General features: G+C 42.3%; 53 protein-coding genes (2 of these 53 running past the window's edge). 12 read left to right on the forward strand and 41 right to left on the reverse strand.

Annotated elements, in window-relative coordinates; genetic code table 11:
• The 16 genes from CDO33_RS15755 to CDO33_RS15825 form a co-directional block, all read right to left on the reverse strand.
• Positions 1 to 227, reverse strand: the 5' end (the start) of a protein-coding gene (locus CDO33_RS15755) for a CvpA family protein (RefSeq protein ID WP_103081024.1). It extends 472 nt beyond the left edge of the window; the window shows 227 of its 699 coding nt (coding positions 1-227); the start codon lies at positions 225 to 227; its stop codon lies off the left edge, out of view.
• Between the two features lie 14 nt (positions 228 to 241).
• On the reverse strand, positions 242 to 1,429 hold the full coding sequence (locus CDO33_RS15760; RefSeq protein WP_103081025.1) for a DUF5711 family protein: 1,188 nt from the start codon (positions 1,427 to 1,429) through the stop codon (positions 242 to 244).
• 84 nt (positions 1,430 to 1,513) lie between these two features.
• The gene (locus CDO33_RS15765; RefSeq protein WP_103081026.1) at positions 1,514 to 2,596 is read right to left on the reverse strand and encodes a YkvI family membrane protein; all 1,083 of its coding nucleotides are present in this window, start codon (positions 2,594 to 2,596) and stop codon (positions 1,514 to 1,516) included.
• An 87-nt stretch (positions 2,597 to 2,683) separates the two neighbouring features.
• A complete protein-coding gene (locus CDO33_RS15770) occupies positions 2,684 to 4,177 on the reverse strand; it encodes a DUF4340 domain-containing protein (RefSeq protein ID WP_161496468.1) in 1,494 nt (497 codons plus the stop codon).
• A complete protein-coding gene (locus tag CDO33_RS15775; protein WP_103081028.1) occupies positions 4,174 to 5,649 on the reverse strand; it encodes a GldG family protein in 1,476 nt (491 codons plus the stop codon). Before CDO33_RS15775 ends, CDO33_RS15770 begins: the two co-directional genes overlap by 4 nt.
• A gap of 7 nt (positions 5,650 to 5,656) precedes the next feature.
• Positions 5,657 to 6,361, reverse strand: a complete 705-nt coding sequence (locus CDO33_RS15780) for an ABC transporter permease (protein ID WP_103081029.1) — start codon at positions 6,359 to 6,361, stop codon at positions 5,657 to 5,659.
• Between the two features lie 3 nt (positions 6,362 to 6,364).
• Positions 6,365 to 7,312 (reverse strand): ABC transporter ATP-binding protein, encoded by a 948-nt coding sequence (locus tag CDO33_RS15785; RefSeq protein WP_103081030.1) that lies wholly within the window; start codon positions 7,310 to 7,312, stop codon positions 6,365 to 6,367.
• A gap of 254 nt (positions 7,313 to 7,566) precedes the next feature.
• Positions 7,567 to 8,016 carry a VanZ family protein gene (locus CDO33_RS15790; RefSeq protein ID WP_133158684.1) on the reverse strand — a complete coding sequence of 150 codons (450 nt, stop codon included), beginning with the start codon at positions 8,014 to 8,016 and terminating at the stop codon, positions 7,567 to 7,569.
• A gap of 459 nt (positions 8,017 to 8,475) precedes the next feature.
• Positions 8,476 to 10,182, reverse strand: coding sequence for an alpha-amylase family glycosyl hydrolase (locus CDO33_RS15795; RefSeq protein WP_103081032.1), 1,707 nt, complete (start codon positions 10,180 to 10,182; stop codon positions 8,476 to 8,478).
• 58 nt (positions 10,183 to 10,240) lie between these two features.
• Positions 10,241 to 11,992 carry a glycoside hydrolase family 13 protein gene (locus CDO33_RS15800; RefSeq protein WP_103081033.1) on the reverse strand — a complete coding sequence of 584 codons (1,752 nt, stop codon included), beginning with the start codon at positions 11,990 to 11,992 and terminating at the stop codon, positions 10,241 to 10,243.
• Between the two features lie 126 nt (positions 11,993 to 12,118).
• On the reverse strand, positions 12,119 to 12,985 hold the full coding sequence (locus CDO33_RS15805) for a sugar ABC transporter permease (RefSeq protein ID WP_170045786.1): 867 nt from the start codon (positions 12,983 to 12,985) through the stop codon (positions 12,119 to 12,121).
• A complete protein-coding gene (locus CDO33_RS15810; RefSeq protein WP_242974821.1) occupies positions 12,982 to 14,301 on the reverse strand; it encodes a carbohydrate ABC transporter permease in 1,320 nt (439 codons plus the stop codon). Before CDO33_RS15810 ends, CDO33_RS15805 begins: the two co-directional genes overlap by 4 nt.
• A gap of 10 nt (positions 14,302 to 14,311) precedes the next feature.
• Positions 14,312 to 14,482 (reverse strand): hypothetical protein, encoded by a 171-nt coding sequence (locus CDO33_RS20960; RefSeq protein WP_161496721.1) that lies wholly within the window; start codon positions 14,480 to 14,482, stop codon positions 14,312 to 14,314.
• Positions 14,483 to 14,489: 7 nt separating this feature from the next.
• A complete protein-coding gene (locus tag CDO33_RS15815) occupies positions 14,490 to 15,851 on the reverse strand; it encodes a sugar ABC transporter substrate-binding protein (protein ID WP_242973876.1) in 1,362 nt (453 codons plus the stop codon).
• 552 nt (positions 15,852 to 16,403) lie between these two features.
• Positions 16,404 to 17,420, reverse strand: coding sequence for a LacI family DNA-binding transcriptional regulator (locus tag CDO33_RS15820; protein WP_103081034.1), 1,017 nt, complete (start codon positions 17,418 to 17,420; stop codon positions 16,404 to 16,406).
• 349 nt (positions 17,421 to 17,769) lie between these two features.
• Complete coding sequence (locus tag CDO33_RS15825; protein WP_103081035.1) at positions 17,770 to 20,499, reverse strand: calcium-translocating P-type ATPase, SERCA-type; 2,730 nt, start codon at positions 20,497 to 20,499, stop codon at positions 17,770 to 17,772.
• Between the two features lie 390 nt (positions 20,500 to 20,889).
• On the opposite strand from CDO33_RS15825, the gene CDO33_RS15830 reads away from it, so the two are divergent.
• The gene (locus tag CDO33_RS15830) at positions 20,890 to 21,702 is read left to right on the forward strand and encodes an N-acetylmuramoyl-L-alanine amidase family protein (protein WP_161496722.1); all 813 of its coding nucleotides are present in this window, start codon (positions 20,890 to 20,892) and stop codon (positions 21,700 to 21,702) included.
• 160 nt (positions 21,703 to 21,862) lie between these two features.
• On the opposite strand, the gene CDO33_RS15835 is transcribed toward CDO33_RS15830, so the two are convergent.
• The 4 genes from CDO33_RS15835 to CDO33_RS15850 form a co-directional block, all read right to left on the reverse strand.
• A complete protein-coding gene (locus CDO33_RS15835) occupies positions 21,863 to 22,534 on the reverse strand; it encodes an MgtC/SapB family protein (RefSeq protein ID WP_103081037.1) in 672 nt (223 codons plus the stop codon).
• Positions 22,535 to 22,716: 182 nt separating this feature from the next.
• Positions 22,717 to 23,442 carry a stage II sporulation protein R gene (gene spoIIR, locus CDO33_RS15840; protein ID WP_103081038.1) on the reverse strand — a complete coding sequence of 242 codons (726 nt, stop codon included), beginning with the start codon at positions 23,440 to 23,442 and terminating at the stop codon, positions 22,717 to 22,719.
• 160 nt (positions 23,443 to 23,602) lie between these two features.
• A complete protein-coding gene (locus CDO33_RS15845) occupies positions 23,603 to 25,216 on the reverse strand; it encodes a CTP synthase (protein WP_103081039.1) in 1,614 nt (537 codons plus the stop codon).
• Positions 25,217 to 25,727: 511 nt separating this feature from the next.
• Positions 25,728 to 27,233: a S41 family peptidase gene (locus tag CDO33_RS15850; RefSeq protein WP_103081040.1), complete on the reverse strand. Its 1,506-nt coding sequence runs from the start codon at positions 27,231 to 27,233 to the stop codon at positions 25,728 to 25,730.
• A gap of 300 nt (positions 27,234 to 27,533) precedes the next feature.
• Between CDO33_RS15850 and CDO33_RS15855 the strand changes: the two genes are divergently transcribed.
• Entirely contained in the window at positions 27,534 to 28,799 is a 1,266-nt protein-coding gene (locus CDO33_RS15855; RefSeq protein ID WP_103083332.1) for an IS110 family RNA-guided transposase, read from the forward strand.
• A 143-nt stretch (positions 28,800 to 28,942) separates the two neighbouring features.
• Here CDO33_RS15855 and CDO33_RS15860 read toward each other — a convergent pair whose 3' ends face one another.
• The 6 genes from CDO33_RS15860 to CDO33_RS15885 form a co-directional block, all read right to left on the reverse strand.
• On the reverse strand, positions 28,943 to 30,472 hold the full coding sequence (locus tag CDO33_RS15860; protein WP_103082274.1) for an S-layer homology domain-containing protein: 1,530 nt from the start codon (positions 30,470 to 30,472) through the stop codon (positions 28,943 to 28,945).
• 34 nt (positions 30,473 to 30,506) lie between these two features.
• The gene (locus tag CDO33_RS15865) at positions 30,507 to 32,177 is read right to left on the reverse strand and encodes a hypothetical protein (RefSeq protein ID WP_161496723.1); all 1,671 of its coding nucleotides are present in this window, start codon (positions 32,175 to 32,177) and stop codon (positions 30,507 to 30,509) included.
• Positions 32,178 to 32,523: 346 nt separating this feature from the next.
• Entirely contained in the window at positions 32,524 to 33,162 is a 639-nt protein-coding gene (locus CDO33_RS15870) for an MBL fold metallo-hydrolase (RefSeq protein WP_103082276.1), read from the reverse strand.
• Positions 33,163 to 33,234: 72 nt separating this feature from the next.
• Positions 33,235 to 33,702: a YwiB family protein gene (locus CDO33_RS15875; RefSeq protein WP_103082277.1), complete on the reverse strand. Its 468-nt coding sequence runs from the start codon at positions 33,700 to 33,702 to the stop codon at positions 33,235 to 33,237.
• A 155-nt stretch (positions 33,703 to 33,857) separates the two neighbouring features.
• Positions 33,858 to 34,664: a glutamate racemase gene (murI, locus tag CDO33_RS15880; RefSeq protein WP_103082278.1), complete on the reverse strand. Its 807-nt coding sequence runs from the start codon at positions 34,662 to 34,664 to the stop codon at positions 33,858 to 33,860.
• A 51-nt stretch (positions 34,665 to 34,715) separates the two neighbouring features.
• Positions 34,716 to 35,870, reverse strand: a complete 1,155-nt coding sequence (locus CDO33_RS15885; protein ID WP_103082279.1) for a D-alanine--D-alanine ligase family protein — start codon at positions 35,868 to 35,870, stop codon at positions 34,716 to 34,718.
• 422 nt (positions 35,871 to 36,292) lie between these two features.
• On the opposite strand from CDO33_RS15885, the gene CDO33_RS15890 reads away from it, so the two are divergent.
• Positions 36,293 to 36,511, forward strand: coding sequence for an FmdB family zinc ribbon protein (locus tag CDO33_RS15890; protein ID WP_103082280.1), 219 nt, complete (start codon positions 36,293 to 36,295; stop codon positions 36,509 to 36,511).
• 631 nt (positions 36,512 to 37,142) lie between these two features.
• On the opposite strand, the gene CDO33_RS15895 is transcribed toward CDO33_RS15890, so the two are convergent.
• The 3 genes from CDO33_RS15895 to CDO33_RS15905 all read right to left on the reverse strand — a co-directional run bounded on the left by CDO33_RS15895 (position 37,143) and on the right by CDO33_RS15905 (position 40,875).
• Positions 37,143 to 37,949, reverse strand: a complete 807-nt coding sequence (locus CDO33_RS15895) for a GerMN domain-containing protein (protein ID WP_242973933.1) — start codon at positions 37,947 to 37,949, stop codon at positions 37,143 to 37,145.
• Positions 37,950 to 38,167: 218 nt separating this feature from the next.
• Complete coding sequence (locus CDO33_RS15900; RefSeq protein WP_103082282.1) at positions 38,168 to 39,058, reverse strand: decaprenyl-phosphate phosphoribosyltransferase; 891 nt, start codon at positions 39,056 to 39,058, stop codon at positions 38,168 to 38,170.
• A 242-nt stretch (positions 39,059 to 39,300) separates the two neighbouring features.
• Positions 39,301 to 40,875, reverse strand: coding sequence for a hypothetical protein (locus CDO33_RS15905; RefSeq protein ID WP_103102804.1), 1,575 nt, complete (start codon positions 40,873 to 40,875; stop codon positions 39,301 to 39,303).
• Between the two features lie 363 nt (positions 40,876 to 41,238).
• Here CDO33_RS15905 and CDO33_RS15910 point away from each other — a divergent pair, with 363 nt between their 5' ends.
• The 6 genes from CDO33_RS15910 (at position 41,239) to sleB (ending at position 44,105) form a co-directional block, all read left to right on the forward strand.
• Positions 41,239 to 41,424, forward strand: coding sequence for a hypothetical protein (locus tag CDO33_RS15910; RefSeq protein WP_103082284.1), 186 nt, complete (start codon positions 41,239 to 41,241; stop codon positions 41,422 to 41,424).
• Positions 41,425 to 41,518: 94 nt separating this feature from the next.
• The gene (locus tag CDO33_RS15915) at positions 41,519 to 41,722 is read left to right on the forward strand and encodes a hypothetical protein (RefSeq protein ID WP_103082285.1); all 204 of its coding nucleotides are present in this window, start codon (positions 41,519 to 41,521) and stop codon (positions 41,720 to 41,722) included.
• Positions 41,723 to 42,003: 281 nt separating this feature from the next.
• Positions 42,004 to 42,324 carry a membrane trafficking protein gene (locus tag CDO33_RS15920; RefSeq protein ID WP_103082286.1) on the forward strand — a complete coding sequence of 107 codons (321 nt, stop codon included), beginning with the start codon at positions 42,004 to 42,006 and terminating at the stop codon, positions 42,322 to 42,324.
• A gap of 56 nt (positions 42,325 to 42,380) precedes the next feature.
• Positions 42,381 to 42,779: a hypothetical protein gene (locus tag CDO33_RS15925; protein WP_103082287.1), complete on the forward strand. Its 399-nt coding sequence runs from the start codon at positions 42,381 to 42,383 to the stop codon at positions 42,777 to 42,779.
• Positions 42,780 to 42,844: 65 nt separating this feature from the next.
• Complete coding sequence (locus CDO33_RS15930) at positions 42,845 to 43,249, forward strand: hypothetical protein (RefSeq protein WP_103082288.1); 405 nt, start codon at positions 42,845 to 42,847, stop codon at positions 43,247 to 43,249.
• A 160-nt stretch (positions 43,250 to 43,409) separates the two neighbouring features.
• Positions 43,410 to 44,105 (forward strand): spore cortex-lytic enzyme, encoded by a 696-nt coding sequence (gene sleB / locus CDO33_RS15935; protein WP_242973421.1) that lies wholly within the window; start codon positions 43,410 to 43,412, stop codon positions 44,103 to 44,105.
• A gap of 22 nt (positions 44,106 to 44,127) precedes the next feature.
• Here sleB and CDO33_RS15940 read toward each other — a convergent pair whose 3' ends face one another.
• From CDO33_RS15940 to CDO33_RS15975, 8 genes are all read right to left on the reverse strand, one after another.
• A complete protein-coding gene (locus CDO33_RS15940; RefSeq protein WP_103082289.1) occupies positions 44,128 to 44,970 on the reverse strand; it encodes a hypothetical protein in 843 nt (280 codons plus the stop codon).
• 150 nt (positions 44,971 to 45,120) lie between these two features.
• Entirely contained in the window at positions 45,121 to 45,537 is a 417-nt protein-coding gene (locus tag CDO33_RS15945) for a zinc-ribbon domain-containing protein (RefSeq protein ID WP_103082290.1), read from the reverse strand.
• Between the two features lie 40 nt (positions 45,538 to 45,577).
• Entirely contained in the window at positions 45,578 to 46,303 is a 726-nt protein-coding gene (locus tag CDO33_RS15950) for a hypothetical protein (protein WP_103082291.1), read from the reverse strand.
• Between the two features lie 349 nt (positions 46,304 to 46,652).
• A complete protein-coding gene (locus CDO33_RS15955) occupies positions 46,653 to 47,147 on the reverse strand; it encodes a rubrerythrin family protein (protein WP_103082292.1) in 495 nt (164 codons plus the stop codon).
• A gap of 63 nt (positions 47,148 to 47,210) precedes the next feature.
• Positions 47,211 to 47,627 carry a Fur family transcriptional regulator gene (locus CDO33_RS15960; protein WP_103082293.1) on the reverse strand — a complete coding sequence of 139 codons (417 nt, stop codon included), beginning with the start codon at positions 47,625 to 47,627 and terminating at the stop codon, positions 47,211 to 47,213.
• 310 nt (positions 47,628 to 47,937) lie between these two features.
• A complete protein-coding gene (locus CDO33_RS15965) occupies positions 47,938 to 48,924 on the reverse strand; it encodes an acyl-CoA dehydratase activase (protein ID WP_103082294.1) in 987 nt (328 codons plus the stop codon).
• On the reverse strand, positions 48,893 to 50,008 hold the full coding sequence (locus tag CDO33_RS15970) for an acyl-CoA dehydratase activase-related protein (RefSeq protein WP_103082295.1): 1,116 nt from the start codon (positions 50,006 to 50,008) through the stop codon (positions 48,893 to 48,895). Before CDO33_RS15970 ends, CDO33_RS15965 begins: the two co-directional genes overlap by 32 nt.
• On the reverse strand, positions 49,980 to 50,978 hold the full coding sequence (locus CDO33_RS15975) for an acyl-CoA dehydratase activase-related protein (protein ID WP_103082296.1): 999 nt from the start codon (positions 50,976 to 50,978) through the stop codon (positions 49,980 to 49,982). Before CDO33_RS15975 ends, CDO33_RS15970 begins: the two co-directional genes overlap by 29 nt.
• A gap of 249 nt (positions 50,979 to 51,227) precedes the next feature.
• On the opposite strand from CDO33_RS15975, the gene CDO33_RS15980 reads away from it, so the two are divergent.
• A complete protein-coding gene (locus tag CDO33_RS15980; RefSeq protein ID WP_103082297.1) occupies positions 51,228 to 51,710 on the forward strand; it encodes an RNA polymerase sigma factor in 483 nt (160 codons plus the stop codon).
• Positions 51,710 to 52,873: a DUF4179 domain-containing protein gene (locus CDO33_RS15985; protein WP_103082298.1), complete on the forward strand. Its 1,164-nt coding sequence runs from the start codon at positions 51,710 to 51,712 to the stop codon at positions 52,871 to 52,873. Before CDO33_RS15980 ends, CDO33_RS15985 begins: the two co-directional genes overlap by 1 nt.
• A gap of 235 nt (positions 52,874 to 53,108) precedes the next feature.
• Here the strand turns inward: CDO33_RS15985 and fba are convergent, their stop codons facing one another.
• Positions 53,109 to 54,038 carry a class II fructose-1,6-bisphosphate aldolase gene (fba, locus tag CDO33_RS15990; RefSeq protein WP_103082299.1) on the reverse strand — a complete coding sequence of 310 codons (930 nt, stop codon included), beginning with the start codon at positions 54,036 to 54,038 and terminating at the stop codon, positions 53,109 to 53,111.
• Between the two features lie 417 nt (positions 54,039 to 54,455).
• Here fba and CDO33_RS15995 point away from each other — a divergent pair, with 417 nt between their 5' ends.
• Positions 54,456 to 55,703: a 6-phosphofructokinase gene (locus tag CDO33_RS15995; protein ID WP_103082300.1), complete on the forward strand. Its 1,248-nt coding sequence runs from the start codon at positions 54,456 to 54,458 to the stop codon at positions 55,701 to 55,703.
• Positions 55,704 to 55,752: 49 nt separating this feature from the next.
• Here CDO33_RS15995 and CDO33_RS16000 read toward each other — a convergent pair whose 3' ends face one another.
• The 3 genes from CDO33_RS16000 to CDO33_RS16010 form a co-directional block, all read right to left on the reverse strand.
• Positions 55,753 to 56,226, reverse strand: coding sequence for a zinc ribbon domain-containing protein (locus CDO33_RS16000; protein ID WP_103082301.1), 474 nt, complete (start codon positions 56,224 to 56,226; stop codon positions 55,753 to 55,755).
• Positions 56,227 to 56,514: 288 nt separating this feature from the next.
• Positions 56,515 to 57,087 carry a DUF4825 domain-containing protein gene (locus tag CDO33_RS16005; RefSeq protein ID WP_161496559.1) on the reverse strand — a complete coding sequence of 191 codons (573 nt, stop codon included), beginning with the start codon at positions 57,085 to 57,087 and terminating at the stop codon, positions 56,515 to 56,517.
• Positions 57,088 to 57,526: 439 nt separating this feature from the next.
• On the reverse strand, positions 57,527 to 57,671 hold the 3' end of the coding sequence (locus CDO33_RS16010) for a hypothetical protein (RefSeq protein ID WP_242973932.1). The gene runs 260 nt beyond the window's last position; only the last 145 of its 405 coding nucleotides appear in the window; its start codon lies beyond the right edge, outside the window; its stop codon occupies positions 57,527 to 57,529.

The raw sequence follows: 57,671 nt of genomic DNA on the forward strand, positions 1-57,671 counted from the left end.
TGCATATCTTGCCGGATGATGAGGTTATGATAAATGGACTTCTTGAGATTTTCAAAAAGTTCTGTTTTCATAAGCATATCCGATATAACAGGATAGTACCTGATTGCGGCTATAGCCGAAATGAAAAAGGAGGCCAGCCTGAATATTGAGAATATAAAGCCTTTCTTCAATCCGGTTATGCCAAAAATACCTATTATGCCTATGACAAACCAGTCACTCCAGTTCATGCAACCCTCCGCCGCTACTCAATGTTTATCACAGCAATGCTATTTTGGGCTATAACCACAGCTTCGCTTTTACTAAGGAAGAAAACATCATCCACATCTGTTTTGGATTTATAGTCGGCCTTAAACTCTCCCTTTGAATTTATAAAATGCACTTCTTTTCCCGTATTCACAGCTATTATTCCGTCATGGGCCTTAAGATTTATAACCTTGCCTTTCACTGAATACAGGTCTTCAACCTCGCCTTTCAGATCAATGGTTTTGATATGGGCTTCAGCCTTATCAAACAGTCCTGCTCCGTCTTCCTCTTTTACGGCGGCAACCACCTGCTTGTCCGACAACACAGCAGTGCTGTAAATCCTGTCAAAGCTATGCTCCCACCGGATATCCTTTTTGCTGTTAAAGCACAGGACAGTTTTGCTGCCGGCAGCAGCAATCCAACCATCCTTAAGCTCCCAGGCGGAAGGTATGATTTCACCCTGCCTGGTCAGAGCTGCCTGGGTTTTGCCATACATATCCACCAGCTCAAGATTCGTAGCCACCGAATCGCCCGATATATTAACTGAGGTGATCAGAACCATCGGAGAGGAGGACAATACCCTGGCGGAAAGGATATGGTCTTCAGCTCTGGCCGTTGTAAATATCCAGTTTCCATGAGAGTCGTATACCGTAACCGCACCTTTGTAGCCTTCCAATTCCGTGGCAACGGAAACATAACCCTTACTGTTTACGTCCGCATTTATGATAACATTATCAAGCTTTTCGCTCCATCGTACCGTTCGGTCCTTTATGACGTAAATATCCTTTCCTCCCATATCTGCCGCCATTATATAAGAACCTGCCGATTTTACCATCGGTTTGTTCAGGGCAATAAGCTTGGACCATTGATTTTCGCCGTTCTTGTCCAAAAGCCATATACCATCCTGGGCACATTTTACAATATAGCCGTTGTTGGTGGTAAAGCCTGTCGGCTCCTCAGGATTATATTTAAACTCCGCGATAACTTCTCCCGCTTCCTTTTTACCCACCACAGGCATACCCTTTGTGATAAGTTCTCTAATGTTCAATTCCTTTAAATCCACGCCCTGACTTTTCATATAAACTAGAAAAGCTATGCTTATAACTGCAACTATAAGAAGCAGCGAAGCAATAACTCCATACTTTCCGCCATGCTCCCTTGCACCAGCTTTTTCTGGAAACTCCACAAGATCTCACCCCGGATTTTTCTTTTGTAATTTGTAAAATCTAACATGTCCGTCTGCTCCTATTCTACCATATGAACAACAACATTACACACCTTTTTTGCTTTTCTTTACTTTTAAACCGGGATTTAGCCTCAAGCCCCAGATCAAAGCCGCAATGGTCAAGAATAAGCCAAAGTATCCGAAAACAGGATATAGCATCGATATCAGGTTGGAAAATCCCATTCCTGCCAGCGGTATGGTGAGAGGAAAGAACAGCAATGTCGCCAGCTTTTTGTTAATTTTTATCCTGGCGGTCAGCCTGTCAATAAAGCAGTACCCGGAAGTTACCGCCGATATAAGCATTGCCAGCCAGAGCAGCGCAGCATAAATGTTGCTCACGAAATTGCCGTATTTTTTGGTTATCTCCAATACGGGAAGTTCTTTGCCAAGAATGCCTGGGGCAAAAACCATTATAACGGTATTGAGGATCAGAGCTATAAGCCCCAGCAAAAGTCCCCCTGAAAGTCCACCAATAATCGCAACCCTGCGGCTTTTCAAATTCGGCAGCAGGCTGCACATGATGGATATGGATATTATGCTGTTGTATCCGACATAAAGCAGGGATGATGCCAGCCAGTTGTATCTGACATCGTGCAGGAAGCTGATAGGACTGAAAGCTTCGGATGAATCGGGATATATAAGAACTGAGATTCCTATAATGATTATCCCCAGGGTAAGCACGGGCATTATGAAGCTGCTAAGCGCCAATACCCCTTTAATGTCCCATAGAATGGCCATCATGCATAAAAAAGCCATTATAGTTATGCCGTAATTGAAAGGTACGGACAATTTATCCTGTATGACCCTTCCTGCCCCGGCAATCATGATGATTAAAACGGAGAGCATAAACAGTGTTGAAACAAAGCTCATTATGCGGCCGGGCAGCCACCCAACGGCAGGAATAAGAAACTCATCAAAGCTTTGTATCCTCTCCTTGTATACCTTGTCAAGTATTACGCATCCAAGGGCTGCAAACAATGCTCCTGCCACAAGAATACCATAAAATCCACCCTCAAAATAGCGGGTGAAAAACTGCACTATTTCCTGCCCGGAAGCAAATCCCGCCCCTATGATGCTTGCAGCATATACACAGCTTACCTTAAATGCATTCTTAAAATCTCCTGTCAAAAAAAACAACTCCTGGCATAGAATTATATCCAGTATAAATTCTATGCCGGAGCTGTTTTCTAAATTACGTTTTCCTGCTCTTTAAGTTTATTCAGCGTCTTTTGCTTTGTCCGCAGCCTCCATCAGGTTCTTGTATGTTTGTCTCGGACCATCGGGCGCATCAAACTTGTCTTTAGCTACGATAATGTTTGTATACTGACCGTTTCTTACTACATAGTAATATATATCATCCCTTGGTATGAATTCTACCTTCACCTCTTTAGGATCTTCCTTGCGGTAGTAAGTGAAGGTTATCTCAGGCTCACCTTGGGGCACCGCACCTATATCCAATTCACTCATGGTAATACCTATGAGTCCCTGATAGTATTTCCTGAACAGCTGACTGTCGGAACTATCCCTTACGTCGCTGACATCTCTGCCGTTTACGTAGAATTTGTCATTATCAGAGTCTTCCGGATCGGTTTTTATCTCGGAAACAACGGTTTGCCCATCCATTTCCACCACTATTTTCTCCACATCGGAAATGTTGGTTATATAAGCAAATACGTCGACAACTTCTTTCAGAGGTTTATCTATGAAATTCAATGCGCTTTCGTACAGCACAAATACTTCATTGCTGTCCGCAAATTTTGCATATATCTCCGAGCCTTTAGTCTTTTCATTGCCAAGAAGAATTGTGGTTGTACCCTTTGAAGACCCCAGCCCTATTGCATATTTGGGTGAATCCAGTCCGTATTTGCTCAGATCTGAAGCATCTCTCTCAACAAACTCCGATGCATTGGTTCCCATAAAACTCTGCAGTATTGTCTCAATGCTTCCGGATTTTACTGAAGCTTCGATAGGCTCAGTCAGCTTCCATTCGTTTTCACCAGTTTTCTTGGTTTTGAATGCGGTTTTCCCTCCCCTTTCGAGAGAAAACTCGGTTATATCATCCGCTGTTTCGGTAAACAAGGTTTTGTCCCTGACATCATTATATTTGCTCCTCAAAAGTCCGCCGTCATAGGAGCTTATCACATAAACCTTGCTTTCTCCTTTAAGCTTCACATAGTATCCGCTGTCGCTCGGTGTCCTGTTTCCTATCTCCACTGTCTTAACTTCATTGTTCTCAAGCTTGACGGATATGGTGGCAGGTTTATCCAAACCGTATTGGGCAAGATCGGAAGCATTTTCCTCAATGAGCTTGGTGGCATCCAGACTCGAAACAGCATAGGTTATGCTGCCTATCTTGCTTTGGTTGATCTTCATTCCTTCGGGTTCGGATGCTACCCACACTTCTTCGTATTCTACCTCTTTCTTATCCCCTGCATCATCCTTATCTTCCTTATCATCCTCATCTTCTTTATCTTCCTCTGTTTTCTCTTTTTCCACCAGAGTCTTTACAAATACCATCCTTCCGGATTCATTCTCCAGGGTTATCTCTGTTATTTTGTCTTTTTCCAGCTCAAGGATGCTTATTGTGTTGCTGTCCGTCTGGATATTTCCATCGTTACCGGCATTTTCCCTGCTTCTTAAAAACACATAGGCACCTACTAGAATTGCCAGCACCAGCGTAAGGATAATGGCATTTCTGTAAAGCTTCATAAATGTCTCCTCCTTATCCATACGAACAAGCCTGTTCCGAAAATTAAGATCGGGAGAACAAACACTACAAATACCGCGGCAATGTTAGCTTGCGTCTCTGTAATATTTAGGTATCTTGGATCAAAAGACTTAGGTGCTATTGTCACATCGTCTTTTCTGTCCTGCATCCAGTTTAATGAGTTAAGGAAGAAGTACATGCCGTTATTGGAAAGAGTACCATATCTGTTTATGGCATCGTCGCTCATAAAGCTGCTGTTACCCATAACCACTACCTTAGAAACCTTGCGGCCACCCGTGTATTCAGCAGCCACAGCCAAATCCAAAGGTCCCTGCTCCTGTTCACCTGTTCCTATGATTTCTCCCACAGCCTTATCGCTGGTTTTCATCAACGAATATACATTAAGATATTCTTTTTCATTTTTCATTATTTTTAAACTTCTGGATACCGGCATAATCATAAAGAAGTTGCCGGGGTTCAAGTTTGAGTTAATGGTATTGGACTGGATTTCAGGCAGTATATCATACGGATTTTGAGGTATGTGTCTGCTCTCATCGTTCTCCTTTACCTTGTCGTAATTCAAGGAAATGTTATAATCCGCCAGCACATTCTCAAACGCTGTAAACTTCACGTCGGACTCAAGGGAATCAAAAAGGAACAACACTTTACCACCGTTTTTCAGATACTGCTTAATCTTATATTCCTCATCGGTGGACAAATCGGTCTTGGGGGAAGCTATGATCAGGATTTCAGCATCCGACGGCACTTCCTCCTGGGTCATCAGGTTGACAGTCTTAACCGCATAGTTGTTCTGGTCAAGATAAATTTTTACTGTTTCATAGTAATCATCCACTTTGTTTTCCTGATGCCCTTCGGTGAAATATACAGTAGGAGTATAATCCGAAGTTACATATTTAATAGCACCGGTAAAAGCCTGCTCTGCCTTTATGCCTGTGACGTTGGTCTGATAAGAGTACTGGTCAAATTGCACATCGTACAGATCATATGTGTCCAAAGTTTTTATCTTGTTGCCGCTTTTCACCACAAAATCAGCGTCTTCCAGCTCTTTAACCTTATCCTCACTGGGGCTTATTTCCTTAAGCAGTCCGGGAGCTGTGTCAGGATCTTTATAAATTATTTTTATGTGGTCATATTTGGCGTATTGATTCAGGATTTCAGCAATTTGCTTTAATGTCGTGTTTTTTTCAGTTAGACTCTCATCAAACAGTCCGTATATCTCAACGTCTTTTTCGTTGCTCTCAAGTATCTTCTTGGTTTCATCACCTATTGAAAACATCTTGTTCGAAGTCAAATCCCATTTCAAATCAGCCATACCTACCAGCAGATTAATAACCACTGCAATAGTTACAACAACTGCTATAAGTATGATTGAGTTTGAGCCATATTTCAGAGTCCTTTTATTAAAAGTCTTTTTGAAAAAAGCTTTTATATTGTTTACGTCCAGTCTAGCCATATCTCAATCACCCCCTGCTCCAACGTCTTTTTTCTATAACCCTGATGGTCAGGAAAATAAACACAAATATAAAACTCAAATAATACACTATGGAACCTAAATTTAAAATTCCTAAATTAAAATCATTATACCTCTCCAACAGGGAAAACCAGCTAAGAACCTTTGCCAGTATGCCTGTGGTAAAGTTGGATATATAGCCCATCAGCCACATGATAAGCAAGCTTATAATACCTGTAACGGCAGCTATAATCTGGCTTTCAGTCAGGGATGAGGCAAACACGCCCACTGAAATAAAGCTGGCTCCCAGCAGTATAAATGCCACGTATCCGCCAACCAGCTGGGCAACAGCCGGATCACCGAAACCAAAGAGTATAAACTGGTATATAAAGGTTATTGCTGTCATTACCAGGAAAACTGCCAATGCAGCCAGGTATTTGCCAACAACAATCCCGGTGATGCTTACCGGAGAAGTCACCAGCAATACTTCCGTTCCATTCTTCCTATCCTCGGACAGTGTCCTCATGGTCAATATAGGCAGAATAAAAAGCAGCAAGAAGTTCATCTGGGAAAGGTTTGAATTAAATTCCGCATATCCTCCGTAAAGGTTTGAGAGAAAGAATATCGACGAAATTAAAATAAACAAACCGATCAAAACATAAGCAATAGGAGAATAAAAATAGGATTTTACCTCTCTTTTGAATATAGCCAGCATATTTTAACCTACCTCCTTCTCTTCGGTCGTCAACTGGAGGAATATGTCTTCGAGGGACAGAGCCAGAGACTTTAACTCCAGTATAGGATATCCATGCTTAGCAAGCTCATAGAAAATCGGCCTGCGCACATCCACTTCCTTGGACGAATCGACAATATAATCATTTACATCGTTTTCCTTCAGTGGATGTACATCTACGGATTTAACTCCATAAACACCCTTAAGAAGGTTCAATACTGAATTTTTAGGTCCGGCTATTCTTATTGAAAATTGCGCAGATGTACCGAAACCTTTTGAGAGGTTCTCCGGTGTATCTATTGCCGCAATCTCTCCTTTATTTATTATAACAACACGTTCACATACGGCACTTACTTCCGGGAGAATGTGGGAGCTCAGTATGATGGTATGCTCCTTGCCCAATGCTTTGATGAGCTTTCTTATTTCTATTATCTGTTTGGGGTCAAGTCCTACCGTAGGCTCGTCCAGTATCAGCACCTCTGGATTTCCTATAAGCGCCTGCGCTAATCCCACCCTTTGCTTGTAACCTTTTGAAAGGTTCTTTATAAGCCTTTTTCTAACATCGGTTATTTTGACCAGCTCCATTATATCGCTGATCTGGCTTTTTTTCTTCGTCTTGTCAACACCTTTAAGCTCGGATAAAAAGTTTAGGTACTCCTGTACAGTCATATCCATATAAAGGGGTGGCAGTTCAGGAAGGTAGCCTATGCGCTTTTTTACTTCTTTAGGATTCTCCATTATATCATAACCATCAACCTTTACAGTTCCTTCAGTAGATGGTATGAAGCCGGTAATAATATTCATGGTGGTAGATTTTCCGGCTCCGTTAGGCCCGAGGAATCCAAGGATTTCACCTTTTTCAACGGTGAAACTGATGTTGTTAACAGCTTTTATCTGACCATAGGTTTTGGTCAAATTTTGAATTTCTATCATCTTATTCCCCCTTGCTTAAATAGCCTAGTTAGCATATCCTATTATGCTAGACAGTTTTTAATAATTTGTGAACAAATTGTAACATATATACAGAGAAAGTAAAAACAGTTGAAAGCACGTACGTATTTTCAACCATTTCATTCACTGCTTATAAGCTTGTACCAAATTTGTACCTACATCATTATATAGGTTTTCATATTGGATTTCAAGATGAGGTAATTTGTGAGAAAAGGACAAAACATGGGCCAATTGCATCAATCTGACTTTTGGGCTGCAGCTCTTATTCTGCTGATGCAAAACAAAAGGCATATCGAAGAGAGAACACCCAGGGCATCAATAGCCACATCAAAAGCCTGCATTGCACGTCCGGGGACAAAATATTGGTGAACTTCATCGGTTATCGCATAGAATATGCCTGCAGCAGCAGGCTCCAGGATTTTTGCTTCTGGCTTTTTATAATTATAAAAGCTCATATAAAGCAAGATGCCGAGAATGAAATATTCGGTGTAATGGGCGGCCTTTCTGATCAACAAAACCGGTATCTCAGCGTCTTCACGCCCTGTCAGAAACTCAGCCACACTGTTTAATATCTGAGCTGCCCATCCGCTGTCCATGCTGGATTCATCGCCGGTTTTTGCGGACATATAAAAGATGACCCCACACCATAAAATTGTAAGTCCCCACCATATAAGATTCTTTTTCACATCGGTCCCCTTGTAAGTTTTGTTGTTAGTTGATATTTATTGTTGTTGCTAATTATTGCTGTAAGTTAGTTATTGCTTTTAGTTGCTGTTAGTTTTTTGTTGCTAATTTTATGTTGCTAATCGCTAGCTATTAACTTTTGGTTGCTAGTTTTTAACTATTAGTTTTAGTTGTTATTTCTAGCTGTTAAATTTTGCTCTATTTCATAGAATATCACATGTCCGCATAAATGCAAGCCTTATATTGCCATTTACGACATTTCCTGAAGGCTTATCCGCGAAAGGCTCGTCCTCCTTCCCTTCCTCTTTGCTAAAAGATAAAAGCGGCAATTGACCATACCGTTCAGTTGCCGCTTTAGAAAAACTACCTAATGAGCTGATTCAGATTGCTGCATTTGCTGCGTATCGTTGCATATTGCTGCACATATTCCATATGCAAAGCTTTGCAGCCAGGACCTCAAATTATTTTTGCAAAACCAAAGTTGTCCTGGGGGCAAGACTTATCGCCGATTGGTTTATGGTGCTTTTCTCCGGTCCCGGCGTTTCAAATATGACTTTCAAGTCTTTGAAATCCTCTCCTATTAACTCAAAAGTTTCAAATTCACTGCTTAAATTATGCAGCACCATCACACTTTCTTTATCCTTGCCATCCATATCGTAATTTCTGCTATATGCAATCACCCTGCTGCTGCCGGAATCGAGAGCTTTGAAATCTCCCATCTTCAGGGCCTTGCTGGATTGCCTAAGGGCTATTAGCTGCTTATAGCAGTTCAACAGCGAATTGGGATCCTCTTGCTGCTCCTTTACCGGAACAGTATCGGTGTTTTGTAAATTTGCTTCCCAGTAAGTTTGAGGCGCTTCCCGTTCTTTAGACCACACAAAGGGTTCCCGTATCCTTTCGTCCGGTTTTGTCCCCAGCATGCCTATTTCCTCACCATAATAGATAAAAGGATTGCCCGGCAGCGTAAGATAGATACCTGCTGCCAGCTTTGCCTTGCCCACATCCTTACCCAGTTGATTCATGCTGCGATTCTGATCGTGGTTGGTTAAAAAAGGCGCATCCAGGAAATTTCTTTCAACCTTTGTAAAATCCGAATATTTTTCTTCCAGCCATCGGGCAAATCCTTTACTGCTGACCGCTGCCCCGGTTCCTGAGTTTACCGCCTTAATAATCCCCTCTCCCACATCAAAATTGAAAAGGGAGTCCAATCCCTGATAATATGGAGCAACAACGGATGTTTTATCCCACACCTCTCCTACAAGATATGCCTTCGGATTCACCTCTTCCACATAGGCTCCGAATTCCTTCCACCACTGCAGGTTCTTTTTCTGATAATCCGTCCCCACAGGATTTTCATGGGCACCGTAAATGTGCAGCGCCGCATCCAGCCTAAAGCCGTCCACACCCTTCTCAAGCCAGAACTTTGCGATATTTTTGATTTCTTGCCTTACCTTAGGGTTGTCATAATTCAGATCCGGCATTTGATCCCAGAATATGCCGTAATAATAACTGTCGCCCTTTTTATGCCATGTATTGCTTCCCCATGGCGACTTCCCTTTTAGATTATAGCCTTCCTGGTCTGTCTTTGCCCACCGGTAATAGTCCCTATAGGGATTGTCCTCCGATTTGCATGACTCTATAAACCAGGGATGTTGTGAACTGGTATGATTGATCACCAAATCCATTATCACTTTTAATCCCCTTTTGTGAGCTTCGGCCAGAAACTGTTCAAAATCCTCCATTGTACCATACTCGGGATCAATGCTGTAGTAATCGGTCACATCATATTTATGATAGCTGGGCGAAGCATTAACGGGCATAAGCCAAATCCCGTCCACGTTCAAATCCTCATCGCTGCTATCATCCTTCAGGTAGTCCAGCTGCCTGGTCAAGCCTTTGAAGTCGCCTATTCCGTCGCCATCGGAATCTGCGAAAGACCTTACAAAAATCTCATAATATATGCCGTATTTGCTGTCGATAACCCTTTCTTTCCTGGTCACATCCGGAAAGTATACGGTTTTTGGCCGGGGCTCACTCATTTCCTGTGCCTGTTCCGGCTCCGAATGTGGTGGAGCCGTCTCCTGTATCTGTTCCGGCGGCTCATTCCCGAGCTCATCACCCTGTTTTTGCTGGTGGCAGCCTGCTAAAAGCACAAGCGCCATTATCATGCATATTCCTCGCTTAACCCAATATAGGATACGGCTTGGCAAAGCGTTTCACCTTCCTTCACACTTCCAGTATGGCTCCGCTAATAGCATCAAGCTCAAGAGATACCTTTGAATCCGTTACCGGATATACCCTGTCATGCAGCAATTCGGTTACATTGCTGACGCTATCTCCCACTTTCACATCAACCCGGACAGGGTGCTCGCTATTATTGATCACTATATAGAGCTTTTTGCCTCCTGCCTCCCGGGAGTAGACATAGACATTCTTTAGGATATCCACTTCTCTGGTGACATAATTGCCCAGCATGACATCCATGTATTTTTTCCTTATTGAAATCAGCTTCCTGTAATAATTGAAAATATCCTTTGAACGTTCCGTGTCCTCCCACATCATGGGCCTTCTGTATTCGTCCTCAGTTATGCCTTCGATGCCTTTTTCATCCCCATAAAAAATATTGGGTATGCCTACATGCGTCATCATAAACAGCGTTGCGAGCTTCAGCACTCTGACATCTCCTCCGGCCAGCGAAAGGAACCTTGACACATCATGGCTGTCCAGAAGATTCATCTGGGCATATTGGATATCCTTTTTATATCTCATCCTTAAGTTTTGAATCCTGGCATCAAATTGCTCAACATTGATATTTCTTTTTACAAAAAAGTCAATACAGGCATATGTAAGCATATAGTTCATTGCAGAATCGAACTGATCCCCCTGAAGCCATTCCCTGGCATCATGCCATATTTCCCCCAGCAAAAAAGCATCGGGTTTCACTGATCTCACAGCTTTTCTGAAGGCTCTCCAAAAATTGTGATCTATTTCATTGGCCACATCAAGCCTCCAGCCGTCAATGTCCGCTTCTTTTATCCAATAGGTGCCGACCTTTGTAAAATACTCAATGACTTCCGGATTTCCCGTGTTGAGCTTGGGCATAAACTTCACGTAGGCGAAACACTTATAATTGGGATTATCATCGTATCTTACCGGGAAATCATCTATAAAAAACCAGTCCTTGTACCTGGATTTTTCACCCTTCTCCAGCACATCCCGGAAGGCAAAGAAATCCGCGCCCGAGTGGTTGAACACCCCGTCCAGTATTACTTTTATCCCCGACTCATGGCATTTAGACACCAATTCTTTCAAAGTATCATTATCTCCAAAACATGGATCTACCGAATAATAGTCGACGGTGTCATATTTATGATAGGAGTTGGCAGTAAAGATAGGAGTAAGGTATATGCAATTTACCCCCAGCTCTTCAATATAAGGCAAATTTTCAATGATCCCCCTGAGATTTCCCCCTAATTTGCTTCGGACGGTAATACCTTCTCTTAAGGGCACTTCAATGCTCTTTCCTGATATATGGCCTTTTGATGTAGCAAAGCTGTCAGGAAAAATCTGGTATATGATAGCCCTCTTTGCCCACTCAGGCACGTCTGCAATATCTTCCTTCCGTATATAGGGAATTTGAAAATATAGGGTTCTGTTAATATTGGGATGCTCATGGAAACCACTGCCGTCATAATATATGGAAGACTTTCCGTCATATAGTATAAAGTAATAGCATATCCGCTCAAAACCGGTGGTGATCTCAGCTTCAAAATAATCAAACAGGCTGTCGGATGCAACTTTATTCATATCCACAGGGGTTACAAGGACATTCTCCCTGGGATAATACCTTTCGCCATAGCAGACTACACATTTGGATAAATCCCCTTTTTTAGCCCTTAGCCTTAAAAGAATCGTATTTTCATCAATAGCGTGGCAGTATTCTGAATCGGTGGAATGGTATATAGCTTCCAGAAACATAAAAGTCCATCTCCTTCTCTATTTTTAATCCTGATTTTTTACTCCTGATCGATTGTGGCGAAAAATCCCCCTCAGCAAACCCAAGGTGTCTGTCCATCAAGCAAGCAATGCTGCACCTTCTGAACCTTAGGTTTTTGAAGCCCCTTCGGCTATACCTCTTATCAAATACTTCTGGAGAGACATGTAAAGTATCGTGATGGGCAGCGCAACCAGCACTGCTCCGGCAGCAAACATCGTAAACTCCGTGTTCTGCCTTCCTGTAACCATCTCAAAAAGCCCTATTGCCAACGTCTTTTTGCTGGGTGTGCGCAGTACAAGCCGGGCAAAAATGTAATCCATCCACGGTCCTATAAAGCTGGATACGGAAACAAAGGTAATGATGGGAAATGACATGGGCAGCATTATCCTGAAGAAAATAGTACCATTTCCTGCGCCATCTATTTTTGCAGCTTCCGGAATTGTACGGGGAATTCCGTCGAAATATCCTTTTACAAGCCACGTAAGCCCTGGAATGGCGCCTCCGGCATATACAATAATCAACCCCAGATGTGTGTCCAGCAAGCCGACATGGAGAAGCATCAAATATACGGCTATCATGCTCATAAATCCCGGGAACATGGTCATTATAAGCATGAACATCAATCCACCCTTGCGGCCTCTGAAGCGAAATTGGGAAAATACGTACGAAGTTATCACAACAAGGATTATCGTCAAAACCATTGAGGAGAAAGCTATTTTCAGAGTATTCATGTACCACAGCCCATAATCCTTCTTTACAAAGAGGTTATGAAAATGGTCCGTTGTGAGCCTATCCGGAAACATTTTGGTCGTGAAAAGCGAGTTGCCCGGGTTGAATGCTGCTATGACAACATAATACAGAGGCAGTATTGTTGTGATGGTTATCAAAATCAGAATGAGATATATAAAGGCCCTGACTATCTTTTGCTTAAGGCTTGTTTTCTTCTTTTTATGCATCATGCCTGTTTTACTCATTGTATCATATCCTCCTCTTTAAATGACCTTGTTCTTGTGAAATTGAAGGCAGAGATGGTAGCAATAATGATGAATATTATGATAGATACAGCACAAGCCTTGTTAAACTGGTTCTGATCCAGGGTAAGTTTGTAAATCCATGACAGCAAAATGTCAGTGTCTCCTGCATACTTATACTTTGTGTTTACCGGGTTTCCACTGTTCAGGAAATAGATCAGATTAAAATTGTTGAAATTATTGGCGAAACTCATAATGAGCAGTGGAGCTGTTGCAAACATGACCATGGGAAAAGTGATTTTGAAAAACTGCTGTAATTTGCTTGCCCCTTCCACTTCTGCAGCTTCATATAAATCTTTTGATATGCCGGTGAGAACCCCGGACATCAATGCCAAAAAATAAGGAAAGCCAAGCCACAGATTTACTGCCAGGCACACCACCTTGGCCCATGTAGGGTCGCCCAGCCACTGTATGCCATTAATGCCTATTGCTTTGAGCCATTGATTTAAAGGGCCAAATTGCGCATTAAAGATGTTGCGGAATACGAGTATTGAGATGTACCCGGGAACAGCCCACGGAAGGATAAAAATCGTGCGCCAGAACTTCTTTAGCTTTATTCCGTTGGATTCAATAATCACGGCAAATACAAGCCCGCTAAAAAAGGTGGTAACGGTAGAAAGCACAGCCCAGGTCACGGTCCATGAAAAAACACCAAGAAAGGTATCCTTGTATGCCGCCAGAGTGAACAAATCAATAAAGGTCTGAAATCCCACCCAGTCCACCAGAGTTCTTGGAGGTATATGGTTAGGAGAAGAATAGTTGGTGAATGCGACCAAAACACCAAAGAGCAAAGGCACTACCGTTAAAAACAGCGTAAAAAATGCGGCCGGTGAAAGCATAATATACGGGAATCCCTGCTCCCACATAACTTTTAAGGATTTTATAAAATTGTTCGGTTTTCCACCCTCGTCCCTTAATCTGCCAACCCTGTACGCATCTCTGCAATTCAGATAATACAAAACAGCAAAAATAAAAATCAACGCAAGAGAAATTATGCCATATATCATCAGGAAAATAGAATGATCGCCCTGCACAACCTTGCCGTTAACAAAAGCCTGGGGTTTTTCTCCCAGCGTATAGAGTCCCCACATTCCATAGCGTATGAATGGCAAGAAAAATACAATGAATATAACCTCAACCGCTGCAAAGATAACCCCTTTGATGATCTGCTTATTGTACAGCTGTCCAAGACCCATAAATAAAATAGAAAGTAAACACGCTATCTTAGAATGGGATTTCATCAGAACATCTCCTTGCATAATATATTTGTCAGGTTTTGACATAGAATTTTCCAGCTGCAAACCTTAAGGTATCGACTCCAAACTCACTGGAAACTATCTTGACAGTATGTTTATGAAAATTCATGATATCAGAAGTATTTATCAATATTAAAACGCAGGCAGCAGCTAAAGAACTGCTGCCTGCATACGACAAATCCATTTGTCCATTATTGCTTATAGAAATCGCTGTCCTTTATGTTCTGTACAGCTTTATCCAACTCTGTCTTTACATCGGCGTCAGGATTATTCCATAGTTCGGTTAAAGCTGTCTCCATATTTCCCCACACCGCCTGCATATGAGGTATTGTCGGCATAGGTTCTGAATATACGGCTTGCTCTAAAAATCCGCTGTTGACGGGATCATCTTTGATTTCAGGCACTTCCAGCAGATCGTTTCGAGGAGGCAATTGCCCTGTCATCTCATAACGTTTTAAAAGGGATTCCTTGCTGGTGAGGAACTTAGCCAGTAGCTTGGCTGCATTTGGGTAATCAGTATATGTATTTATACAATAGGTCCTTATTCCTGAGAAGGTAACGGGCCTCTTTCCGTTTGGAAGCAAAGGCATCGGTACAACCCCTACATCGATTCCTGCATCGTGGTACGCTTTGATGGCCCAGGGACCGTTAAAGTCAAAGATGAGTTTGCCTTCTGTGAATAAGCCGGATTTGATATCGTATGATATGTCCTCTCTCTGAAGGGGAATGATTTCTTTAAGACTTCTATAGTATTTTATAGCCTCCACGGCCGCATCGGAATTTAATCCGATATCATTGGGATCAGTGCCATGATTGCCGAATACATAGCCACCATATCCACTGATAAAGGAGTACGCATAATAGAAATTCCATACTTCCATCATAAAACCGTACTTATTTGCGTTCTTATCGAGAAAACCCTTGGTTATATCAATCAGCTCATCAAAGGTCTTAGGCGGTTCTTTTACAAGGCTTTTGTTATAAATCAGGGCCGGAGTTTCTATAGCCGCAGGAAAGCCATAAAGGGTTCCGCCGACAGAACAAGCCTCGACAGAGCTTTCCATGAACTCCGCTTTATCGGAAACATCATTGGGATATATAAAGCCCTGATCATGCATCTCTCCAATATGGTCACTTGCCAGGATAAACACATCGGCAGCAAGCTTCGCAGGACCATCGGTTTGAAGTTTGCCAGGAGCGTCGGTATGAGAAACCGTATCAAAAGTAACTTCAATACCGTATTTCTGCGTAAATTCCTGAATCATTTCCTCAGCCCATTTTCTAACGCCTTCGTCGTCAGAATCCCAGAGCTTTAATACAGCTCCCGGTTCCGGCGCTAATTCGTCGGAAGATCCACTTTCACTGGCATTGCCTTCAGTAGACCCATCCCCACTGGTATTGCCGGTAGTCGCATTATCAGTGGCATCCGCTTTTGTGCCGTCACCGGATTTGTCAGCTTCAGGCTTTGTGCATCCTGCCGCTCCAAGTACTATCAGCAATGCCAGTGACAATGCCAAAAACCTCGCAAAAAAACACTTTGACTTCTTACTCATGTTGTTATCCTCCTTTAAAATTACTTTATAAAAAGGCTCGGGAATTAGCCTTTTTGCCCTTCGACCATAAAAATGCAGTCTTTTAACCAACATTATGTGCATACGGTTTACCACCAAAGCAAAGCCATATATTCTTATATAATGCCGCTATTTTAGGCAATCGTTTTCCCTAAAAGGAATACATATGTTATCTAATAACCGTTCAAAGGCCATTATCTACTATCTTTTAAGTTCATAGTAATTGTTTAGTAACGCTGTAATTCAGGAAAATTATAGTAAAGCTGCGACTCAGAAATTGTTATGACTTTTAAGTTGTATCAGAAAGTTGTGCAACCGTTTGTATTTTTGATTATATAATAGCATTTGCATATAATCGTGTCAATAGCAATACAAGAAATTTTATATTTTTACATGTTATTCAAAAATTTATAAAAACAAACAAAAGAATGTGTTAAATGCAGGAATTTCCGTATGATTATAAATTACGGGCAATTGGTGAAATAAAAAGAGGTGCAGGTGCTGCTGATTGTACCAGCTTACCTATGAGAAGTTTCACTTTTTCTGCGTAGATTCCCTTATAACCAGCTCCGCAGGTATGATTGCCCTATTAAAGCTCTTAAATTCACTATTTGCTCCTGCCATAAACAGCTCAAACGCTTTAGCCCCAAGGCTGAAGGCATTGATTTCTACGGAAGTCAGCGGCGGGGTAAAATAATTGGACAGCGGCACATTGTTAAAGCCTGCCACTGCAACATCGTCCGGTACTTTTAAACCGTTTTCATTCAGATATTTTATGGCCCCAAAAGCCAGAAAGTCATCGCAGGCTATTACCCCGGACGGTACTATTCCCTTATCCAGGACTTTTTTCATCAGCTCATAGCCTGCATCATCGACAAACTTCCCTTCCACTATCAATTTTTCATCAACTGGTATGTTATGATCGGCCAAAGCCATTTTATAGCCTTTCAAACGGTCAAGAGTAACTATGAACTCGGAATTGACCCCAAGAAAGGCAATGTCGGTACAGCCCATATCAATTAAATGTTTTGTCATTTTATATCCGATGGAAACATTGTCATTATCAACCCAGTTGACCTCATTTTCATTTTCAGGCCTTCCAACAATGACATATGGAAACTTGATGTCCGAAAGATAAGATATCGACGGGTCTTTTACCCGTGAAGAGAGCAGTATGATTCCGTCCGTAATACCACTCTGGGTAAGCTCGCCAACAATCTGCTTTTCCTCATCCAGACTGTTGACACTGGATATCAATATTTTATATTTGTTTTTATATGCTACAGAAGCAATCCCCCTTAATATCTCAGGGAAAAAAGGGTGCTGAAATGCTTTTTCGGTCGTTCCCATCACGACCACTCCTACTATGTTTGTTGATTTGTTGGCCAGGGAACGGGCAATATAATTAGGATGATAATTCATCTCCTCAATAATCTTGAATATTTTTTTCCTTGTTTTCTCACTTATCCTGGGATTGTTTGCGATAGCCCTGGATACGGTAGAGGGTGAAACATTGGCTGCTTTTGCAATATCTTCTATAGTAACTCCCATTCACAACACCTCTTTATATTATGCAACATATTATGCAAATATCATGCAACCGTTTGCTCAATGGTTATATTATATTATTTAACTGGTATGATGTCAATTGTATTTTGCCTTTCCTTCACAGCAAAGTCTAGATATAGGCATTTTAAAACCAGAGAAAAGCATACATCCTGCTCTCCTGTGAAGGCACCTTGACGCTTTTATTGCAGAATCCGAAAAATGCAGTAAACCGGCGGCATAACACAGACACATTTATTATATGTAAAAAGGCGGACTTAAAATCCGCCTTTTCCTCACCGCCATATAACTGCAACCTCGGTTCCTCTTTTATCTTCTATGTTTATCTTCCGCTTTATCTTCTACTTTTATTTCTTCTCTTGCCTTCCCTTCTGAAAAAACTGGATATCACAGGGCCGATGGAAGAAAGCCCCATTATACACAGCCAATCATTGTAGGTCAGGGTTACAGTTTTAAATATGCTTTGCAAAAACGGCACATATAAAACAATAAGCAGCATCACCGTAGAGCAGAGTACTGCTCCGATTAGGTAGAGGTTGTTGAAAATCGGCACCTCAAATATATTTTTTCTTTCCGATTTGCATTCAAATACATGAATGAGCTGAGTAACAACAAGGGTCGCAAATGCCGCTGTCCTTGCCGTATCGGTATTGCCGGTAAAGTACAACAGGCTTGCAAATACCGCCAGCGTGGTCAATCCTATAAGGATTCCTCTGAATAAAATCAACCCCAGCAGGCCGTCGGAAAAAATGCTCTCTTTCGCCCCTCTGGGCTTTCTCATCATTACATCCTTCTCCGGAGGATCAAAGCCAAGAGCGATAGCAGGAAGACCATCAGTTACAAGGTTAACCCACAGTATCTGTATCGGCAGAAGCGGCAGGGGAAGCCCCAGAAGCGTGCCCAAAAACATGGTAAGCACCTCTCCGATATTGCAGGCCAGCATGTATCTTATGAATTTTCTGATATTGTTGTATATTACCCGGCCTTCCTCAATAGCCGCCACAATTGTTGCAAAATTATCGTCCAGCAGTATCATGGAAGAAGCTTCTTTTGTGACATCCGTGCCTGTTATGCCCATTGACACGCCGATATCCGCTTCCTTCACCGCCGGAGCGTCGTTGACACCGTCCCCGGTCATTGCCACAATATGCCCAAGCTTCTTAAGAGCTCTTACTATCATGAGCTTATGCTTTGGCGAAACCCTTGCATATACCGATACTTCTCCGGCAATTTTCTCCAGCTTGGATTCGCTCATCTCATCCAGCTCAGCTCCGGTCAACACCTTGTCGCCACTGCCTAAAATGCTTAACTCCCTGGCGATGGCTGCTGCTGTGACTTTATGGTCACCGGTTATCATGACAGGCTTTATGCCCGCTATTCTGCACTTCTGAACAGCTTCCAAAGCTTCTTTCCTGGGCGGGTCGATCATGCCCATAAGCCCTACAAATGTGAGGTTCTTTTCCAAATCATCGCGCTTGTAATTTCTAGAATCCAGTTTTTTATATGCAAAGCCTAAAACCCTTAACGCCTCACCGGCCATATTGTCATTTACCTTCAGGATACGTTTTTTAGCAAAGGCATTTAAGTCCTCTGTGCCTCTACTTGTATGTATCTTGCTGCACTTATCCAGAATTATATCCGGAGCCCCTTTTGTAAAGACGAAAGTTTCACCCTTGAAATTGCCACAGATTACCGACATGCATTTCCTGTCGGAATCAAAAGGCAGTTCATCCATCCGGAAGTATGTTTTCTCCAAAATTTCCTTCGTAATGCCGCCCTTTGCCGCCGCCACCAGAAGTGCCCCTTCCGTAGGGTCACCTTTTATCTCCCATTTTTCCTGTTTCGAAACCGCAGATTTTATCTTGTCCAAAAAACCCTTCTCGGGGGATGTTCTGGAGATTTCCGCGTTATTGCAGCATCCGGCTATTTCAAGAAGCAGCTTTAACGGCTTGCTTCCGGATGCGTCTATTTCCCTGTTGTTTAGAAGGATCGCACCTTGAAGGTCGTAGCCATTTCCTTTTACGTCAAAAATGTTATCTCCGGCAAATATTTTTCTTACTGTCATTTTATTTTCAGTCAATGTACCGGTTTTATCCGAGCATATTACGCTGGCGCATCCCAGGGTTTCCACTGCCGGGAGCTTTCTTATCAATGCATTGCGCTTAAGCATTCTTTGCACTCCCAGAGCCAGAGAAACCGTAACTATCGCCGGAAGGCCTTCCGGAACGGCAGCCACCGCAAGGCTTATTCCTTCCAGAAGCATGTCAAGCAATTCTTCCCCTCTCAATATTCCCGCCAAGGAGACAATAGCGCAGATGACAAGACATCCCACCGCAATTATCTTGCCCAGGTGTTCCAGCCTCTTTTGCAAAGGCGTCTCTTCATCCTCTATGTTTTGTATCATATCTGCAATTCTTCCCATTTCGGTGTCCATCCCGGTAGCATAAACAATGGCTTTTGCCCGCCCCATGGTGACTACCGACCCCATATAAACCACACCTTTTTTATCTCCGATGCCGGAGCCTTTTCCATGGGAAGATTCTATTTCCTTTTCAACAGGCAGGGATTCTCCCGTCAGCAAGGATTCGTCCACCTGCAAGCCATTCACTTCTATCAGGGTGGCATCCGCCGGAACCCTGTCGCCGGACTCCAGCACTATAAGATCTCCCGGTACTATTTCTTCCGCCGGAATGCTGCATAAAACCCCGTCCCTTATTACCCTGGCCGTGGGCGCGGCAAGATCCTTCAAAGCCTCCAGCGTCCTTTCCGTGCGGAACTCCTGTATAAAACCCATTATGGCATTGACAATCACTATGGATATTATCGTTACAGCTTCGGTAGTGTCCCCCATGAACGCAGAAACCGCCGTAGCCGCAAGAAGTATCATCACCATGAAATCATTGAACTGGTCAAGAATCATACTGAAAACGGATACCTTTTTTTTACCTGCTATCGTATTGAGTCCATGCTTTTGCAGCTTCAGCTTTGCTTCCTTTTCACTTAACCCCATATGAAGCTTTTTTTCATTCCGATTACTTCGAAGCTTTGATTCCATCACGCTCAAAGTACATCTCTCCTTTTTCTAAATAGTAACTGCATCTGTTGTTTCAGTGATATAGATATTCAAACTTTATGGCAATTAGTACAACTTTCGCCAGTGTCCAAATTCTGATTTGACATTGCAGCATCCTATGGACAATCGTCGCCGAAAGGCTTGGTTCATAAAAAGTGCGGTAACAAAGCTCATGATTTACCTGCTATGCTCTCTGCGGTTTCAACAGATTGCTTTACGCGGCGCTGGAGGAAGTGGAGAAAGCTATAAAAGGCGTTGTTTTTCAGCGCAATAATGTAGTACTAATTCATTTGGCGGACTAATATAATACCTTATATGAATGATACCTTATAAGAACGGATTTCGCGGTGAATGATGATGGTGGGAAAAAGAATTATCTTTTTGATTCATAACAAAAGCAAGAAATACCTTTTTATAATACCTGCAGTGTTGCTGGCAGTAATACTGGCATGCAGTGCGATTTTGGCCAACACCCTACACAACCCTCTGGCAGGGAAATATATTATTATAGACCCGGGACATGGAGGCATTGATTCCGGAACCAGTGACGCTTCAGGCTTTGCCGAGAAGAACATCAACCTTGAAATTTCCTTAAAGCTTAAGGAAGTTCTGGAATCAAAAGATGCCATTGTAGATATGACTAGAGACAGGGATATTGCTCTTGATGACAGGAACAATTTAAGTACCAGCAGGCACAGGAGAGATCTTCTGGCAAGGGTGGAGATGTTTAACAGCGGGAAATATGACCTGTTCATCAGCATTCATGTGAACCGTTCAAGCAATCCGAAGGCAGCAGGTCCCATCACCCTGTATTCCACAAATCTGCCTTCTTCAGCCCTGTTGGCTTCCAGCATACAAGAAAAGCTGAATTCCCTTATGAATGAAACCTATAACACAAAAATAGACAGGAGCCCGGTAAAAGCAGATTTTTTCATTCTTAAGCATTCCAACATACCCGGTGTCCTGGTGGAGACGGGCTTTATATCCAACAGCAAAGACAAAAAGCTTCTCCAGACTTTCGAGTATCAGGAAAAGCTATCAAAATTCATATGCAGTGGTATTGCTGAATATTTTAGATCTCTGGAGGAATTTAACAAGAACAACCTTAAGGATGATGCTCCCAATCCTGCCGAACCAGCGGATGAATACATCATCCCTGGCGAGCTTTATGATATACAGTTGGTAAGAAACTAATTGACGAAAATCAGGCATAATCCATGTCTTAAATCCTATAGGGAGTTAATTCCCGGAAAATCAATTGAGACCTTACAAACAAAATTGGCATGTCAAACTCATGTCATATATGGAGGACTCAGGCCTGGATAGAGATACTGCAGGCCAGTCCACCAGCGGATTATTCCGCATACACTTTCTTTAATCCTTCAATGCTGCAAATCTCAGCTATAACATCTCCGCTGTTTAAACCTTTAGGAATTTTCACGCGAAACTTTAAAATAAAATCGTCTGCTTCTTCATTCTTTAAAATGACTTCTATGCCCTTGGAGGCTACACCCATCTTTTCCAAAGCAGATTTTACACTCCTTATCTGTTCCAGCATGCCTCCGGTATGAACATATATGGTGCTGTAGCGTTTCTTAACGGCAAACTGGCTTTCCATCCTTTTCAGGAAAATAAGCGTAACAAACGTGAGAACAGTAGCTGATATCGCACCCATGTAAAATCCCGATCCTGCCGCAATACCAATACATGATACTGCCCATAGGCTTGCAGCGGTAGTCAAACCTTTAACACTGGCTCCTTCGCGTATGATGGTGCCCGCTCCCAGAAAGCCTATACCGCTTATTACCTGAGCTCCAAGCCGGGCAGGGTCCATGTTCACAATATCTGAATACCTTTTAAACAAAAATTCCGAAGTTATCATAACAAGGGCAGATCCAATGCATACAAGGATATGAGTTCTGAATCCGGCTGGCCGTTTTGTGTGCTCCCTCTCGTAACCAACAATTCCCCCAAGGACTCCGGCCACTACCAGCCTTCCAATTGATACTAGATACTCTTCCAGCATGCGATACCCCCCTACACATCTAACTCTATATAGTATAGCATAAGAGGAAAATAATACAATATTCATGTTCAAAGAAAAAAACATTTTCCGATATAAAAATACCGGCCTGCCCGGCGCATTCATGGAAAAAAATATTCCGAAGAATACATCGGACAGAACCGGGAACCGGCTCTGAAATCAACCTACAGTATGGATCTTATTATTCTGTCAAATAATCCGGAAACCTTGATTCTCGAATCCTGAAAAAACTCCACTATTTTGAATTTTATCTTGACCGGGATATCATCATCGGCATCTGCCGAAATAACCATGCTGTATTCCTCTTCCGTAAGCACATTCTTGAGCTCTTCCTTTACGGATTCGGGAACAGTTCCATGGGTTGCATCCACAAAGCACAAAGGAGGAAACAGTACGCACCACCAATTAGCTCCTTCACCTTTGCCGATAACTACCCGCAGAGCTTCGTAATATCCTGCGGGAAGGGCTATATCTCCATATAGCTTGGTGGGAAAGGGATAGCTTCCCAGCATGACCTCCACTTTATAATCCTTTCCCTGGCGTTGAATCTCCTGGACAGCAAGCTTTTCAATTTCCGGCATGCTTTCATTGATGATATATTTCGTCTGCTCAATATCCTTGGAATCCTTGAGCTTGTCCTTCATATACTCCAAAATAATATCCCTTACATCCCGTTTCAGCGCCTGATCCTCCTCAGAGTCGCTGTTGGCAACGACATGAAGCCTTATGAGATTATCCGCAAGGCTTTTATTTACATCATCAGAATATGTAGCAAATACAATCCCTGAGGCTAAAAGCGATATTATAACGACGGAGACAGCCGTCTTTATGAGCACATTCTTTCTATGGAAAATTCCAATCTCTCTTATTCTCGCCAATACCTTACTCATATCCAATCCCCCGCTTTTTATACATGAAAAATTTAATATTTGTTATAAGTATTATCAAAGCTGTGAGGATTTATACCTTGCGCAAAATATTTCATGAAAAAAAGAAGTATAAACGTTTATACTTCCTTTTTTCAAAAATTCTTATTTTAATTTTTAGCAATCAACCATTTTTCTTCCGCTTGTCCAACGCTGCCTTTACAAAGTCTCTAAAAAGCGGATGCGGCCTGTTGGGTCTTGATTTGAATTCGGGATGGAACTGAACTCCGACAAACCATGGATGATCGGACAATTCAACAATTTCGACCAGTTTTTCACTGGGGGACAGACCCGACAGTATCAGGCCTTTTTGTGTAAGCAGCCCCCGGTACGCGTTATTAAACTCATACCTATGTCTGTGCCTTTCATAGATCAGGCATTCATCATATGCCTGGTGTGCCTTGCTGCCTTCCTTGATTTTACAAGGATACAGCCCTAGCCTCATGGTACCACCCTTTTCATCTATGTCCCTTTGCTCCGGCATCAGATCTATCACGGGAAACTCAGTATCCTGGGAGAATTCTGAGCTTTGCGCACCTTTTAACCCAGCGACGTTTCTTGCGAATTCCACCACTGCCATCTGCATTCCAAGGCATATGCCAAAGAAAGGTATTTTGCTTTCCCTAGCATATTTGACAGCAAGTATCTTGCCCTCTATGCCTCTGTCTCCAAATCCCCCCGGGACGAGCACTCCGTCCACATCACGCAGATATTCGTGCACATTCTCCACGGTAACATCCTCGGAGTTAATCCATTTGATTTTTACCTCCGTATCATTTGCCACTCCACCGTGATTAAGGGACTCGACTATGCTCAGATATGCATCATGCAGCTCCACATATTTTCCCACCAGTGCGATATCCACAGTATTGGTGCAGTTCTTTGTCCTGTTTACCATATCGCACCAGTCTTTTAAGTCAGGCTCGCTGCAATTTAATCCCAGACGCTTGCATACAATGCTGGCCAATCCTTCCTTTTCCAGCATCAAAGGCACTTCGTAAAGAATCTCCGCATCCATGTTCTGTATGACCGATTCTCCGGGTATGTTGCAGAACAACCCTATTTTATCCTTCATCTCCTTGCTGAGGCTTTTTTCTGTACGGCATACGATAACATCAGGCTGTATGCCTATGCTTCTCAATTCCTTAACACTGTGCTGGGTCGGTTTTGTCTTCAGTTCCCCGGATTTACCCAGGTAAGGAACAAGGGTGACATGTATATACATGACGTTTTCCCTTCCGACGTCTGTTGCCACCTGTCTTATGGCTTCCAAAAACGGCAGGCTTTCAATGTCGCCCACAGTGCCTCCTATTTCTGTTATTACAACATCAGTATGATCCGACTTTCCTACCCTGTATATTCTTTCCTTTATCTCATTTGTTACATGGGGTATGACCTGAACTGTACCTCCAAGGAAATCGCCTTTTCTCTCCTTGCTGATTATCGACCAATAGATTTTTCCGGTAGTTACATTGCTATTCTTGTCCAGATTTTCATCGACAAACCTCTCATAATGGCCCAAATCAAGATCCGTTTCGGCTCCGTCGTCGGTCACAAAGACCTCTCCATGCTGATAAGGGCTCATCGTACCCGGGTCGACATTCAGATAAGGATCAAATTTCTGAATTGTGACACGCAATCCCCGCGCTTTCAAAAGCCGTCCCAGGGAAGCCGCGGTAATACCTTTTCCCAGGCCGGACACAACACCGCCGGTAACAAAAATATATTTTGCAGGCATGATTTTATCCTCCTAAAAAAATATCAATATCTAAATTTTAAAATAAGTAGATTTAAACAGTTATGAATGCCGCGCATTTCTAATTCAAAATGGTACGGTTTTCATGGCAGCCATCGCCAGACTACGGGCAAAATAATCAGCCCCAAGCCCTGCTATCCATAGCTGCGATATCTGCACATTTTGACCTGTGGAAATTTTGAATTATAAGCTTGCGCTCATTATAGACACCATTGTCTAAATTTATAGGCAGCAATGCTGTTAACTCTCATACATGGCAAATCGCGCCATCTTATCCAATATATAGCGCGATACCCTTAAGAACACCGATTCTTCAGAAAAGAACAAAACTCATCGAAAAAACGGGTTAACAAAAACTCATATTATATTTTATATTCGGCATAATTTCATGTCAATAGAAAATTAGCTTAAATTCCATGTCTGCAATTCCTCACATACAGCTATATCCCGCAAATCGCCAAGCTGCTGTCCGGCAATGTTATAACAAACTACTCTATTGCAAAACCTCGGCCTGTCTTAACTGCTCAATTGCTTTGGCATACTGCTTGTCGTATTCCAATAATAGTTTATCCAGCTCCTCATTCAACCACTGCTGGGTTGTAAAATCCATAATCCCGTACGAATATCCGCCCTTCTTCTTTTGAAATTCCTTTATCGCTTCGAAGGTCTTTTTATCATATTTTGAGTCAGGGTCATCAATATTATATCCCAGTGCTTTTAAAATATTCTCGGCATGATAAACGTCCGCCCCCTCGCTGCCTATGGTATACTTTACTGTCTTTGAAAGTTTTTCAATAGATCTTACGTCAACGCCGTTTACCAGCTCCGGATCCTCCACTTCAATGTCCGGCTCAATTCCAACAAGGTCGATCATTCTTCCGTTGGGTGTTGTATACATGCCTGTGGTTATCTTTGAATAGCCGATTATCTCCTCTTCCAAAGGTATTATGTTGTATGTGTATATTAAATCGTATGCATTGACTACTTCCACTCCCAACTGCTTTTTATATTTCTCATAAGCTTCAGGTGCAAGGAGTGGAATGATGCTCTGTACTTTTGCCTTGCCAAAGGTTTTTGTTCCTATCAGAATACCTGCCTTTGTATCCTGGACGGCACCGGCAACAATCTCGGAAGAACTGGCACTCATTTCGTTAACTAGCATCACCAGATCATATTTTGTTTTTTTCAGATAGGAATAGTATTCCACATCGGGTGTTGCATCAGATTTGAAGTCCAGCTTTGTAATAAGCCCGGCGGGCACAAACATCCTTGCTATTGCTACTGCTTGCGATACATCTCCGCCAGGGTTGTCCCTTAGATCAAGAACTATCTTTTTGATCTTCTTTTTGTCCATCTCTTTTAAAGCTTTTCTCATTTCGTCGGCGGAATTGGAGTTAAAAATTTCGAGTTTTATATAGCCTATATCACCGTTTATTCTGTATGTAACAGGATTGTATAAAATTTCACCCCGGGTAACCTCAATTTTCCTGACATCTTCACCTCTGACTACTTCCAGCACGACTTTCGTACCCGAAGAACCTCTTATCAGACTGTTGGCTTCATCCAAAGTGGCTTCCACCACACTTGTTCCATCGACTGCCGTGATCCTGTCCCCAGGGTAAAGGCCTGCCTTCTCTGCCGGCGAGGATTCAGACACCCGTATGACTTCGATGTATTTTCCATTCCGTCTCATGGTTACTCCTATACCTTCATAGGAGCCGTTTACTTGCCCAAGGAAGTCCTGGGCCTCATCCATTGAGTAGTAGATGGTATAGGGGTCCATGGTATTGAACATGCCCCTTATGGCACCATCAATCAACTCCTGTATTGTAATTTCTCCCTGGTATTTTTCCAGTATCATTTCCATTACAGCTTCCAGGTATTCAAGATTCTTGGTCTGGGAATCTGAAACATTTTCCCGCGCGTAGACTGCTGTGGAATTCAGCAGGCATACGATCGCAATCCATGCAACTACCAGCTTAAGATATTTTTTAGCCATATTAACATCACATTCCTTTCGCTGTGCTCAAGGCACAAAATAGAATGAAAAATTTTTACTTAAGCCACCCTCTGTAGTAAAATATAAGTGGGTATGCAGGTATACTACAGAGCACGGGGAGGTGAGTGTGACAACCAAACTTTGAGTTGTCCGTATATTAACATGTGCCGTTCGCTCTCTCAAGTACAAATAAGTGTGCCATCGAGCACGAACACTAATCTTTGTTTTAAACAAAGCTCTTGTTTATATTGAGTGGACAGTCAATGCCTGCATCCCTAAATATTTACAAGGGTGAGGTTGATGCTTAAGATTGTCTATCCCATCTGTTGTGGAATTGATGTCCACAAAAAGTTTGTAATTGCCACTATTGCCACCACCAATGATAAAAATGTTACTTCCTATCAAACACGTCGTTTTAATACTTTCAAAAATGATCTAATCGCTCTCAACAACTGGTTAGTAGAAAACAAGTGCAAAGATGTCTGTATGGAATCCACCGGAAAGTACTGGATTCCTGTTTTTAACGTGCTCGAGGATTTCTGCACTATTACCCTTGCAAACCCGAGATACGTTAAAAATATCCCAGGTAAGAAAACCGATAAGCGAGATTCAATTTGGCTTGCTGACTTACACAAGCATGCATTGGTAAAAGGTAGCTTTATCCCATCTAAGCCTATACGGGAGTTGCGGGATTTAATTCGGTACAAGTCTAAACTTACCAACGTCTCTTCCAGTGAGAAAAACCGGGTGCAAAATTCGCTTACAGTTTCAAACATCATGCTTGCCAATGTTGTTTCCGACACCTTCGGCAAGTCTGCTTCCTCAATTATTAAGCACATGATAGAGAATCCTGATATCATCGACTTTGATTATTCTTCAATGCTCCACAAAAGTCTGAAGAAAAAATCGGATGAAATTGAACAAGCCGTTGCTGGTAAATTCTCTAAGGAGCAAGCGGCAAAATTGTCTGTATGCTATGAGCACTATAACAGCGTTGAAAAATGCATCGAAATACTGGAAGCTACAATACTCGAGCTATCTTTACCTTTCAAAGAACAAATTGACATCATCGCTACTTTACCTGGTATTAAGCAGGCATCGGCTACAGCTATTCTTTCAGAAATCGGAACCGATATGTCCGTCTTCACCTCGGACAAGCATCTTTGTTCCTGGGCTGGCCTTACACCCCAGAGTAATGAAAGTGCCGGTAAGAAGAAAAGTGTCCGTATTAGCCGCGCCGGTGTCTACATTAAACCTTTACTTGTCCAGTGTGCTAATGCCGCTGTAAAGGACAAGTCCTGCACTGTTTTCAAAAACCGCTATGAAGCGATTAAAAAACGTCGTGGTCACAAACGTGCTATTATTGCTACCGCAAGAATGATTTTAACCTGCATCTATCACATGCTCTCTAAAAATGAGCCATTCAATCCATTGCTGTATGATGACAATGCGAAATCTAAGAAGCGTAATCAGCAGGATTCTCTAAGTATTGAGCAGGCCATCGCATTTTTGCAAGCCAATGGGTATACTGTGAATATTTCTGATCTAGTGGCAATAACAAACTAATAGTGTAATTCCAGTTTCATCCACAGTCCTAGGTATTCCTTAAGGGCTTGCTTTGTTGCGGCCTTCGCGGGTCTTTTTTATTTTCACACTAATCCTCCAATATCAATAATAAGCAAATTATATCACAGATTCCCGACACTATATCAATAATTTATTATTCTTTCTCTGTAATCCTTTCGTATATCGCTCCTCATATAATCTATAAACCTTTTCACCATCACAGCAGTCCTACCCATGGTGAGGTTTTCCTCAGGATTCAGGTAACCCTTGGTGTCACCTTTTATAAGTCCTATCCTCTGAGCCACGTAGGCAGCTTTCCTGGCATAGGCAGGGATCTTGTCGTTATCCGTAAAGGAGGTGACAGGATTGGGATTTGGCGCCAGGCTCTCCAGCCCCAAAGCTCTGATAAAGACCGTTAAGGCCTCGGCCACCGTTATGGGCTGGTTCGGTTCAAATCTGCCGTTGGCATTTCCGCCCATCAACCCCCGCTTGTATGCCTCCTCAATCTCTTTATAGTACTTGTCCGTCGTCTTGACATCTATAAAGGGAGAAATCACCACTTCCTTGGTATTTCTGCGTGGGGTGACGGTCCTTGTCGCCGTTTTCTTTTTAAGGGACTCGTCCTCCGGAACCTCCTTGGCAGCTCTTACCATCACTGCGGCAAATTCAGCCCTCGTAATATACTTATCAGGGTTGAATTCTGTGCTCCCTTCATTGAAAATTTCCAGACTGTATAAGGCTTTTATATCATTTTCAGCCCAGTGTCCCCTCAGATGGCTTATATTAGCTACAGGAAGCCTTGTCTGGGAAGGAAAGGATTCCAGCTTCAAGCTTCCATTCCTTTTCAAGATATTATCGGTGGCAAACCCGTTTTGGTCAAATTCCGGAAGGCTGCATGAATACTCCAAAATGCTCTCATTATTCTGAAGCTTCACATATCCTCCGCTGAAACTTATCTGGTCGGGAACATTTTCTTCATACTTCAGATCCTGTACCACAGTGGAAGACAGGGTCACGGATGCCGTTCCGCTCCAGGTCTCAAAACTGTTGCCCTTTTTCTGCCTGCTGTCTATCACATACTTTATTTCCATGGCTTCAGCGCTTCCCCAATACTGGTCATACCCATAGAAGCTTCCGGTTTCCTCCACCGTCACGGTTCCTGTTCCCGAAGCGATCCGGTAAGTCTTTTTGCCCCACAGGTTTCCGGCATAATAATCGATGGCCGGTTTGTGGTCCACCAGCCTTGAGCGGGAGAAATCATAATTCTCCAGTATATATGTCTGGCTTCCGACTCTGACAAGTTCGGAAGTCCTCCCATCCAAAAGCGATTCCTCCACCGTCTGGCCGTTGTCCTTGGTCGTAATTTGCGTGCTCAGGGTAATCTCCCTGTTAAGCACTGCGTTTCTGTCAAGGTTATTAAGGGTGTATCTATATGTCGTTACAAGGGTATCCTTTTTCATATTCTTGCTGATAACCAGTGTCCCTTTGAATACGATGGGCTCACCGGTAATAAAGTTAACCTCCTGGTACTCATAAGAAGTCTTACCGGGAGCTTCACCGGAAGAAATACCCCCTTCATAGCCGTTATCCCCTCCGCGGGCAAAAGCGGCATAAGGAAACATAAGACTTGATATGATCAATATGCAGAGCATTAACTTTATTATTCTTCTCATTAGTATATGACCTCCGTTTGAATGGATTAAACTTCTAATTTTCCACTATGATGATGTATGCGTCCCCTGTTACCGTTCCGTCTCTTTTTATCGCTCTTATCCTGTCTCCCACTTCCAGGTCGGAAGGTTTGACTATCTTTTTATCCTTCAGTATTATGCTGTTTTGCAGGATGTTCAAGGTCATTTCCTTGCTGTCCTTCCATATACGGCTGGTTAAATCATAAACCTTGGCGTCGGTTACTTTCAGCACATCAGGTTCACTAAGCACGGTCCCCTCATCACCTGTCAAGCCTCCGCTGATCTCATAGATTTCACCCCTCACATTATACACGCCGTAAGGTGCGGTGCTGATCAGCAAAGTGTTTGTGCCGTTGGCAATTACATAGACAGTCTTGCCGGCATAGCTGTCATCCCCGTAATCCCTGAAATTCCTCTGATTGACAACTCCCTTGTCGTCTACTATCCTGCTGTCAAAGTTCAGCTTGAAGGTCTTGGGTGCGCCTGTATATTCCCAGTTAAGCCCGTTCAGCTGGGAGAAGGATTCCAAGGTAAAGCTCCTGTTTTCATCGATTTTTGAAATTCTTCCCCTGTATATCTGCACGAAGTTTACATCCGAACGGTCGCTTATCTGAACGATGCCGGCATAGTATTCACCGCTGTCAAAATCCCTGTTGGCCACTACATAGGCCATATCATCCTTGGCTATGCTTGCACCTGATACCAATCTTCCATCTTTCACTACAATAGCGCCTTTTCCTACTCTTATCCTTTCGGTGCTCTTGCTCAGCCTGAAGATGCCGGAACCGGACAAAACGTAACTTACAGTGTCATCATAGGGAATGTCTTCGGTATCCTCTTCATCTCTGTATGAAACAAAGGCCACTTTTTCTTTTCCGTCATAATCCTTAACCACTGCTATGTATGCTTCATTTTCCCGGAGGTACTTGTTGGCTGTGCTCACATCTATGGCTTTATTGTCATAATAAAAGGAACAGCCGTCGGCCAGCTTGAAGCTCGAAAAACCTATTTTGTTAGTCCTGGACCATCGCCCTCCGTCAAAAACCTCCAGATTCATCATCACTATTTTGTCGGACATTTCGTCAACATAATCGACTTTGCCTTTGTATATGGCTGTTATGAAATGTCTGCCGCTTTCGACAGCTATCTCCTTCACCTTGGTGAATTTATTGGTTATGTGCAGCAGCAGCCTTACCCTGTCACCATCTTTCAGACTGCTGTAAGCTGCCGGTTTTTTATCCCTGGAGACGAAGGTATCATCGTCTATTTCCAGCACCTGTTGTTCTCCGTCATCATATTCCACCACCAGCGATGTGCTCCTCTTGGATATGATAACTCCGTATTTTGCCGTATAGTTATCCACTGCGCTTACGGAAATCACATACATATTTTCATCCAGTTTTAAAAACACCGTGTCTCCGGTTTCAATATCTTCAATGGAAGCTTCCTTGTTATTTTTTAGAACCTCCAGATCACTCATATCCCCGTAGTTGTAGGTTCTCAAAATATAAAACTGTTCAATCCCGGGCTCAGTTCCGGTGCCATCTTCACCGTATAATGTAATATAGCCCATTTGAGGATTGTTTTCCTCAACTATACCTTTAACGACCGTTGTTCTGTTCAGCTGGGCCCTGGGGGTTACTTTGTAATTTGCCGCCCAGGCACCGGCATGCGCAAATATCAGCATTACAGCAAGAATAAAGGATAAGCTTCCATATAGTTTGTTGCGAAATTTTGTGCTATTGTATCTCATGGCAATGTCCTTCCGATATAATATATATTATTTATATCGGCTTAAAAGGAAAAAAATTTACCCCTTCAGGCCACAAGGATAATATTTATTGCATGTATAAACACTATATAGCTTAGGAATGAATTCAGCTAATAATGGATGTACTGATTGTTATGTGCTTTGAATCCTTTCGGAACAACACCCATCCATTTCAATTATCTGAATTCAAACCAATTTTATATAGTGCCTGCATATATAAAAAATATCTCTCCGTAGAGCTACGGAGAGATAAGGTTTGGACTTATTTATAATTTAGCACGATGACGTTGGACAGAGTTTTCAGATTTTCAGCAGTAACCTCTATCTCCTGTTTTGCCGCCATTTCACCGCCACCGGCCAATGCGAGGAACTTGTTGACTCCATCCACCGAAAAGGTTAGAGCATCGGTTTTAAAATGCATGGGAATTGTGACAGCAGGCTTGAGGACTTTGACCACCTCATAGGCTTCTTCCGCATCTACAGTGAACACTCCTCCCACCGGCAGCATCAGAACATCCACCCTTCCGATTTCATCGGCATGCTGTTGCGTCAGAATGTGCCCTAGGTCACCGCAGTGGCATATGTTAATTCCGTCAACAGTTATGTTGAATACTATATTGCTTCCCCGATCCTTTCCCTGATTTTTATCGTGGTATGTAAAAACACCTTTTATATTCACTCCGTTTATGAAATGCTCCCCTACCTTGTCCACAAGGGAAAAATTGCCCTTTACTGCCTGGGTGTAGTTATGGTCAAAGTGCCCATGGCTTACCGTAACAATATCAGCTTCCACTTCCGGCAAAGGGTATCCCACGCTCTCATCGAAGGGATCGGTGAGTATCCTGACACCGCTTTGCGAAGTTATTAGAAAACATGAATGACCCAGCCATTTTATTTTCACAGCGAATACCTCCTTATTTTTTACTTTTTCCAAAGTTTGTCAATAATGTCCTCTTAATATTCCTATATCATTTTAATTGTCGGTAGTCAACTCGGATCTCGTGCTATCGGTCTGGTCTGCGGCTTCCCTTATCAGCATGCGGAAGCCGTTGAACCCTGTTACGTGGTTGTCAATTTCCACTTCATACCCTACACTGATCTCACCGCCGGAATCATTTACATTTACGCTGAATTCATTGGTGTAAATACCTATGGTCAAAGCGCCGCTTTCCGTATCATAGTAAGCCATATGCTTTTGTCCCTGTTCAAAAATGAACTGGGTGTTGACTGTGCCAAAGCGCATAAGGGTTATATTGGCATCAGTTATTTTCAGTGTTGTCGTCGTTCCTTCCATACCTGTTACCTCACTTTCCTTGTAGGTAACATAATATGTATTATCCTTTTTATAGAATTTCCCTTCGGTTACAAGCTCCATTCTGTTTTCATCGTTATCTTCTCCAGTCTGAGTGCCCACAACTGAAATTATAACATTCTTATTCACAGGCTGTTTTCCTCCGTAAAGTCAAATTATTTGCTTGCCTGCCATGTCGGTTTCCCGGAACATGTCCGGTTTAAAAAGCCGGCAAGCTAAGATCTCTCTTTTCTTTCTCTACATTACTATAACACAATTTTAACCAAAATACGCTTCTTTGTGTATCAATACTTTTCTATATCCACCTTCTCGGCAGAATTTATCTCCCTGCCCAGAAATGCGCTGCCAAACTGCTCGAACTTCTCAACACTGTCGCTGGTATAATACCTGTATACCGGCCTGATTTTGCTGTCCCTGGCTATATCCTTTTCCTCGATGAGCTTTTTCACCGTCTTTGCCACTTCCTGACCGGAATTTACCAATGTGACTCCCTCTCCCATGACCTTCGATATCGCTTTTTGCAGGAGAGGATAGTGGGTGCAGCCGAGCACCAATGTGTCTACTCCTTCTTTTTTAAGTGGTGTCAGGTACTCCTCCGCAATCCTGACGGCTATATCATTATCCCACCAGCCTTCCTCGGCAAGCTGCACGAAGAGCGGACAGGCCTTGGAATATATTTCTACGGTATTGTCAATCCTGCTGATGGCCTTTTCATAAACACCGGTATTTATTGTTCCCGTTGTTCCTATTACGCCGATCTTTTTGTTGCGAGTTGCCTTAACTGCAGCCAGCGCTCCGGGTTGTATAACTTCGATCACCGGTATTCCAAAGCTGTTTTTAGCTGTCTCATAGCTGTATGCGCTGGCCGTATTGCAAGCTATCACTATCATCTTTATATCCTGGTTCATAAGAAATCTTATATCCTGCAGCGTATACTTGATCACTGTTTCTCTGGATTTCGTCCCGTAAGGAACCCTTCCGCAGTCTCCAAAATAAACCATACTCTCCGTTGGAACGAACTTCATTATTTCTTTTAAAACAGTTAAGCCCCCCAAACCGGAGTCAAAAACTCCTATAGGCCTATTATCCATAATTATCCCCCAAACTATCCCAGTTGGCAATCATCCACTGCCAACTGGCGATCATTGATCAAATTCTCTTTTGTTATCCTCAAATCTCTCAATAGCCAAATCTATAAGGCGTTCAATCAATTCACCGTAAGGAATGCCGGATGCCTCCCACAGCTGCGGGTACATGCTTATGCTTGTAAATCCCGGCAACGTATTGATCTCATTTATGTAAATTTCTCCGGTTTCCTTGTGGACAAAAAAGTCAACCCTGGACAGTCCTGAGCAATCCAGCGCCTTAAAGGCTCTAATTGCATATTCCCTGATGGTACGGATCGTGCTTTCCGGCAAATCCGCCGGTATAACTGCTTTGGAATTGTCGTCCAGATATTTGGCATTATAATCATAGAATTCATTGCCTGGGATTATCTCTCCGACCGTTGAAGCTATTGGGTCGTCGTTTCCCAGCACGGCGCATTCTATTTCCCTGCCGTCTATGAATTCCTCTACTAATATTCTCCTATCATACTTTGCAGCCAGCTCAAGGGCATCAATAAGTTCACCCCTGTCATGGGCCTTGCTTATACCTACGGAAGAACCCGCATTGCTAGGTTTGACAAAGCACGGATATGTAAAGGTCTTTTCCACCTGATCAATTATAGACTCCCTATCCTGTTTTATCTGTTTTCTGTTAAAGACGAGATACCTGCCCTGGGGTATGCCGGCTTTTTCAAAAATGATCTTTGCATAGGCTTTATCCATACCCAGCGCCGAACCCAGCACCCCGCATCCTACATAAGGAATGCCCGCCAGTTCCAAAAGCCCCTGGATTGTACCATCCTCACCGTTACACCCATGGAGCACGGGGAACACAACATCTATCGCACCCTTGCCTTTATCTACTCCGGCAGCTTCAAAAATATTACCCGCGGAAGCACCTGCCAGCGCTGTCTCACAAGCTTCGGTGTTCATCGGCACTGCCAGCTTTTTTACTTCTGCGGAGCCCGACAGAGCCTTTGCTTCGGCAATAGCCTGCCACTCGCCGCTTCCTATCTTATCCACCGGTCCGTCATAGGTAAGCCATCGGCCGTCTTTGGTGATTCCAATCATGACTACATCAAATTTATCCCTGTTGATATTCCTGATAATAGATTCGGCTGAAACCCTGGAAACTTCATGTTCAGAAGATTGTCCTCCGAAAATTACAGCTACTCTTTTTTTACCCTCCATACATCCACCCCGTTATTATTTTCGGTGGCCATTGCTATTGCAGGCTTTCGGATGAGGTCCCTGCCGCCTTCCTGCATGCGGTATCGGATCTCAAGAGAAAAACAACCGAATAACAATGGACACTATCCTTGTCTATTCCCATTTTATGAGGTTGCCAATAAATATATTTCATATTTTACTATTTAAATGCGCCAACATCAAGTTTTTTGCCAGACAAATGACAGCTCTGAACCGCTAAAAAAACAACATTGCAGGGGATTCTTTGCCAAACCGGTTGCTGTTATGGATTTATGTGCTATAATTATCGATAATGGGCTTTAATTGCAATATACAGGCGGTATATTACAAGCGATGCTAAAAATGCTCCTGCTTTGCCGCCGGCCTGTTACAATGCGGAAAAATTGCAGTCGGGAGGTATCGGAATGCCTTTTTATGATTTGAGGTGCAAGCATTGCGGAGAAGAATTCAACGTCATGGCAAAGATGAGCGATCGGGAAAACAAGCTGATCCATTGCCCAAAATGCGGGAATAACGAGTTGGAAGCCATATTTTCAAACGTCAACATAATCCGGTCCGGAAAATCCGCTGAAAAGGAGTGCCCTAACTTTCACAAATGCGGAGGATGCTGCAGCCACGGTTGATGATGAATTCCTTCCGGAGAAACGGCACCTTTAGTTTTAATTTGCGGTCGCACTTTTTTTAATCTGCGGCCGCATTCTTCGCGTATTGGTTTTTTACATTGGGTTTTCCAAAAAGTTTACAGGTTTTTACCCCTGATTAAAACAACGGAAGAAATTGCGTAGCAATTTCAACACACCGTTTCAACGAGGCGGAAGATTTTAACTCACCATCTGTTGTAAAATTAGGTACCCGCCACTTTTGAGAGGTGGGGGACATCTTTAGCCTCGTTATAAACCGAATTCCACCCCATATCCCGAAAGCGCATTTTGCCTTTAGGAAATGCAGGGGTGGATTTGAATTCTTCTGTGGAGAATTGGGCTTTTTACCCGACCATAAAAAAACAAGCCTGTCACAGGCTTATTTTTATCGGCTGTTCGGTTTCAGATAAATTTTGCTCCTGGCTTTCGTCCATGCAGAAGCCCAATATTCCAGAAGTTACTATGCTCCAAGAATTCGTCTGCTCTTAAACTTCATTTATTTTAAAGTCTCATATATTTTAAAGTCTTATCTGCCCCAGAACGTGAGTATTCCGGAAACCCATCCGTCACAGAATGGCACCCACTTCAGAGCCTAGTTCTTTTAAGGCCTCTTCTACTCTAAAACCTCATCGGTTTCATCAAAAACAGCATCGCCTATATCTACATCCACTTCCATGCCGTCATCATAGAACTCGAGGTCTGCGTCCTGATCTTCCTCCTGATATTCCCCGGCATCAACATCTATGTATTCCGAATCAACATCGATGTACTCCGAGTCGGAGACATCTTCGGCATCCGATGCATCCGCTTCCTCCTTATCCGCTGCGCTTTCATCCTGGTCAGAGGCTTTCAAGCTGTCTTCACTCATGCTTGATATAGCAGCTTCCTTGCTTATCAGGGAAACAGTCCTCGGGAAAGGCACGTCAAACTGGAAATTCCCCTTAAATTCCTTGCAGGTCTTTCCTTCGATCAGGAACTGTACCTTTTCAATTTCCTTCAACTCGGTAAGGGAGTTGACAATTGAATAAATAGTCATTCGCTCCTCCGCTTTGCCACCCGGATGATTTTCGACGAACTCCTTGGACAAATCCACCGTTGCTATGCGGGTTTCTGTATCGATCTTAACTTTTGCCTTCTGTTTTGTTCCTACAGGTATGGTTCTCTTCAACCCGCTGTCAGCGCTGGGACCCTTAATCAGCTCATCCACAATTATTGAGGCAAGGTTATTCACGCTTTTCTTCGCTTCCGTCAGAGGAACATATCTGATTTCTTTCACCAGCTTTGTGTTATCCTCATTGGCGAAATATAGATAAACCGGCATATTTTCATTGAGTTTTTTAGCCTCTTCTTCTCCCATTACAACATAACTCACAGGAAACAGTTCATCGTTGTTTTTCTGCATTCCTAGCTTTTGTAACATTGTGCATCCTGAAAATAATGACATTACCATAACACATGTTATGATAACACATATGGTTTTCCTCATTCCCCGGCCACCTCGCAAATTTTTCTTTACACGATATTCATATGCCGGTGGCCTTTTTAGTATTCTAAGTTTGAACAAATTTTTGTCCTGGCCGAAATGCAGCCTTTTTTACTATTTGCTTGAATAAAACTTAGTGTTTCAAACAGCACTTATTAATAGTAAAGTCCTACTATTACCAAGCATGTTATTCCCCAGAGCAGTATATCGATAAGCAGAGGTTTATCCTTAAAAAGCACCAGTTCAGGGCTTCCCCCGAAATTTTTACTGGATACGAGATACTGGTATCGGAAGATGCCGTAAAGCACAAAAGGAATGGTTATCATCATATGGCTGGACCTGCCTGCCTCAAAGGTATAAAGGGAATAAGACATAACTGTGGTTGAAGTCACAACTCCCAGCATGTTGTCGATCAACTGGGGTGTATACTTGTCGAGTATTTTCCGGTGGTTTGCCGCGTCACCGGATAAAACCGTCAGTTCATTTTTCCTCTTGTTAAGCGCCAGGAAAAGCGACAACAAGGTGGTGCAAAGTATCAGCCAGGGAGATATTATAACATCGATGACAACTGTCCCTCCAAGGGTTCTCAGCACAAATCCTACAGAGATGGCTATAACATCCACTATTATTATATTTTTGAGCACAAGGGAATAAAGGCAGACAAGGATGAAATATGCCGCCAGTATTGCCAGCAATCTCACATCCAGCAAAAAAGCAAGAGTAAGAGCCGCTATCAGCATCAGTATGGAATAGATCAAAGCTTCTCCGGGCTTAATCCTTCCGGACGCTATGGGTCTTTTGCATTTTTCCGGATGCAGCTTGTCTTTCTCCCTGTCGACAATATCATTAATTATGTAAACAACACCGGACACCACTGAAAACAGGCAAAATGTAAAAAATGCCTTGGCTACAAGGCTTATGTCCAAGAAAGACTTGGAAAACACAAGCCCTGCAAAGACAATCACATTTTTAACCCATTGCTTCGGACGCATTGCAGTGACAATTGCGCTTAATTTTTTAGATATTCCGGTATTTGCTGAACTCATAACCAAATCCTCTTTCCGTTTTCATAAATAAACTCTTTGTGCTGATGGTGCTATTACAAAGTAATACAAAAAATTATTGGTTTGAATTCAGCTAATTGAAATGGATGATTGCTGTTCCGAAAGGATTCAAAGCACATGACAATCAATACATCCATTATTAGCTGAATTCATTCCTAAATCATTCCAATCATTTCATCCATCCTCACCAAGGTTCCCGCAATCCAATGACCGTTAAATCCGCTTTAGCTCCGGGGCCTTATGAAGTAAAGAGCTCCATCCTCCGGCTTGTCCAAAAGCTCAACATCAAAGTACTCCTTAAGCTCCTCCGGATTATAGGTAGTAGCCGAAGTTCCCTTGCCAAACCATGCAAGATATGCTCCTCCGTCCTCCTTGACCCTTTGCTCAAACTTCTCAAAGCCATAAAACTCCGGAAGTCCTGCTTTTTTGGGAGTATATTTGGCTTCTATCCCCGTCAGCACATATATGGCGTCAGGATAATTGCTGTACACCGTATATTCCGGCTTTCTTTCCTTAAGGAGGGAAACCATCGGGGAGCTTTTCCATCCGGCCGCATTATAGCTAAACGGCATTCCCTTTTCTATCCGGCTTTCCAGCGCATTAACCGCACCCACCGCAGGATGCACAAGCCAGAGGGCAATGGATGCCAGCAATATGTACTCCGAAACCTTGCCGTATATGTTTCGGGGAGCCAGAAAAGCTGCTCCGTCTATCAAAAGAAGCCCTACGAAGAAAACCGGCACATAAACCGGGAGCATGTACCTATCCCCTATCGCATCAAAGGCTACCGAAGTGGCTGAGGCGATCATCCAAACTGTGTATATCACTATAAAAACCAGCAGTATTACAGCCGGAAGTCCATTTGTCTCCAGCCACCTGCCTGCCTCTGTTTTTTCCTTGTTCCCTCTCTCCCGGTATGCCATAACCGCCACCACCGCAATTGTTAAAAGCATCAGTGCCAACGCTACGGCCTGCAGCCAGGCAGGAAGGGCGTTTAAGCTGGTATTTGGCAGCAGCCACGATATTACGGTTTTTACGCTTCTTTTAATATTCTCATAAAGGGTTACCGAAGCCGGTGTCCTCAACCCCACAAAAGTGGATGAAACAATATAGTTCCTCACAATCCACAATGCCGTAGGCAAAGATGATATAAAACCAAAAACAAAGGCATCGGCAAACCTTTCAATCAGCTTTTTCCTAATAAACAGCAGTATCAGGCATGCGGTAAAAATCATTGTAATCCCCATGTACCTGTCAAGACAGGCAAAAGCCACAGCCACGGCAGCTTTGACAAGGGACGGGCGGTTTTGCTGCTTTATGTACTTCTCCAGCTCAAATAAAAACAATAAAAAAAGCAATACGAAAAGAGGCTCTGTCCAGACGTATGAAGATGCATATATAAGAGGAGCTCCCAAAAGAACAACCACAGTCCCCAGGCCGGCTATCCATTTGCTTTTCAGATGTCTGCCCAGCCATATGCCGCTTAAGAAAACTATAAGACCGAATACGACAGCATTGATGAACCTTGATGCCATGACCGGATCAATCCCAAAAAAGCCGGAAACAGCCAGCAAAGTCGGGAAAAGAGGAGGCCATTGGATAAAGGGGCTTATATACCCGAAATATTCATATCCTCTGCCTGCCAGCAGGCTTTTGGACGCATATATGTAAGCTGCAGAATCATGGGAAATCCCTGGTCCGAAGCTATGTGTGCCGATCAGTATAATCATTAATCCGGCAACTCCCATTATTGCCGCAACAAGCTTTTGCTTTTTGTCTGTTTTTACAATTGAATTCATCCTACCACCTATAAATATTTTTTATTTTGACCTAAAGCTTTATTTACTAACAATATTACAAATAATTCGCGTTAAGGAAAACAAGCTGTGTCCATGCTGGTTTGATAATAACAATATAGCCCATACCTGCCGCATATGTCAACCAAAACCCCAATTAAGTCCTGCACTATTTTTCCATAGCTTCGAGGGAGCCTCAAAACTATCGCTTGCCAGTGCAGCAATATAGAATTAACCCAAAGCAGCAAAGATTGTAACAGGTAAACAGCTTTATGAGTATTATGTTTATGAAAGACAAAAACATTAAATCAGTAAAGTTACAGTTGAATGCATAAAGCATTTTCCTAGAAAAGGAGGGAAGAAAGGATGGCACGCAGGGGCAACAAAAAGGGGGATTCCAGCATACTGTTCTTCATAATTATTTTCCTTCTTTTATTCTATGACGACAGCTTTTTTACCGGTAGGACGGAAAACTACGGAGACAACTGTGATGAAGGCGACAGCACGATTCTGTTTTTCATACTAGTGTTCCTGCTCCTGTTTTACAAGTGATATCAAGCTATAAAAAAATAATACAAGCTTAAATTGTAACACTTTTTGATTTCTCTCATAGAATAAATATAGAAATAAAAATGGAGGTAGTTCTATGGGGTTTTTTGGTAACATTTTCAAGGGGGATGGCGACGAAATCCTATTCTTTATAATTCTGTTCTTGCTTTTATTTAACGGGAATCACTACGATAGAGATTTTGAGAAAAAAGGAATTTTTGACGATAACGAGATATTATTCTTCATAATTGTATTCCTGCTTTTGTTCTTCAACAGAAGCTACGCTTACGATCCGGAATAATCCGGGATCCATATTAAACTCCAGGCACCGGCAGCATACTCATGCAAAACTCATTCTTATATAACATCCATAGACTGTAGTACGTAGGAAAGACATGATATATATCTGCCTTGATAACTACGGAAATACAGTCTATATTTTAATCTCATTTCATATTATATAAATAGCATACTTAAAATTATAGGGGTAAGAGGTGTTGCCGATGAGATTTGTGCCGTTGGTTATAAGGAATAGCAAGCTTTATACCGGGCCCATTATAAAAATTGGAAAGGATTGGTTACATGAACGATATTTTTAATAAAAAGCTCTCCGAGATATTTAGCAAGGTAGACGAAAAAATGATACAGGCAAAGCTCAATGCAGCCATTGATATGCTAAAAAAAGGCAACACCGAAGAACTGGCAAGAAAAATAAACAAGGTTGATAAAAATGAGCTGCTTTCAAAAATAAATGAATTTGATGAGTCAAAGCTTAAAGAATTCAATATTGATAAGAATGAGCTGAAAAGCAAAATAAGCAATGCTGATTTGAATAAACTTGCTCAGATCATCGGTGAGCACGGGGACGAAATTGTAGCTAAAATTAAAGAGATTATAAAATAGCCGTCGAATATGCAATTGCATATAACATGGTCTATTTTCTTCTGGAGGAGTAGTTGATGAGTGAAGATATCAACAACAAATTAAAACAGATTACTGATATTCTGGGGCAGGATACTCTTCCTGACAACATCAAGGGATTGCTAAGCCTGCTTGCCTCAGCTTCAAACCAGGCAAAGGACAATACACAGGCAAAAGCAGTCGAAGCGCCTCCTGTGCCAAAGGAAGACAAGTTGGAAAAAGTTGAACCGGACGATAACCTGGACATGGTTCGGAAAATAAGAAAGGCTATAGATAAACTGAATACCAATAATGACCCGAGAATCAACCTTCTCGCTTCAATACGCCCTTTTATGAATGAGAAAAGGCAAAAAAGGGTCGCCGACTGCATAAAGATACTTCAGATGGCAAGCCTGGTGAAGCTTTTGGAAGAAAATGATACCGGAAAACCGAAATAAAACGCCTGCCGTTATTGCGGCAGGACCGAGTAATCCATAGAATACAGCCTCAGGAGGGATTAGCAATGCCATCACATAGGTACCGTGCACCCATGTTTAACCGAAGGTACTATAACCAGGGCTTTAACAGCTACATGCCTGCTTATCCGAAAAGCAGCCTGGGCAGTAGTGAGAAAGATATAATGAACGATGAAGAAAAAATCAATGATGGGGATGCTTTTCAAAAAGATTTCAGGATACCCATGCCCAATGAAATTGATGCAGAGGTGTCCGCAGAAGCTGATGCAAATGTCCCCAGCGAAGCGCCTTCCAGTCGCAAGTACCCCAAAAAACAGTCTTTTTTTGATGTTTTAAAAGGCCGTATTCATCCTGACGATATCATACTGATAGTGCTCATTTTCCTCCTGATTGATAACGGTCTTAAGGATGAATTTTTGCTCATACTGCTGCTTTACATATTCTTGTTTTAAGACATGGAAAACAACCAACGGAAGCTGGTACACGGCTTCTTTTTTTTGCGGATTTTCCTTCAGCTTGATGACATGTCTCAGATATGAATATTTCACTCCAAATTACAGAAAATATTTTTAGACTGTTTCACATAATTTTTACAAAAGAAGGGGAATCATCTTGCGTAAGAAGCTGCTGTTATATATTACACCAATTATTATAACTGCCATACTGTGTTCATTAATGATATATGGCAACGAAATATACTCTGCTTATGAATACAACAAGGCAAAGCCGGCACTGTCCTATTACGGCTCCCGGGGACAGGAAGTCATAGACATACAGACACGGTTGAAAAAATGGGGATATTATAAGGGCAATGTAGACGGTATATACGGCTATCAAACCTACCAGGCTGTAAGGCAATTTCAGAGCAAAAACGGATTGAAGGTCGACGGCATAGCCGGTCCGCAAACCCTGGCTGCTTTAGGTCTTTCTACCAATCAGGCAAGCAATTACAGCGCCAATAAAGACCTTAACCTTTTGGCTCGCATTATTCACGGTGAAGCCCGGGGAGAACCCTATACCGGCAAGGTAGCTGTGGGAGCGGTAGTTTTGAACAGGACAAGGCACAGCAGTTTTCCAAAAACGGTGGCCGGAGTCATATATCAGCCTGGTGCTTTTGACGCAGTAAAAGACGGGCAGATAAACCTGGAGCCGGATGCAGAATCCTATAAGGCGGCCAGAGATGCGCTTAATGGCTGGGATCCTACATATGGATGCATATATTACTGGAACCCGGCTACAGCAACCAGCAAATGGGTATGGAGCCGGCAGATTGTAGTTACTATCGGAAAGCATGTCTTTGCAAAATAAAACAGCCGGAGGCGGTGGTATGCTATTTTTCTCCACCGTCCGGCGATTTCTTGAACAATACAAACATGTATATTATCAATAACGTGGGAAAGATGGTGCTGAAAATCCATTTCCCGATAAATAATACAATATCGTCTCCCATAAGCCTGTCGGCGTACATGAAGGCAGACTGAAAAACTACAAAAATGATATCAAATACCAGCAAACTGCGGACTATAAGCCAAAATTTGCTGTCAGCCCTTTTCTTACCTGCATAAAAGGATTTTTTTTCGTGGTTTAAAGCTGCTATATACCAAAAGGAAATATATATTCTGAAAAACATGGCAGCAAAAAACAGAACACCCAACGTTATCAGATCAATGATCAAAGCGGACACAAAAAGCTCCGGTTTGCTTTCCACAGCCGCTCTTGTTATCACAAACGCAGGGACTGAGGCCACAAGGCATATGATGATAAACACTACGCCAAGGGTCACGCTTACCAAACTGATAAGGAACATCCTCTTAAAGTATTTTCCAATGCCTATCAACAGTTCAGCTTTTACCTTTTTCTTATGATCCAGGGTATTGTTTATGAGATACAGCCATCCCGAAAACAAGAACGAAATAAGCAATGAGGCTACGGCTATAAAAGCCAACAGCGCCAAAATCCCCTGGGGAGTCAATATCAGCTTTAGGACCAACTGCATCAGATAAACGATGCTGGACAAAACATCGTTGCTGTTAAAAGTCCCCAGATTTACAATCACATCCAGCACCGGAAAATATAAATTAAACGTGCAGATTGCAAGAGCAACAAGGCTAAAATACACTATTATAAACGGCCTCTTTAAAAGAGTGCCTATTGTATATCCAAATGAACGCATAAACACCACCATTGTTTAACCGTGTGAATATCCACCGGTTTGATAAATGCAATAAATTATGAGCTTCAAACTTTGCTCATTATATCACAATCTGTTTTTGGTGTAAACAAATATTCATGCCTGCTTGCCGCTCTAAGACACCGTATTCGCTTATTTCAAAGCTCTGCCGCATTCGGGGCAATACTTATAGTCGCTCTTTTGCGATGCTCCGCAATATGGGCAGTATTTTATCCCGGCTCCCGAAAATTCCTGCCGGTTTTTATCTTCTTTCCCTTCATTCCTTATCCACCTGTCGGCAAGATCGCCCTCCTCCGTGGAATCGGTTATATCAAATATCGAAAAGCGGTCCTTGCCCGTCGCATTTTTGTAATTATATGCCGCATGAGCTATTCCATAAACGATAAACAGTATGCCGAACAGTGGGAAAATCATCCCAACTACCCCAAAGGGAGCATCCGCAGTCATGCTAAAGGCTATTATCGTCCAGAAGATTCCAAAGACCACCGATATGATGGACCCGATAAAGGCCATGCCGGAAGGTCCCCGGCCAGGTTTTATACTTTTCATTCCTACACCTCCATAAGCTTTCTTCATATATGACCAGCATTTATTCGTTTTTTAATGCCAGTATTTCGAACTTCCTTTTTCCTATTTGGTGCTTTTCCAGCCTTTGATATTTATCGTTTTTAATTTTTTGCTTTTTGTCGGAGCATATTGCCACCACCGAATCCGGTTTCAAGACGGGTATCAGGTTTTCCAGAAGCATACCCATTATATCATCCTCCGATCCCTGCCAGGAAGCCAGGTTTCCATACGGAACATCAGTCATCACAATATCCGCTTTGAAATTCCGGTCTTTCAAAACATCCTCCGAAAGCACATCAGCCTGAAAAACAAAGGTGGTCGGTTTATCCGGATGTTCCCGCAGCATGTTCATAATATGGTTTGCGCTTTGGATTGCTGCCTCATGGGACGCCTTATGAAACCGGCCATATAGATCTTCCAACTGCTGTATCCTGGCCTTCATCCCCTCTTCCGTAAGCAGGGATAGATTTTGCTTTGCCATGGTCACAGCTTCAATATCAATATCAGAACCAATGATTTTATTAATGGAATCCATGTTTAAAAGTCCCAGCACGGTAAGCATGTATCCGCTCCCGCAGCAGGGGTCGTATATGCAGATGTCCTTTTCATTTTTCAGATAGCTTAAGCAACGCCCAAATATTTCCTGAGATAACCTTACCGGAAAATTAGGCATGCCTGCTTTGTTATATATTACCCTGCCGCAGGCGAAATCTTCAAAGTTATCATTGCTGCAATATTTATACTCCATAACCCAATCCTCTTTGTGTATTGTTAAAATGTACCGTTTAAATAACCCATATTATCATTATGCCGGCAGAAGGGCAATTGCTTTCTCCCTGTTGCCGGATTGTAAATTTTTTATTGCTGCTCTTTGCTATTCAGGCATTAAGTTAAACTTTATTCGCCTTTTGCAATAATTCTACCAGCTTGCGGTACGGAAGTAAACAGACGTTTTCATATTTTATTCAATTAATTACATAATAAAAGTATTAATTGCATAATAAAAGGATTGAACCTCTTTTCCGGTGTTCAATCCTCTATCGATGTAAATTGCCGACAAAGTTATATGTCCGCTCTCTTTGCCGTGAGCAATGATTTTAATATTTAATAAACTTTGATCCTGGTACGCCGCAAATGCTGCATTTTTCAGGAACACTCTTCTCAATGTTTCCACATACAGGGCAAAGATAGTAGAATACTTCTTCCGTTTCATCAATCTTTTCCAAAGCTTCTTTATAGAGCTTTGCATGTACTTTTTCTGCTTCCATGGCTAAAGTGAAGGTTCTGATGGCATCTTTGTTTCCTTCCTCTTCAGCAAGCTTCAGGAATTCCGGATACATGCTGTCAAATTCATAGGTCTCGCCATTTACTGCATCCTGCAGATTTTCTGCGGTGGACAGTATTTTACCTGCTACCTCCAGGTGCTTTTGAGCATGCAATGCTTCTGCATCGGAAGCTGCTTTAAAAAGCTTAGCTGCGTTAATTTTTCCTTCCGCCTCAGCCTTCTTGGCATAAGCTGCGTACTTTCTGTTTGCCTGGGATTCACCGGCAAATGCGCTCAATAAATTCTTAAGAGTTTTGTTTTCTGACATGTTTATCTCCTCCATTTTTCAATTTTTTATAATTTCAGCAACCTGACGGCTGCAATATTTACATCAATTATTAATGCAGTGCGGACAAATGCCTTTAAAATACACATCCTTGTCAAGGATTTTGAAATCCTTCAGATCCTGTGCCTCAAAGGAATCTATGTCTATCTTAAAATCATATATCCTTCCACAGTTCTGGCACTTAAAATGTCCGTGGTTTTCAGTAACTATGTCATAACGGGTTTCATTGTCTTCTATGGTTATGACTTTCACCAATCCGGCATCCATCAATGCGTTTAATGTATTGTACACTGTCGTTTTCGACAAGGTGGGAATCTCCCGGTGAAGATCGCTGTAAACCTGATCCACGGTAGGATGTGTCCTGTGCTCGGCTACATACTCCAACACCTTGAGCCTTTGATGGGAAAGGCGGATATTCTTGCTTTTCAGTTTCTCGGTTAATTCATTCAAATTTGCTTTCAATTGCTTCACATCCTTTTCAGGTTAACGTAGCAGAAACTTGCAGCGTCTCACTTCTGTAATCATTACTATTTTATAATTATATCTAAGTTGTAATCATTACAATTTATATTATAACCATAAAAATACAGATGTCAAGTAAAATTTCAAATTTTATTTATCAAATTTTTAATGCATGGTTGAATGACGCATTGCTGCTCCATCAAAGGCGTGAATCGGCATAAAAACTTCCCCGGAGCCGCCTGCTATGTAAAAACTTCTGACCCGCCCAACGGCTCATCGGGGAAAAAGCCGGATTTCTTCATAATATCATTCATGTTCCTGTGTTCATTGCCAGCTGGTTTGTCCATTTACCGCAGCGATCGCCCCATCGGGCAATGGTTTTCCCGTTTGAGGTGATTTCGATAACCTCGCATATGTTGGAACATCCTTCACATTCGATGCTCCTTGCCTTATACTCGCTCTCCGCGGCTTTAAATCCATAAAACGCCGTCTTCTGCCCTGTGGATTTTATTTTTTCCTTTGCCAGCAGAGCTGCTCCGTAAGCTCCCATGACGTCATAATATTGCGGTATGGTGAGTTTTTTGCCCAAGGCCTTCTCAAAGGCAGCCACAATACCTACATTAGCAGCCACGCCGCCCTGAAAAACCACAGGCTCTTCTATTGTTTTACCTTTTGCCAGATTATTGAGATAGTTTCTTACCAAAGCTTCACAAAGCCCGCAGATTATATCCTCCACACTGTGCCCTGTCTGCTGTTTGTGGATCATGTCCGATTCGGCGAACACAGCGCAGCGTCCGGCAATTCTTACCGGTGATCGGGAACGGAGGGCATATCCTCCAAACTCTTCTATAGGTATGTTCAGCCTGGATGCCTGCCTGTCCAAAAAAGAACCCGTGCCCGCAGCGCATACGGTGTTCATCGCGAAATCATGCACAATCCCATTTTTTAGGATGATTATCTTGGAATCCTGACCTCCTATCTCCAAAATCGTCTTTACTCCGGGTACCAGCTTCTGAGCTGCTACAGCATGGGATGTTATCTCATTTTTTACTATATCCGCGCCAATTATTACACTGGCCAGTTGCCTTCCACTGCCTGTTGTTCCAACACCCCTGATGTTCACCTTGTCTCCCAAATCCCTTGCCAGTGTCCTCATACCGTTTCCCAGCGCATTTATAGGCTGTCCTCCGGTCCTTAAGTAAAGCTTTTCAACAATATTCTCATCCTCATCTATTACAACCAAATTTGTGCTGACTGATCCCACATCAACTCCCAGATAATGCCCAGTCTTTTCCAATTGATGGTCTCTCCCTTCTTCTTTTCAGCAGGTCTGCAAAAGCTTCGACTCTTGTAAGATATCCTGCTTCACCTGTCATTTCATCTATTATCAGCGTCAATATCGGTATTCCGTAGTCCCGCTCGATTGCCGGAAGTATGCTCTCCGCCACAATCTCAGGCATGCATGTGAGGGGATATATCTGTATTACCCCATCAAAGCCTTGTCTGGCATACAATACCGTGTTCCCTATGGTTTCCTGTGCATGTCCTCCTATCATTTTGCCCAGATAGGGCTTTGCTGCCTCTGCATACCGCATGTCCCTGGGGATATTCAATGCCTTTTTCAGCATATGCTCCACAATCCAGCCGCTCACCGTAACTGCGCGATGCACTTCTATCCCCATGTTTCCTAGCAGTGCTTCAATCTCAAAATTGGTATGGGAATCTATCGTCGTGTATATTTCACCCACTATTCCAACCTTAAGCGGCTTTTTCTCCTCATCCAAAGCAATACTCGAGAGCTGCTTTGCAGTTTCCCTTATGACCTGTTTGATTTCCCGGGAGCCGCTAGCCTCCAAAACTTTTTTATGAAAAGCTTTATAAATCTTGTCGGTGGAGCCTTTCTCCATCTCCCTTGGCCTTGTTCTGAAGGTAAGCCTCTCCAGCTCATCTACCTGCAATGCAACCTGGGTGACATTCTTTATGACTTTTGCCAGCTTCAAAGGATTTATGCTTCCGGCCAGCTTTTTAATTCTCCGCAGAAATTCCGGGAGCCCTTTATCCGGCCATTCCAGCGTTATTATTTCCATATCACATCCCAGATCCTTAAGGATTTCCCGGTGCATTTCGCAGTAGTATCCAAAACGGCATGGACCGCATCCACCGGTTATTATTATCGTGTCAGCTCCCTGCTCATAGGCTTGCAGATAGTTGCCAATGTTGATTTTCAGGGGCAGGCATGCCAGCTCCGGAGCATATTTTGTTCCAAGCTCAAGGGTCATCCTGCTGTTGCTGGGAGGTATCACATAATCCAGCCCCAGGTCATCCAGCATCGCTTTTGCAGTAATATATGTGTTACCCATATGCGGAAATGTTATTTTCATCCTTATGCCTCCATCTGATCATATCTAAAAATGCCTCAATCCTGGTATTCATTCCGGCCTCCCCGGAGTGTTCATCAATCGTCAGTACTATGAAGGGAATGTTGCTTTCCCGTCTGACCTTCCTTTCGGCCAGATCACAAATAAAGGAGTCTATCCCGCAGCCAAAGGACATCAGGTAAATCACACCGTCGATATCATCCCTGTCCAGGATATGCATGACGCTTCCTATGGCTTTTCTTCCGAAATTCCAGAACATTCTTTTTGGAAGAGTGCTGCATTTTTCGTTTATGATTTCCTCATCTATCATGTCTATCGTAATGATATTCACACCGTTGTTCCTCAGCTTATCAAGAAGCTCCATATTTATATAGCTGTCATAAAGATTGTATACATGCCCGATAACGGCTATATTTAGCATTCTATTTCCGGCCTGTCTGACCAACGGTCTTTGCTTTTCCCTTCCGCAGAAATCTTCCGGAAGTTTGCCTTCTTTCAACATCTGCCTGAATCTGAGATAATCCTTTTGTGCCTTGTGGAAGGCTCGCTTTATGGCCATCCTGCTTCCTGTAAATCTGCTGCCTATGTCCAAAGCCGCTTCTAAAGCATTCTTGGCAGATTTTCTGAGATTTATTTCCGTGTCAATAATTTCAGGAAGCCCTTTAAATGTATGCCTTACCATGTCGGGCAGCCCTCCGAATTTAGGGCAGATATATTCATTTTTTGATACGCTGGTAAAACGTGGTATAAATAAATAATCCACTCGGTCTTTTAGATTGAGCACATGCCCATGAAAAAGCTTTATTGGAAGGCATGCCTCGTCAACGCAGGATTTGACGCCATCGTCAAGGATACGTTTTGAGGTATAGTCCGATACTACTATTTCTGCTCCCAATTCTTCAAAAAAGGTTCTCCACAACGGTATGTATTGGTAATAAAACAAAGCCTTAGGTATGCCTACTTTTTTTGACATTTAAAAACACCTCGCTTGATATTATTAACTTTCGGTGTTTGAATTATACCCTCGTGTAAATTGCATTCAAGACAGCAGTGGTGTTATCTGTGCTGCAATTACCACATGTTGGTAAAATTTTAGCTTAAACTGCTGCTTATCCAAAAGATAGATTCCTTCGGTAAAAAGAAAAAATGATATAATATACAAAATTCTTTGTAGCTTTTTGCACACGTGCGGGGTATTGATAGTGAAAGGAGGCTTCACGTAATGGAAACTCAGTCACAGTGCACAGTGGCGGATGCTGAAGCAATAGTCAAAAAATATGCCGACATGGTTTATAAGCTAGCATTTTCACAGGTACATAACAAAAATGATGCCGACGACATATTTCAGGAGGTCTTTTTACGCTATTTCAAAAATCCTCAGAAATTTGAAAGCGAGGAGCATCAAAAGGCCTGGCTTATCCGCGTGACCATCAACTGCTCAAAAAAGCACTGGTCATCGGCATGGAACAGGAAAACCACAGCCTTAAATGAAAGTTTTACTTTTTCCATGCCGGAGGAAAACATACTGGCTGATGCCTTAAGAAAGCTATCTCCCAAATATCGCGCAGTAATACATCTTTTTTACTATGAAGGCTATGCCGTAGAGCAAATAAGCCATATCCTGAAAGTCAAGCAATCTACGGTGAGAACGCAGCTTACAAGAGCAAGAGCTCAGATTGGCAAAATGCTGAAAGGAGAATTTTGATGTTTGAAGATAGATATAAATCCATGTATGAGCAGATTGTGCCCGATGAATCCCTCATCAGCAAAACCATCGAAAGGATTAACCAACAGGCCGGAAGCAAAAAGTCCAAGGCCGAATTATACGACACAAAATTAAATGGAAATGAACCATATAGAACCTGGCTGCCTAAAGCAAAGCAATCCAAAGGGATACGGTTGTTTTTCAAGTGTGCAACAGCAGCTGCAGTTATACTGGTATTCACCTTTGCAGTTATGCCTGCCATAGCAGCCAATGTACCGGTTATATATGAGCTTATGTATATGGTGTCGCCGTCAACAGCTCAATTTTTCATGCCTGTGCAAAAATCCTGCGAAGATAACGGGATACGGATGGAAGTAGTCTCTACCTATATACATGAGGATACGGCAGAGGTTTATATCACACTTCAGGATCTGACAGGCAACCGAGTTGACGAAACCACCGATTTATATGACAGCTACTCTATACACCTCCCCTTCGACAGCAGTGCTACTTGTGATCTGGTAGGCTATGATGAGAAAACCAGAACCGCCACTTTTCTAATCAGGATAACCCAATGGGGAAACCGTCGTATTGAAGGAAGCAAGCTGACCTTTTCGGTTGGCTGCTTTATAAGCGGCAAGCGTGCCTATGAGGATGTGCCGATAAAGATTGACTTATCCTCTGTAGGGAAATCTCCAAAAACAAAAGAGACAAAAATATACGGCGTAAGCGGACCAAATGTTGACAAATATTTGCCGATTGATAAATCCATAGTGGACAGAACGGCAACCGTCATTGTCCCGTCAGACACTATATATTCTCCCGCTGACGGCTTTGATATTACAGGTATTGGTTATGTCGACGGCATGCTCCATATTCAATTTGCGACTGCTGACCGTAGTAAAAACGATAGCCATGGATATTTCTATCTGAAAGATAAAGACGGAAATAAAATATTGTATGATTACTCCGTCGGATTTGTTGAATACGGGGAGCCGGGAAACGAAGATACCAAGATAGTCTATGATGAATACATCTTCGACATACCGCAGGATGAGATATCCAACTATGCTCTATATGGCTCTTTCTACACCAGCGGTCTTTATACCGAAGGCAACTGGCAGGTGACCTTTCCATTGCAGTCAAAAGATGTAGAACAATAACCGGTGGATATGCAAATTGCTGATCATTAAAAACTGGTTTGAATTCAGCTAATTGAGACGGATAATTGCTTTTACGAAAGGATTCAAAGCACATACGGCATTGCATAAACTACAGAAACGGAATTCTGAAAAGAGCAATAATTAAAAAGGTGCGGAACTCATATCCATTCCGCACCCTTTAAATCCTTTAAACTATTAAAGATTTAACTTGTTGTCTCTTCTTTAATTAATCCTATTAGGCTTTTCCGTCGCAGCCCAATACATTGACTATCTTCTTCTTAACAAGCTCTTTTATTGCCAATCTTGCAGGTCCGAGATACTGTCTTGGGTCAAAGTGGGACGGATTCTCAGCAAAATACTTCCTGATAGTACCGGTCATTGCAAGCCTTAAGTCTGAGTCAATGTTTATCTTACATACTGCCATTGAAGCAGCTTTTCTCAACATATCCTCAGGAACTCCTTTTGCACCGGGCATATCTCCGCCGTATTTGTTTATCATTTCAACAAATTCAGGAATAACCGATGATGCTCCGTGGAGAACTATCGGGAAACCAGGAAGTCTCTTCTGAACTTCTTCCAGGATATCAAATCTCAGCTTAGCCTCACCCTTGAATTTGTATGCGCCATGGCTGGTTCCTATAGCAATTGCCAGGGAGTCAACTCCTGTCTTTGCAACGAACTCCTCAACCTGATCCGGATCTGTGAATGCTGCATCTTTTTCGGACACATTTACAGCATCCTCGATACCTGCCAGTCTTCCAAGCTCACCCTCAACAACAACACCCTTTTCATGGGCATAGTCTACAACCTGCTTGGTTAATTTGATATTCTCTTCAAAAGGAAGATGGGAACCATCGATCATAACCGATGTAAAGCCACCGTCTATACATGATTTGCACAGTTCAAAACTATCACCGTGGTCGAGATGAACAGCTATCGGAAGGCCGGTTTCAATCTCAGCAGCCTCTATAAGTTTCATCAAGTATGTATGATTGGCATACTTTCTTGCTCCTGCAGATACCTGAAGAATCAGTGGGGCATTAACTTCTTTGGCAGCTTCTGTGATACCTTGGATTATTTCCATGTTGTTAACGTTGAATGCACCAATGGCATAGCCGCCTTCATAAGCCTTTTTGAACATTTCTTTTGTTGTAACTATTGGCATAATATCCACTCCTTTATAAATTTGTAGTTATAACCTCTATGGCACCATTCTTTCAGCATATGTATTTAACAACGTGATAGAATGTGAAAAACAGCACCTTGTGAAGATTTTATCATTATAATTTTATCAGATTTAATTCTAAAATCAAGGTTTAAATTACCAGCACAATGCCATTATACTTCAAAAGTGCTACCATATTTATATTTCCAGTCTCGGAATTTTTTATACGAAGCAGTGAAATACAGAATTGCTTTTTAGAATTCATTATGTTATATTTTATTGTGATTGTGTTGATAAAACACTTACATATTGCACAGTATATAATAAAGTCTTCTAAAAGGTCTGATGAAGGCTTTATTGATGTAAGGAGATATTATTTCCTACTATATAATAAATTTTCTTAAGGAGGATTTAGAAATGGCTGAATTAAAAGGCGCTTGTATTTTCGGTCAATCCGGAGGACCGACTTCCGTGATAAACGCCAGCGCTGCAGGTGTTATACAGGAAGCATTAAAGCAAGACTGCATCACTCATGTATACGGAGCCGCTCACGGAATAAGAGGTATTCTGGAAGAGAACTTTTATGATATGAGCAAGGAAGATCCCTATGAATTGGATTTGTTGAAAACAACTCCATCCTCTGCTCTGGGTTCTGTTCGTTATAAGCTTAAGAATGCCGACGAAGATGAAACTGATTACAAGAGGCTTCTTGAAGTATTCAAGAAATACAACATCCGCTATTTCTTCTATAACGGCGGAAATGACTCAATGGATACCTGCAACAAGGTTAGCAAGTACATGCAGAAGGTTGGCTATGAATGCAGGGTAATGGGAGTTCCCAAGACCATAGATAACGACCTGTGGGGAACTGACCACTGCCCCGGCTATGGTAGCGCAGCCAAGTATGTAGCAACTTCTACAATGGAAGTATATCACGATGCCAGAGTTTATGATAAAGGCATGATAATAGTTCTTGAAATAATGGGAAGAAACGCAGGATGGCTCACTGCCGCATCAGCAATAGCTGCATACAAGGGTGCAGGTCCTGACCTCATCTACCTGCCTGAAGTACCTTTTGATATGGACAAGTTTATCGAGGATGCTTCAGCCCTTTATAAGAAAAATGGCAATGTAATAGTTGCAGTTTCAGAGGGCATCAAGGATAAGAATGGCAAATACATATCCGAATACGGTTCGGATCTGGCAAAAACAAAAGATGCTTTCGGTCATGCTCAGCTTGGCGGCCTGGCTTCAACACTGGCCAACATTCTGAAGGAAAAGACCGGTGCAAAGGTTCGTGCCATCGAATTCAGCCTTCTTCAGAGATGTGCTGCCCACCTCGGCTCACTGACCGACGTTAATGAAGCTTACCTGGCAGGTCAGATGGCAGTTAGGTATGCAGTAGAAGGCAAGACAGACTACATGGTAGCTTTTGAAAGAGCTGAAGGTCCTGAATACAAATGCAACATTAAGCTTGTAAACCTCACCGATGTTGCAAATACAGAGAAGAAAGTGCCTCTGGAATGGATCAAAAAAGATGGAACCGGGCTTACAGAAGATTTTATCAAATACGCCCTGCCTCTGATCCAAGGCGAATCCAGACCTCCTATGGAGGATGGAGTGCCAAGGTTTGCTAAGCTTAAGAAAGTATTGGCAACTAAATAATACAAGGCAATCACATAAATAAAAGAGGAGTGGAATCACTCCTCTTTTATTATTCATCATCTTCTTCGGTATCGTTATCCATCTCATCCTCGGCATCATCTTCATCTTCATATTCCGATGCCGTTTCGGATTCTTCCTCTTCTTCATCCCTGTTGACTTTTTCAGTTTCCACTTTTTTACCGCATTTCGGGCAGTATGCGTAATCCTCGTCTATTTCTGCAGAACAGCCGCTGCATCTTTTCAGGTTTTTAATTTCCAGTATTTTCAGCTTCATGTCCTCAATATCCATCTCTGCCCGGGCTATCTCCTCGCACATTTCAGCCAGCTCTGCATCCACGGCTTCTCCCTGTTTGTAGCTTTCATAAACTTCCCTGCCCATTTCAAACATAAGGGATTTAATTTTCTGTTCTTCCGAATTTATTGCCATGTTGATTTTTGAAATCTCAATGAGGTCACTGGATGCTTTTAATGCCGACAATGTGGCATCTCTGACTTTTTTTCGCATATTATCGATAATTTCCATACAAACACTCCTTCCTATAATTTGCCTGTCCGACTCACATATATTATACGTCAAATTTCAACATAAGTTTCAAAAAATATAATGCCAAATTCAAAATATACAATTGTGTTGTTCTGCTATTTCGCAATTTTTGAACAGGCCTGCAAATCAGGTAGAAAACTTTGGAATTGCATGCAAATCACTCTGAAATGATTTTTTATGATAAAAATAAGTTTGAGCTATTCACAACTCCATATTTTTATCCCCTTTGAAATAAAACCTTACGTCCGATTACTGTTAAAACACGATCTATTCGTCAAGACCCATAATATGCTCATAAGTAATGATATCCATTACATCCGGGTCCCATTGCAGGTCAGCAATTATCTTTGACATATCCGATAAAAAAACTTCTTCAGTTTTCCCCAAAGAGTTTATATCCATATTTAGGACCTGTTCCGCCTGTTCTCTGGTAATTGGAACCCCACCGTAACAGTAATCCGCCTGAACCAGATTAATCTCCACGGCATTAAGATTATCCAACAGAGCAAAAAGTATCACAGCGTCTGCCATCTTTTTCGTGTGATTAACTTTATACTGCTGACCTGCTGTAAGATTCATTTGATAATCAATCCTTAAGCTATCTTTATTTTCAGTTATAGACTCAATTCGGAATACTGGCAGTTCTTTAGCATATTGTAATTGACCAACCAACTCCTGCATTTTGTTCGAATCACTTAGAGAAGTATTCCTGTAAGTATAAAGTAAGCCAAAATCATAAGGAGTATTGATTTCTCCATCTTCTTCCTTTAGAGTAGTTTCTTCCTTTTGAGCAGTTTCTTCATTTTGAGTCACAGTAGAAACATTCTGATCTTTATCCAAAGTGACCTCGTCTGACCGTGAACAGGAAGTAACTAAAAAGGCAGTTGATATCATGAGTATCAGTATAGATATGATTGAATAACCTCTCTTTTTATGCATCAGGCTCACCCTTAATCAATATTTTTAACTGATTATTTCCGATTACTTCAGCGTTGAACCTCAATTTATAAATCACTTGTTTATGAGTATCAATCCTATGACGCAAAATATTGAGCCCAACACTATGCTTAATCCAAATCCTTCCTTAAAAATTTCAGCATAAGTTTCGGAAAAATAAGCTAAAAAAACATTATAATCCTGAACTCCGGTATGCTTTGAATATATTGGAAACTGCTTGAAATCATTTTGGATACCACCGTATCAAATGTAAGAGTATCATCATTGGTCAGGATAAATACACCACTATCCTCCAATGGGCTTTCCAAGCTTCCTTCCAGTTTTAAGAGGTGTTCATAGGGTTTTTTTCCAAGCTTTCCGCACTGGACTCAAATATATAGTAGTAACCATCCCTATAGAACAAATCCGTAGAAAAATAGCTTAACTCATCACTGGCATAGAATTTCACAATTCGTATCGATACATCG

It is taken from the genome of Clostridium thermosuccinogenes (genome assembly GCF_002896855.1).
GTDB classification, from domain to species: Bacteria; Bacillota; Clostridia; order Acetivibrionales; family DSM-5807; genus Pseudoclostridium; species Pseudoclostridium thermosuccinogenes.

Bases quoted from the DNA above. Each gene is read 5' to 3' on its own strand.
- CDO33_RS15770 (WP_161496468.1), bottom strand. From the start codon at position 4,177: ATGAAGCTTTACAGAAATGCCATTATCCTTACGCTGGTGCTGGCAATT.
- CDO33_RS15775 (WP_103081028.1), bottom strand. From the start codon at position 5,649: ATGGCTAGACTGGACGTAAACAATATAAAAGCTTTTTTCAAAAAGACT.
- CDO33_RS15780 (WP_103081029.1), bottom strand. From the start codon at position 6,361: ATGCTGGCTATATTCAAAAGAGAGGTAAAATCCTATTTTTATTCTCCT.
- CDO33_RS15785 (WP_103081030.1), bottom strand. From the start codon at position 7,312: ATGATAGAAATTCAAAATTTGACCAAAACCTATGGTCAGATAAAAGCT.
- CDO33_RS15795 (WP_103081032.1), bottom strand. From the start codon at position 10,182: ATGATAATGGCGCTTGTGCTTTTAGCAGGCTGCCACCAGCAAAAACAG.
- CDO33_RS15800 (WP_103081033.1), bottom strand. From the start codon at position 11,992: ATGTTTCTGGAAGCTATATACCATTCCACCGATTCAGAATACTGCCAC.
- CDO33_RS15805 (WP_170045786.1), bottom strand. From the start codon at position 12,985: ATGAGTAAAACAGGCATGATGCATAAAAAGAAGAAAACAAGCCTTAAG.
- CDO33_RS15810 (WP_242974821.1), bottom strand. From the start codon at position 14,301: ATGCAAGGAGATGTTCTGATGAAATCCCATTCTAAGATAGCGTGTTTA.
- CDO33_RS20960 (WP_161496721.1), bottom strand. From the start codon at position 14,482: ATGGATTTGTCGTATGCAGGCAGCAGTTCTTTAGCTGCTGCCTGCGTT.
- CDO33_RS15815 (WP_242973876.1), bottom strand. From the start codon at position 15,851: ATGAGTAAGAAGTCAAAGTGTTTTTTTGCGAGGTTTTTGGCATTGTCA.
- CDO33_RS15820 (WP_103081034.1), bottom strand. From the start codon at position 17,420: ATGGGAGTTACTATAGAAGATATTGCAAAAGCAGCCAATGTTTCACCC.
- CDO33_RS15835 (WP_103081037.1), bottom strand. From the start codon at position 22,534: ATGCTGGAAGAGTATCTAGTATCAATTGGAAGGCTGGTAGTGGCCGGA.
- spoIIR (WP_103081038.1), bottom strand. From the start codon at position 23,442: ATGAGTAAGGTATTGGCGAGAATAAGAGAGATTGGAATTTTCCATAGA.
- CDO33_RS15845 (WP_103081039.1), bottom strand. From the start codon at position 25,216: ATGCCTGCAAAATATATTTTTGTTACCGGCGGTGTTGTGTCCGGCCTG.
- CDO33_RS15850 (WP_103081040.1), bottom strand. From the start codon at position 27,233: ATGGCTAAAAAATATCTTAAGCTGGTAGTTGCATGGATTGCGATCGTA.
- CDO33_RS15855 (WP_103083332.1), top strand. From the start codon at position 27,534: ATGCTTAAGATTGTCTATCCCATCTGTTGTGGAATTGATGTCCACAAA.
- CDO33_RS15860 (WP_103082274.1), bottom strand. From the start codon at position 30,472: ATGAGAAGAATAATAAAGTTAATGCTCTGCATATTGATCATATCAAGT.
- CDO33_RS15865 (WP_161496723.1), bottom strand. From the start codon at position 32,177: ATGCTGATATTTGCGCATGCCGGTGCCTGGGCGGCAAATTACAAAGTA.
- murI (WP_103082278.1), bottom strand. From the start codon at position 34,664: ATGGATAATAGGCCTATAGGAGTTTTTGACTCCGGTTTGGGGGGCTTA.
- CDO33_RS15885 (WP_103082279.1), bottom strand. From the start codon at position 35,870: ATGGAGGGTAAAAAAAGAGTAGCTGTAATTTTCGGAGGACAATCTTCT.
- CDO33_RS15890 (WP_103082280.1), top strand. From the start codon at position 36,293: ATGCCTTTTTATGATTTGAGGTGCAAGCATTGCGGAGAAGAATTCAAC.
- CDO33_RS15895 (WP_242973933.1), bottom strand. From the start codon at position 37,949: ATGTTACAAAAGCTAGGAATGCAGAAAAACAACGATGAACTGTTTCCT.
- CDO33_RS15900 (WP_103082282.1), bottom strand. From the start codon at position 39,058: ATGAGTTCAGCAAATACCGGAATATCTAAAAAATTAAGCGCAATTGTC.
- CDO33_RS15905 (WP_103102804.1), bottom strand. From the start codon at position 40,875: ATGAATTCAATTGTAAAAACAGACAAAAAGCAAAAGCTTGTTGCGGCA.
- CDO33_RS15910 (WP_103082284.1), top strand. From the start codon at position 41,239: ATGGCACGCAGGGGCAACAAAAAGGGGGATTCCAGCATACTGTTCTTC.
- CDO33_RS15915 (WP_103082285.1), top strand. From the start codon at position 41,519: ATGGGGTTTTTTGGTAACATTTTCAAGGGGGATGGCGACGAAATCCTA.
- CDO33_RS15920 (WP_103082286.1), top strand. From the start codon at position 42,004: ATGAACGATATTTTTAATAAAAAGCTCTCCGAGATATTTAGCAAGGTA.
- CDO33_RS15925 (WP_103082287.1), top strand. From the start codon at position 42,381: ATGAGTGAAGATATCAACAACAAATTAAAACAGATTACTGATATTCTG.
- CDO33_RS15930 (WP_103082288.1), top strand. From the start codon at position 42,845: ATGCCATCACATAGGTACCGTGCACCCATGTTTAACCGAAGGTACTAT.
- CDO33_RS15940 (WP_103082289.1), bottom strand. From the start codon at position 44,970: ATGCGTTCATTTGGATATACAATAGGCACTCTTTTAAAGAGGCCGTTT.
- CDO33_RS15945 (WP_103082290.1), bottom strand. From the start codon at position 45,537: ATGAAAAGTATAAAACCTGGCCGGGGACCTTCCGGCATGGCCTTTATC.
- CDO33_RS15950 (WP_103082291.1), bottom strand. From the start codon at position 46,303: ATGGAGTATAAATATTGCAGCAATGATAACTTTGAAGATTTCGCCTGC.
- CDO33_RS15955 (WP_103082292.1), bottom strand. From the start codon at position 47,147: ATGTCAGAAAACAAAACTCTTAAGAATTTATTGAGCGCATTTGCCGGT.
- CDO33_RS15970 (WP_103082295.1), bottom strand. From the start codon at position 50,008: ATGAAAATAACATTTCCGCATATGGGTAACACATATATTACTGCAAAA.
- CDO33_RS15975 (WP_103082296.1), bottom strand. From the start codon at position 50,978: ATGTCAAAAAAAGTAGGCATACCTAAGGCTTTGTTTTATTACCAATAC.
- CDO33_RS15980 (WP_103082297.1), top strand. From the start codon at position 51,228: ATGGAAACTCAGTCACAGTGCACAGTGGCGGATGCTGAAGCAATAGTC.
- CDO33_RS15985 (WP_103082298.1), top strand. From the start codon at position 51,710: ATGTTTGAAGATAGATATAAATCCATGTATGAGCAGATTGTGCCCGAT.
- fba (WP_103082299.1), bottom strand. From the start codon at position 54,038: ATGCCAATAGTTACAACAAAAGAAATGTTCAAAAAGGCTTATGAAGGC.
- CDO33_RS15995 (WP_103082300.1), top strand. From the start codon at position 54,456: ATGGCTGAATTAAAAGGCGCTTGTATTTTCGGTCAATCCGGAGGACCG.
- CDO33_RS16000 (WP_103082301.1), bottom strand. From the start codon at position 56,226: ATGGAAATTATCGATAATATGCGAAAAAAAGTCAGAGATGCCACATTG.